This window comes from Nostoc sp. (assembly GCF_036917575.1).
In the GTDB taxonomy this organism is placed as follows: domain Bacteria; phylum Cyanobacteriota; class Cyanobacteriia; order Cyanobacteriales; family Nostocaceae; genus Nostoc.
This window is the reverse complement of the sequence record NZ_JBALDC010000088.1, coordinates 1-41006: the sequence shown is the minus strand read 5'-3', so window position 1 is coordinate 41006 and position 41006 is coordinate 1. Positions and strand designations below refer to the sequence as shown.

23 protein-coding genes and 2 pseudogenes are annotated in these 41006 nt (G+C 42.3%); 14 read left to right on the top strand and 11 right to left on the bottom strand.

All coding sequences use genetic code 11. The annotated features are described in order from the left end of the window. The first annotated feature begins 430 nt into the window (after positions 1-430). Entirely contained in the window at positions 431-1369 is a 939-nt protein-coding gene (pip, locus tag V7K79_RS25765) for a prolyl aminopeptidase (RefSeq protein ID WP_335051717.1), read from the top strand. 365 nt (positions 1370-1734) lie between these two features. On the opposite strand, the gene V7K79_RS25760 is transcribed toward pip, so the two are convergent. The 3 genes from V7K79_RS25760 to V7K79_RS25750 all read right to left on the bottom strand — a co-directional run bounded on the left by V7K79_RS25760 (position 1735) and on the right by V7K79_RS25750 (position 5567). Then, positions 1735-2361 carry a PadR family transcriptional regulator gene (locus V7K79_RS25760; protein WP_335051715.1) on the bottom strand — a complete coding sequence of 209 codons (627 nt, stop codon included), beginning with the start codon at positions 2359-2361 and terminating at the stop codon, positions 1735-1737. Between the two features lie 1113 nt (positions 2362-3474). After that, the gene (tsaE, locus tag V7K79_RS25755; protein WP_335051713.1) at positions 3475-3930 is read right to left on the bottom strand and encodes a tRNA (adenosine(37)-N6)-threonylcarbamoyltransferase complex ATPase subunit type 1 TsaE; all 456 of its coding nucleotides are present in this window, start codon (positions 3928-3930) and stop codon (positions 3475-3477) included. Between the two features lie 224 nt (positions 3931-4154). Next, positions 4155-5567 carry a gluconeogenesis factor YvcK family protein gene (locus V7K79_RS25750; protein WP_335051711.1) on the bottom strand — a complete coding sequence of 471 codons (1413 nt, stop codon included), beginning with the start codon at positions 5565-5567 and terminating at the stop codon, positions 4155-4157. Between the two features lie 174 nt (positions 5568-5741). On the opposite strand from V7K79_RS25750, the gene ruvC reads away from it, so the two are divergent. Then, entirely contained in the window at positions 5742-6233 is a 492-nt protein-coding gene (gene ruvC / locus V7K79_RS25745; RefSeq protein WP_335051709.1) for a crossover junction endodeoxyribonuclease RuvC, read from the top strand. Between the two features lie 186 nt (positions 6234-6419). Here the strand turns inward: ruvC and V7K79_RS25740 are convergent, their stop codons facing one another. Then, a complete protein-coding gene (locus V7K79_RS25740) occupies positions 6420-8825 on the bottom strand; it encodes a transglycosylase domain-containing protein (RefSeq protein ID WP_442938971.1) in 2406 nt (801 codons plus the stop codon). Between the two features lie 250 nt (positions 8826-9075). Between V7K79_RS25740 and folK the strand changes: the two genes are divergently transcribed. From folK to V7K79_RS25725, 3 genes are all read left to right on the top strand, one after another. Continuing rightward, positions 9076-9591: a 2-amino-4-hydroxy-6-hydroxymethyldihydropteridine diphosphokinase gene (gene folK / locus V7K79_RS25735; protein WP_335051707.1), complete on the top strand. Its 516-nt coding sequence runs from the start codon at positions 9076-9078 to the stop codon at positions 9589-9591. Between the two features lie 69 nt (positions 9592-9660). Continuing rightward, the gene (locus tag V7K79_RS25730) at positions 9661-10209 is read left to right on the top strand and encodes an NUDIX hydrolase (protein WP_335051705.1); all 549 of its coding nucleotides are present in this window, start codon (positions 9661-9663) and stop codon (positions 10207-10209) included. Between the two features lie 7 nt (positions 10210-10216). Continuing rightward, positions 10217-10339, top strand: a complete 123-nt coding sequence (locus V7K79_RS25725) for a hypothetical protein (protein ID WP_335051703.1) — start codon at positions 10217-10219, stop codon at positions 10337-10339. Between the two features lie 380 nt (positions 10340-10719). Here the strand turns inward: V7K79_RS25725 and bchH are convergent, their stop codons facing one another. Beyond that, a complete protein-coding gene (gene bchH, locus V7K79_RS25720; RefSeq protein WP_335051701.1) occupies positions 10720-14379 on the bottom strand; it encodes a magnesium chelatase subunit H in 3660 nt (1219 codons plus the stop codon). Positions 14380-15029: 650 nt separating this feature from the next. Between bchH and V7K79_RS25715 the strand changes: the two genes are divergently transcribed. Continuing rightward, the gene (locus V7K79_RS25715; protein ID WP_335051698.1) at positions 15030-15971 is read left to right on the top strand and encodes an N-acetylmuramoyl-L-alanine amidase; all 942 of its coding nucleotides are present in this window, start codon (positions 15030-15032) and stop codon (positions 15969-15971) included. Positions 15972-16003: 32 nt separating this feature from the next. Then, a complete protein-coding gene (locus V7K79_RS25710) occupies positions 16004-16135 on the top strand; it encodes a hypothetical protein (RefSeq protein WP_335051695.1) in 132 nt (43 codons plus the stop codon). A gap of 105 nt (positions 16136-16240) precedes the next feature. Here the strand turns inward: V7K79_RS25710 and V7K79_RS25705 are convergent, their stop codons facing one another. After that, on the bottom strand, positions 16241-18463 hold the full coding sequence (locus V7K79_RS25705) for an EAL domain-containing protein (protein WP_335051693.1): 2223 nt from the start codon (positions 18461-18463) through the stop codon (positions 16241-16243). Between the two features lie 680 nt (positions 18464-19143). Between V7K79_RS25705 and V7K79_RS25700 the strand changes: the two genes are divergently transcribed. From V7K79_RS25700 to V7K79_RS25690, 3 genes are all read left to right on the top strand, one after another. Next, complete coding sequence (locus V7K79_RS25700; protein WP_335051691.1) at positions 19144-20511, top strand: NAD-dependent succinate-semialdehyde dehydrogenase; 1368 nt, start codon at positions 19144-19146, stop codon at positions 20509-20511. A 160-nt stretch (positions 20512-20671) separates the two neighbouring features. Further along, positions 20672-22315, top strand: coding sequence for an acetolactate synthase large subunit (locus tag V7K79_RS25695; protein WP_335051689.1), 1644 nt, complete (start codon positions 20672-20674; stop codon positions 22313-22315). 263 nt (positions 22316-22578) lie between these two features. Next, positions 22579-23772 carry an FAD-dependent monooxygenase gene (locus tag V7K79_RS25690; protein WP_335051687.1) on the top strand — a complete coding sequence of 398 codons (1194 nt, stop codon included), beginning with the start codon at positions 22579-22581 and terminating at the stop codon, positions 23770-23772. Between the two features lie 314 nt (positions 23773-24086). Here the strand turns inward: V7K79_RS25690 and V7K79_RS25685 are convergent, their stop codons facing one another. From V7K79_RS25685 to V7K79_RS25675, 3 genes are all read right to left on the bottom strand, one after another. Further along, the gene (locus tag V7K79_RS25685; protein ID WP_335051685.1) at positions 24087-24593 is read right to left on the bottom strand and encodes a DUF6174 domain-containing protein; all 507 of its coding nucleotides are present in this window, start codon (positions 24591-24593) and stop codon (positions 24087-24089) included. Between the two features lie 374 nt (positions 24594-24967). Beyond that, entirely contained in the window at positions 24968-25894 is a 927-nt protein-coding gene (gene murQ / locus V7K79_RS25680) for an N-acetylmuramic acid 6-phosphate etherase (RefSeq protein ID WP_335051719.1), read from the bottom strand. A gap of 143 nt (positions 25895-26037) precedes the next feature. Further along, a complete protein-coding gene (locus V7K79_RS25675) occupies positions 26038-26484 on the bottom strand; it encodes a DUF3110 domain-containing protein (protein ID WP_335051683.1) in 447 nt (148 codons plus the stop codon). Positions 26485-26743: 259 nt separating this feature from the next. Between V7K79_RS25675 and V7K79_RS25670 the strand changes: the two genes are divergently transcribed. Both V7K79_RS25670 and V7K79_RS25665 read left to right on the top strand, forming a co-directional pair. Continuing rightward, on the top strand, positions 26744-32665 hold the full coding sequence (locus V7K79_RS25670) for a translocation/assembly module TamB domain-containing protein (RefSeq protein WP_335051681.1): 5922 nt from the start codon (positions 26744-26746) through the stop codon (positions 32663-32665). A gap of 108 nt (positions 32666-32773) precedes the next feature. Further along, a pseudogene (locus V7K79_RS25665) lies at positions 32774-32995 on the top strand (IS630 family transposase); the annotation flags it as partial. Between the two features lie 96 nt (positions 32996-33091). Here V7K79_RS25665 and leuD read toward each other — a convergent pair. Together leuD and leuC are read right to left on the bottom strand one after the other, a co-directional pair. Beyond that, positions 33092-33700: a 3-isopropylmalate dehydratase small subunit gene (gene leuD / locus V7K79_RS25660; protein ID WP_335051679.1), complete on the bottom strand. Its 609-nt coding sequence runs from the start codon at positions 33698-33700 to the stop codon at positions 33092-33094. Between the two features lie 189 nt (positions 33701-33889). Continuing rightward, a complete protein-coding gene (leuC, locus tag V7K79_RS25655; RefSeq protein ID WP_335051677.1) occupies positions 33890-35293 on the bottom strand; it encodes a 3-isopropylmalate dehydratase large subunit in 1404 nt (467 codons plus the stop codon). A 294-nt stretch (positions 35294-35587) separates the two neighbouring features. On the opposite strand from leuC, the gene V7K79_RS25650 reads away from it, so the two are divergent. Both V7K79_RS25650 and V7K79_RS25640 read left to right on the top strand, forming a co-directional pair. Beyond that, entirely contained in the window at positions 35588-36943 is a 1356-nt protein-coding gene (locus tag V7K79_RS25650; protein ID WP_335051675.1) for a P-loop NTPase fold protein, read from the top strand. 130 nt (positions 36944-37073) lie between these two features. Further along, positions 37074-41006 (top strand): annotated as a pseudogene (locus tag V7K79_RS25640) (nSTAND1 domain-containing NTPase); the annotation flags it as partial.

Sequence of the window (41006 nt, the reverse complement as noted above, 5' to 3'; positions counted from 1 at the left end):
TTGAGAACGTTAATTCGGTACTTTCTGTCCGTTGTGCTTACCTTAATGGAACACTCACTATTTGATGTTTTCGCCAAAGTGGGATGCTCCCAAATTAAACCTCTTGCGTGAATGTAAAATTTGCCCTTATCAATGTTACTAATTATTCTAAACAGGCTTTCAGTTGTTCTTGTTTATCTTGGTTCATCGTTACTGATTCATACTTGTTTATCTGTGTTATTTTCTTCTAAAACTTGTATATTTTCCAAAAATGGATGCTCCGTATGTTGTCTTGCTACGCGAGATTTTAAATGGAAAAATAGATGCAGAATTATTGCGCGATCGCCATATCAAAGCTAGTGTATTACTCAATCACCTGACATGAAGAGATTGAAGTTGTTTTACTAAAATATAGCGATCGCATGACAACATTACTGATAAAATATCAAAAATGCGAGAACTTTATCCAGCGATCGAGCCTTACTTAGAAGGTAGTTTACAAGTTTCCGATCTTCATACTATCCATTATGAAGAGTCAGGAAACCCGCAAGGTCAACCCATCGTTTTGCTACATGGGGGTCCTGGTGGTGGATGTCCAGGTTTTTATCGGCAATATTTCCACCCAGAAAAATGGCGATTAGTCATGTTTGACCAGCGCGGTTGTGGTCAAAGTACTCCCCATGCCGAATTACGAGAAAACACCACTTGGGATTTAGTCAGTGATATCGAAAAACTGCGCCAACATTTAGGTATAGAAAAGTGGGCGGTTTTCGGTGGTAGTTGGGGTAGCACTTTATCATTAGCCTACAGTCAAACCCATCCCTCTCGATGCACGCGATTAATTCTGCGTGGGATCTTCATGTTGAGACAAAAAGAGTTGCGCTGGTTTTACCAAGAGGGTGCTAGCTATATTTTTCCTGATGCTTGGGAAGGATATCTTAAACCAATTCCTGTAGATGAACGTGACGATCTGATCGCAGCATATTACAAACGTTTGACCAATCCAGATTTGGAAATTCAATTAACAGCAGCGCGTGCTTGGTCAATTTGGGAAGCTAGTACCAGTAGACTTTTTCTAGATCCAGAACTGATGCAAAAGTTTGGCGAGAGTGAATTTGCTTCTGCTTTCGCTCGGATTGAATGTCATTACTTTATGAATAAGGGATTTTTGGAAACAGAAGATCAGTTACTCTTAAATGTAGACCGCATCCGCCATATTCCGGCTGTAATTGTTCAGGGACGCTATGATGTAGTCTGCCCAATGATATCAGCTTGGGAATTACATCGTGCTTGGCCAGAAGCCGAATTTATAGTGGTTCCTGATGCCGGACATTCGATGAGTGAACCAGGAATTTGCAGTGCTTTGATTGAGGCAACAGATAATATTTAATTCGCTTGAATACTTAGCTTGGGGGATGGGAAGTTTGCCAAAGGAGCGAATGTAAAATAGGACTTATCCCTCTTTTAAGAAACAAGGCAGGAGGCAGAAGGCAGAATGCACAAGGGAAGAGGATTTTACTTGTTTCTTCCATCCATAACGGAAGCGATCGCGTCCGTAAACAGCTTCTGTCACTTTCCGGGATAAGCAAGTAGTTCAGGAGCTAAATTATCCAGAAGCATAACAGGGTTTAAATTGCAAATGTTGAACAGCGAACGCTAATGCGATCAACAATGTAAGCAAACTACTAGAGGGTTTGTAGTAAGGACTTTAGTGCTTAGAAAATAAGGACTAAAATTCTTACTACGAGCCTATACTTATTTTTCAGCCAGAATCGTGTAAATTTCCCGTTTAACTTGCTCTAAAAGCTCACGCACCCGATTTATCCGCTCCATATTCCCACTACGAGCAACCTGTACCACTGCGGCAGCTAATTCTGTAGCGGCATTCCGTAACTCAATAAACTCTTGGGGCTTACCTGTAACAAAACTTTTGAACGTATCCCAAGGAGAGTCTGAAGGTTCTTGCTGGGTACGTTCTGCCAATAATTGTCTACCCTCATCCGTAATTGTGTAAATGCGCTTGCCACCTTCTTGTGCGCTTTTGAGATAACCGCCTTCTTCCAGCAATTGGAGTGTTGGATAGACTGAGCCTGGACTGAGGCGACGGAAACCACCATAGCGAGTTTCCATCTCTTTAATCAGGTCGTAACCATGACTAGGATGCTCAGATAACAATTCCAGCAGAATAAACTTGATGTCACCCCGACGAGTCCGATATTCATCTCCCCAACCACGACCAAACATTTCATTGCCAAAGTGTTTGTCATGATGTCTACCCTGATGCTTGCCATGCCCAAACCAAGACCTAACAAGCAATGAATCCTCTTCGCTAATTCCTGCCCATGCAGGTGCGCCAAAACGTGACCGAAAATGTCTAAACATGAGTGAATCTCAAATCAACTTTCTCTAATATACGATATATCGGAATATATCACGATATATCGGAATATAATTTTGATGAAGATTTGTAACGAAAGCAACTTTGACTAGCGGTACTTAAACATTTTTGAGGAATAAATAAGCCTTAAACCCTTGTGGGGTAAGGGAAATAAACCAAGCAAAATCATGTCAAAACCATTTGGGATATACGTTTTAGGTCATTTTATCGGTGTTTTTTGCCTAAGTCCCACTATCTTGTATTTCTAGATAAAATATGTATAAGTACGAGATATTTTAGTTAATATTTTCTTGAGATTGGTGCTAATTACAGATGTGAATATAAGAATTTATTGCTAGTTAAAATTATTAAAACTAATTTTGTAAATTTATAAAATACTTTATTTTTTTGTATAGATTGTGAACTTAACTTGGGAATAGTAAGTGTAAGATAAGTTAAAATTATACAAACAATGATGATTACTTAACTTTTTCTACTAGCATTCACTGCTAAATAATCTAGATTCCTTTTTTGAACTACAGTAGGGAACTAATCGGGTTCAATCGAAGCTGACTAAGTTCTCTCAAAACTTTCATTGAACCCAACAACAGTTTATTTACATTTGCTTAATTCGTATACCAACCATCTAAATCAGTTTGTAACTGCTTATTACAGTAATAAAACTAGTAGATGCCTATATCCCGTTTAGTTAAGACTCACTTTTGATTTAATACTATTCGGATAATATAAACTCACCTGGATTTAAGGGAGTGAAGGAAAAAATAGTCTCCCTTTAGAAGAAAACCAGTGTGTTGCCAACTTTCCTAAATTTATAGAGACGGGTGTTAGCAAAGCTTACCACCAGTTTTCTATTGAAGAAAAACTGATTAAATATTTTTGTTTTGGTTGAGATAACAATGTTAGTAACTGACAGTGGTGAACGTGGAAGTGGCAGATAGAACGAGTGTTGCAGTCAAAAAAGTGAAATATCGCAAGGGACTGGTGACTAGGGACTGGGGACTGGGTGAAAAGTAGCTTTGTATATAAGTTTTATCATCTGTTAATGTCCTAACCACCACGGCTTTTGCTATACCTTCTACTTTAGTCGGGAGATAAACTTAAATCGCGGCAATGACTTTGCTAATGGCATAATTGAATGGTGTGAGTTCGGCTTGACGAGTGCCTTCATGTCCATAAGTCAAACTCACGCTCAAATAACTATCTGGCTTGTAGGGTAATCGTTCTGCCCATTCAACTGCCACAATTCCTGGTATGACTTCAACACCTTCCCAGTAACTTTCTAAATTTAGGGTTGCAACTTCTTGCGGTTCTAAGCGATATAAATCTAGATGGTAAAGGGGAAAGCGCCCTTCCGTATACTCATTAATCAGCGTGAAAGTCGGACTGACAATGGGTTCAGCAATTCCCAGACCTTTACCGATGCCTTGAACTAAAGTGGTTTTACCAGCGCCTAAATCACCTTCTAGTAAAATTACACTGCCAGGTGTCAGGGATTCGCCAAGAGTAATACCTAAGCGCAGGGTTGCTTCTGTATCTGCAAGAAAAATTTTCATAATTTGTCATTAGTCCTTTGTTAATAGAACTTACGCAAAAATCGCCAAAAGCTTAATTTCTCGAACCGCCTTTCCTTCAGAACGCATAGCGTCTCGTAGAAAAGACGCCAAGCACGCCTTTGTTTCTCTACAAGAGGCTGCGCCAACGGAACGCTACGCGAACGTCCAGCGTCTCGTAGAGAAGAATTCGTAGAGTGTTCGTAAGTCCTAGTTTAGATTAATGACTAATTTTCATTTTCCTTAATTTTGAATTTTGAATTTTGAATTCCCCGAAGGGGCTGACTTCTACCGTACCACCGCAATAACACTTGTGCTAGTTTCTGGGGATTGTGACGTACAAAACCTGTTTCATCTTCATACAAAACATTAGCTGGAACAATCCGTCGCCCTAGCTGAGTTACTGCTTCTCTATCGAGGAAAACGGGATGAGAGTTTTGTTGGGCGTAGCGGATGAGTGATTGCTCTGAGGGGGATTTTTTGTGTATCAGTACAGCATCGAATAACCGTCTTTGTCCACAAGCAGCATCAATTGCTCTGATGTGGTCGGCAACAGTGTAGCCTTCAGTTTCTCCTGGTTGAGTCATTATATTGCAGATATAAATACGGGGAGCATCTGATTGAGCGATCGCATCGGCAATTTCTGGTACTAATAAATTAGGAATCAAGCTTGTATAAAGGCTACCTGGGCCAATAATGATGTAATCAGCTTCTTTAATTGCCTTAATAGCTGCTGGTACCGCTGGAGGATTAGCTGGAATGCAGCCAATTTTGACAATTTTACCGCCAGCTTTCGGAATACTAGACTCCCCCTCAATCCGACGACCATCGGCTAATTCTGCCCAGAGGCGAACATCACTGAGAGTTGCTGGTAGTACTTGTCCTCGCACCGCTAGAACTTTAGAACTGGCTGCAACTGCTTGTTCTAAATCTCCAGTAATATCACTCATTGCCGTTAAAAACAAATTGCCAAAACTGTGACCCGTTAATCCATCTCCAGCCCGAAAACGGTATTGAAACAATTCTGTTAGTAACTTTTCTTCATCTGCTAGTGCAGCCAAACAATTGCGAATATCCCCTGGTGGTAGCACTCCAAATTCTTGACGCAAACGCCCAGAAGATCCACCATCATCGGCGACAGTGACAATTGCAGTAATATTAGCGCTGTAGGTTTTCAGTCCCCTTAACAACGTAGAAAGTCCTGTACCACCACCAATTACCACTATTTTTGGACCTCGGTACAATCGACGATGAGCCAGTAAGACATCGATGAGTTCCTCTCCGCCTTCTGCTCTTAGTACTTTAGTAATTGAGCCTACCGTGCGAGTTTGCCCCCAAAGCACTAACAGCAAGCCGCCAAGTATCACCAAAGGTCCACTGATATAGTTAGGTAAGAGGTTGGCGATCACTCCTAAGAAACCTTTAACCAACTCAATCAGCCAAAAAATTGGAGTCAGCTTAATCCAAATGGCTAACCCCAAACTCGCTAGCAGTACACCCCCAACACTAATCAATAACCAACGTTTTACCGATAGTCCAGGGGATAACCATTTGAACCACTGGTTAACCCGATAAGAAGTACGAGAGCGCGACTGCTTTTGCAGGGCGTTGAGGGCTTGTCTGAGAAAACCAATTGACATACCTGATTTGGAGCAGTGCTACAAACAATAATTAACAGAAAATTTACACCGCTTGGTTTAAAACACCAGGCGTGAAACTATTATATTTGTCAATCCTATTAGACTAAGAGCAAGTCGTGAAGATTGCCAGTATTTTTAGTTAAACAATACCCTGGCTTGGTAAAAGTGAATTTAATGGAAAAACGAATTTTAGGATTAGATCCAGGACTGGCAATTTTAGGATTTGGGGCAATTAGCTGGACACAAAATCTCAAAAAGGTGCAAGAGACTACAGTAAATATGCTGGATTTTGGAGTAATTAAAACGTCAGCAGATGTAGAAATGGGGCAGCGCTTATGTACCTTGTTTGATGATTTACACACCCTGATGGAAGAATTTCAACCAGATTTAGTGGCGATCGAGAAACTATTCTTCTATCGGATGTCAAATACAATCTTGGTTGCACAGGCGCGGGGTATAGTCATTTTAGTCTTAGGCCAGCGTCGTCTTTCTTATGTAGAGTTTACTCCGGCTCAAATTAAACAAGCTTTAACAGGTTATGGTAATGCTGATAAATCAGAAGTGCAAGAGGCAGTAGCGCGGGAGCTGGATTTAGATGAAATTCCTAAGCCGGATGATGCTGCTGATGCTTTGGCAGTGGCTTTAACGGCTTCTTATCAGCTGTAGTTATGTACGCAAACAATAAAGTTCTTAAGTGAATACCCAGTTTCCATTAATTCGCCTCCACACAGTTAGTGGAGACGTATGACACGCAATTTTAACCGTTTTCCTTTGATATTATCTTAAAATTTTATGCGGACACTCTACGTCTCCCGACAAGGTTGTTATATCAGTCTATTTTTCATTACTTAATTACTGTTGAGAAGGTCTAAGTCTATCTCGCCAAGATGGTTGTGACGATGAAGAACCTGAAGAACCGGAACTATTTGCGGGAGGTAACTCTCGCCGAGTTCTTCGAGGTGGAGGAGAATCAGATTCTACTCTTCTAGAACGTCGCCGTGGAGTAGATGATTCTGAGGTAGATGATTTTGAGGAGGAGTTACTAGAACTTGATTCGGTGCGATCGCGCCTTCTCCGTCTTGGGGTATAATCGTTTGCTTGCTGTTCTTCTTGAGAATAGCTTGTCCTTCTTCTACGTCTCCTAGATGAACCACTCTCCTCAGAATTAGAATTTCTCGCTCTTTCCCCTTCTGAGTCATTATCATCATCATCAGAGGCAATAGAATGATTCAGCACTTGTTTGGGCTTGATGGACTGGGCTTTGATAGTGCCTTTACGACCTTCTAACTTGGGTCGTTTGGGAAACTTTTCTACGGGCATCCCCTCTACCGCTTTTTCCATAAATTCGTGCCAGGTGTAAGCAGCACTACTACTACTGCCATCAGTAGGGTGGTTGTCATCGTTACCTAACCAGACCCCTGTCACCATCTGAGGAATGTAGCCAATAAACCATAAATCGCGGGCTTCGTCGGAAGTACCGGTTTTGCCTGCAACTGGTCTATTATCTAATTGAGCAGCACCACCAGTTCCCGCTTCGACGACATTGCGTAGCATCCAAGTCATGATGGCGGCACTGTCAGCGTCAAGGGCCCGTTTTGACTTGAAATTAGCCGACCAGATGACTTTGCCTTGGCGGTTGAGGATGCGAGTAATACCATGAGGTTCTGCGTGCAATCCTTGAGTCGCAAAACTACCATAAGCGCTGGTCAACTCTAGCAGATTGACTTCATTTGAGCCAAGTGCTAAAGAGTATGTGGGCTTGAGTTCAGATGTTATCCCCATGTCATGGGCAAGTTTAATCGTTGGAGTAAATCCCACATCGATTAACACCTTCACCGCAATAATATTAACAGAGCGGGTAAGGGCATCTCGGATGTTCATTGAACCGTGGAAGTTTTCACTATAGTTTTTTGGTTCATAGCCGTCTACGACAAAGGGCGCATCTTCGTAGCTATCATAGGGGCTTTTACCGGTTGCGATCGCAGTGGCATATACAAACCCTTTAAATGTCGATCCTGGCTGCCGTTGTGCCTGGGTAACTCGATTAAACTGATTTTTACCAAAGTCTTTTCCCCCAACCATTGCCTTAATTTCACCGTTGCGGGGGTCTATGGCCACCATTGCAGCTTGCTTAAAGTTTTCCCAGCGTCCTTGATTTCGCAACGTTTTCGCAACTGCCTCTTCTGCCACTTTTTGCCAACTTGGGTTGAGCGTGGTTTCTACTACTAGACCCCCACTTTTGAGCACATTAGCAGAAACATATTTGGGCAATTCTTTTTGGATGTAGCTGGTAAAGTAGGGTGATTCTACTTGGACTCGCTTGGGTGAACTGGTTTTGAGGTCTAATGGCTCTTGAACTGCTGCCTGTCTTTGCTCTGGTGTAATTACTTTGTCTTCTTGCATCCGTAGCAATACTAAGTCCCGCCGCCGTTTTGCCGCTTCGGGATTTTTATCTGGCGCGTATAAGCTAGGAGCAGGAGCTAATCCAGCAATCGTTGCCATTTGGGCCAGAGAAAGTTGATCTGGCGATTTACTAAAGTATACCCAGGCGGCATCTGCCACACCATAAGCTCCAGATCCCAAATAAACCAGATTTAGGTAACGCTCTAGAATCTGATCTTTGGTTAATTCTTGCTCCATTTTTTGGGCTAGGCGGACTTCCTTGAGTTTACGCCAGATTGTCTGTTCTTGTTTCAAAAACAGAATCCGCGTTAGCTGTTGGGTGATGGTGCTACCACCTTCTACCACACCTTGCGATCGCAAATTATTCACACTCGCTCTGACAATTCCTTGCGGATCGACTCCGTTGTGTTGCCTAAATCTTCTATCTTCTGAGGCGATGAAAGCTTTTTTTAAATTATCTGGTATTTGTTCTAGCTTTAGCTGTTCTCTGGTCGCTTCACCTTGTTGTAGTAAAATAGTGCCATCAGCAGCTTTAATGGTCAGGGTTTGCTCTCGAAACACAGCATTCAACTCGGACTGATCTGGCAAAGTCCGATCTATTAAACTGATGCCGTAGATGAAGGCAACTATCCCACCACCTACACCCAAACCTGCCCAAAACCAGAAGCGACGATAGAGTGGTTTTTTGCCAGCTGCCCGATTGGCCCTCATCTTAGATGGTAAAATTTTCATTTTGCTCAGTAACTGCCTCTTTTGCGCCAGATGTGCTGGTGGTAAGCTCTCATTCGTTCCTCCTTGTCCAGAGTCACTCAAATTAGTTGGTCTTCGCTTGAACCAGGAGATAAGCTTCCCCACGTCAGTTCCTCGCTCAAAGTAGTAACTGTATAACCACCATCAATCAACTTTGGGGTTATCTAATTACCGTTGTGTCTAGTATAATATCCTATAAATAATTAACTAAATTCACTAGAAAACAATGTTTTTTAAATTTGGTTAATTTAGTTTTGTAAAAAATGCTGCAATTTTGATAACTGCTGCGAATATAAAAGCTATTGACAAGTATCCCCAAATACAGCCCGAAAACGGCTTATTTCAGGAAAGTATAATGTCTACACCGAGCTACGACGAAGCACAGCTAAGACGAAGCGCCGTTGCTCTTGGTAGTAATATCGGCGATTCCCAGACAATTTTATCAGCAGCTATAGAAACTTTAGCCCAAACGCCAGGTATTGTTTTAGAAGCCAGATCCCATTGGTATCAAACCAAAGCTGTCGGGCCACCACAGCCAGATTACCTCAATGCCTGCGTCACATTGCAGGTAGAAATACTCCCGCAGCAGTTATTAGAAATTTTGTTAGGAATTGAACAACAATTTGGGCGTGTGCGTCAGGAACGCTGGGGACCACGAATTCTAGATTTGGATTTGTTATTATATGATGACATTACTTTGGATACATCAAATCTCCAGATTCCCCATCCCCGAATGCGGGATCGGGCCTTTGTGTTAGTTCCACTGGCAGAAATTGCCCCAAATTGGATAGAACCAGTTTCCGGGTGTGTGATTAAAGAGCTGCTCAAAGGGGTAGACTGTTCTGATGTACATTTATGGATGGACAATTAAAATTACCATCCTTAAAAGCAGAAGAACACTGATTTTGCCTCTGTATTCACGAGATAATCAGATTTAACTATGCCATTAGGTAGAGAATTACCACAACTGCTGAGACAACGCCTGTTTCATAAAGGACGCAAGTTCGATTTTGAAGTTAATCGCTTGCGTTTACCGAATAACTCGGAAGGAGAATGGGAATGTATTCGTCACCCTGGCGGTGCTTTAGCTGTACCAGTGACAGCAGAAGGTAAACTTATACTGGTGCGCCAGTACCGTTTTGCAATTCAGGGACGGATATTAGAATTTCCGGCAGGAACAGTGGAAGAAAGTGAAAATCCTTTAGAAACAATACAGCGTGAAATTGCGGAAGAAACTGGCTATAGTGCCCAAAAATGGGATAAATTAGGCGAATTTTTCCTAGCTCCTGGCTATTCTGATGAAATTATCTATGCTTTTCTGGCGCGAGATTTAGAAAAGCTGGAGACACCACTACTACAAGATGAAGACGAGGATATTGAAACTGTGTTTATGACTCCTGAAGAATTAGAAAAAGCTATTCTGGAGGGAGAGGCGGTAGATGCTAAATCAGTTTCTAGCTTTTTTCTGGCGCGTCCGTTTTTAGGTTAACACCGTTATGCTGCTAGAGTTAGCGATTACAGATGCCTACGGCGCAGGCTTTGAATGTGCAGACGAAACGATCGCTAATAATGATTTGAGTCGATATCGTCGAACATCCGCGATTTCGACTCAATCCTAGCAGCTACACCGACGACACCCAGATGAGTATTGCCATTGCAGAAGTGGTTGTCGCTTAAACAGCGTGGACGCGAGAAGGGAAAATTCAAGCTGAAAATATTACTCTCAAGACACAAGAAGGGACTTCCAATAAAAAAAATAATCAATCGTTGTGTAGGCAGGGGGAGAAAGAAAACTATTATCAAATTGGTTAATTTATTCTCTTCAAGTCCCTAACCTTACAGCAGATTTCAAGTAGATGAAGTACACTTCATTCGTCTCAACGCTAGGCATAAAGGCTATTTTACTTCTGAATTCTGACTCCTTAATTCTGAATTCTGCTGTAATAGCAGTTAGTGATTTTAACAGTGATGCGTTAATAAGCTTTAACGCATCTATTTCTTAAACTGTCACTCCCTCCAACTCTTCATCTGTCAATTCATACAATTGCCGCAACTTATCTAACTTATCATCATCAGCTTCCCAGAAACCCCGCCCATAGGCCTCCAACATTCTCCCTAAAATATTACGAAAAGCTTCAGGATTTGCCTTACGTAATTTATCCGCCATTTCTGCATCTAACGCATAAGTATCTGCGGCTTGGTCATAAACCCAATTATCGGTAAAATCGGCAGTACCACCCCAACCAATCAACGCCGTCATCCGTTGGGAAATTTCAAACGCACCACCAGAACCTTGATTCGCCATCGCTTGCGCCCATTTGGGATTTACCAACTTAGTGCGATATTCCATTCTGAGCAAATCATCTAACTTGCGGGGTGTAGTATCCTTCGAGAAACTTTCCACAAAACTGGTTGTAACTTTCTTACCGCCTTGTTTTTCTGCTGCCCTTTTCAAACCGCCAGTATTAGCATAATATTCTTGAATATCAGTTAAACCATATTCTACCGAATCGATTTCTTGAACAATGCGATCGCTAGTTTTTAACAACGTATTCAACACTTCCGGTCTAGCTTGACCTTTATCTTCTCTTCCGTAGCTAAATACATTGCGACTTTGCCAAGTATTGCCTAACTCCTCGCCAGATTCCCAGTTACCATCAACCACGCGATCGTTTACCAAAGAACCAAAATCACCCGCCGGATTAGAAAACAATCTCGCCGATGCATTCTCCACACCTTGAGCTTTTAAAGCTAAAGCGTGTTTCCTAATAAAATTCTGATCGTCCGGTTCATCAGCATCAGCCGCGCGTTGAAATAAATCATCTAATAATTCGATGATATTTACAAAACTATCCCGGAAAATTCCAGACAAATTACCCAATATATCAATGCGGGGATGTCCAACCTCCGCTAACGGCTTCAATTCATAACGAACAACTCTACCAGTTCCTTCCTTAACAGGTTCAGCCCCCACCAATTCCAACAAAATCCCCAAAGATTCACCCTTAGTTTTAATCGCATCCAATCCCCATAACATTACCGCGATCGTTTCTGGATATTTCCCATATTCATCCAAATGCTGAGCGATAATTTTTTGAGCAATTTCTCGTCCCCGTTCATACGCCGCAGGTGAAGGCATCCGATAAGGATCTAAAGCATGAATATTTCTCCCAGTCGGCAAAACACCAGCCCCATCCCGCAACAAATCCCCCCCAGGTGCAGGCGGAATATACTCCCCATTCAATCCCCTTAACAAATTCGTTAACTCATCCGTAGATTGCATCAACAAATCCCTTATTAGTCTTTCCTCTTTTTCTCTTTTTTCATTTATTCTTTCCTCCTCCCCGAAATATGCTTCTAAATAAGAAGCCAATTCTTCTTCATTAGGTGCTTCCCCCAAAGTATGCAACCCCGAAGAAAACAACCGATTTTCTAAAACCTGCAAATATCCATACAACTCTACCAAATAATCATCAAAAGCATGACCGCTAAACATCTGCACATTTTCGGGAGTAAACGCAATCCCCAACCGTTTCGCATCCTCAAACGGACAATCTGCATCCAACCCAGAGTCTACAATTTTTTTACAAATCCCTTCCTTCAAAACATAATTCTTTTGTGGATCTTCACGATACTCCGAAATCAAATCTCGCAACGCCACCAATTCTTTATACAAACCTGCACGACCATAAGGCGGTACATTATGAGAAATCAACACACCATAACCGCGACGTTTCGCCAACATCGATTCAGACGGATTATTCGCTGCATATATATATAGATTAGGCAAATTTCCTAACAAAATATCCGACCAAGAATAACCCGTATTACCCAACGGCGAACCAGGCAACCATTCCACCGTCCCATGCATTCCAAAGTGAACTACAGCATCAGCTTGAAACTCATTTTGTAACCATTTATAATAAGCAGCATATTGCGGATGTGGCGTTAAATCCCGTTCAAACATTAAACGCATCGGGTCGCCTTGTATCCCCAAAGGTGGTTGTACACCTATCCACACATTTCCCAATTGCACACCGCCAATCTGAAAATCGTCGCCATAAGTTTTAATACCAGTTCCTGTGAGAGATTTCCATTGTTTTTCAATGCGGGAGGTTTGCAGATATCCCAGCCATTTTTCTAAGGTACGGGCGTTAACAAACGTAGGGATATTTTTTGTATCATCAAAAGTTTCATCCGCTTCTTTCAAAGAGCGAATCAATTCTTCCCCATCATCAGGTAAATCTCCCACGGTATAACCTTGTTCTTTGAGTGCGTGGAGAAACTTCAGCAGACTACGCGGTACATTTAATAATGCAGCTGTACCGACAGCACCATAACCTGGGGGAAACCCATATAAAATAATAGCAATCTTGCGTTCTGATGCAGGTTTTTGCCGCAAAGCCACCCAAGTTTTTACCCTACCAATTAATCGCTCCACCCGTTCGGGAACCAGATAAATATTTTCACCCACCAAACCACCAAGGGGAACGGTATCAATAGCCCCATCCAATTCTGGTAATGCGTACAACACGACACTTTGCAATCCACCGATACCTTGGCGCGTCCACGAGGAAATATCTTGAATTAATAATGGTGCAGCAACAATATAAGGTACATTCTTGGCAGTGAGGATGCGCTTTGCTACTTCTATTTGACGGCCAGCTTCCATTGAACCAGCCGGGCCACCCACCAAAGGAAAGCCAATTGTAGAAACGATCGCATCCACTTTTACTGCTTCACTTGATAGTGAGGGAGTTTCTATATTACCTGATTGTCGTTGCTGAATTTCATAGTCGGTTGTCATCAAATCCCGTACCGCCACGTGTCCTTCTACGCCGTTGATGAAAATGGGCAAAGGAGTTAACCCAGCTTTTTCAAAACTGCGAATTAGTTGGGGAATGTAGGGTTGTTTGGTGATGACGTGTTTTCTGTAGAGGAGAATTCCGATAACTGGGGAGACGCGATTCATCGCGTCTCTACAATGGGTTTTATACCATTCCAAATATTCGCGGGGCGATTCAAAAAACCCTTGATAATCGGGATGGAGTAATCCGATGTTGGGGGTTTCGACTAGCGGGGGAATGTCACCGACTTTTAAACCTAAGTATTTTTCTGCCAGTGTCCAGAATAATGAAGCGACGTTTTCTGAACCGCCAGCATTCCAGTAACCATAGATAATTAACCAGTTGCGTAAGTCTTGGACTTTTTGCACAGGTATATATTTCAGTAGTTTGGGGCCAACTTTTAAGAAGCTGATGTAACCAGCGAGTTTGTCTTCTTCGCGTCCATTGCTAAATTTGTCGAGGATGAATTTAACTGGTTTAGGCATTCCTTTGGGTTTGTCGCCAATCGCAAAGTCACCCAGCTTGGTTAAACTTATCAATTCCAAGGCTGACTCAAAGACTAGACGGATGGGAATTTGGGAAATGCGATCGCGCAACCACATAACCTGGTCATAATCAAATAGTAGGCTACCGAAAAACACATCAGCGCCATCAAGTGCTGTTTCTACCTCAGTGCGAATGCTAGTAAGATCGCGATCGCTAAATACCCGAATATCCAACTCAGGACAGCGAGAGTTAGCCAAAAAGGCTGCTTTTCTGTACAAGTCAGCGTTGAATGATTCAAACCCAGCAATCAAGACGATGCGTTTCATGCCTGTAAGCGACGAAATATTTCTTTACTTAAATTTTAAACGTGCTTTCAGGCTGATTGTTAAATATCTACCCAATTGCAGTCATTAATTCCTCGAAGGAGTTAGAACTTCACTATCACTTACGCCTTTAGGATATTTTGATAAATCTCGCACAGGTGTCTAGAAGCGATCGCGTATTCATTAATACTGTAAAGCATTATGTGTTAAGCTGCTCAGGGTTAACAAGAAGCCAAGGGTTTACGACCTTATAAACCCAGCTTTACATCAGGGAATGCGTTCGGTTTCGGGATTTGGGTATTCAACTAAGTACATTTTTCATGGCTTTCCACTTTTACAAAGCGTTATTATCTAAAGAATAGACGCAATTACTAGATTTCAATTTATTGCAAAAACTTACTGGTTATTCTCGATATTGATAACTTATAATAGTTATATTTTTAATTACAATAAAACTTGAAATTATTGAGTTTGACTAAATAAAATTTGCTGTTCATGTTCTCACAACAACTTATTTCTTCTAATATTAGTAATGTTGAAAGTAATGCAGCTATTGCTAACAATTATATAAACAAAGCTATTAACCAAACTTTGTTTATATAATTGGTAGAGTTTTGAACTAGTGTAAAAACAAGTAAATTGAGGATAAAATAATGAAATTCGGAATTGATAGCGGGCACAATTGTCCCCCAGACACAGGAGCTAAAGGAATCAAATTTGAGGATAATTTAACTCTAGATGTAGGTAATAGAGTTATAGCCAAGTTAAGAGCTTTAGGAAATGAAGTCGTAGTATGTAGACCAAGTAGTGCTAGTACAGTACGTGAATCACTCTCAAAAAGATGTTCTACAGCTAATGGGAGTAAAGTAGATATTTACGTCTCGATTCATTTTAACTCCTTTAACGGGCAAGCTAATGGCACAGAAGTATTTGCAACTAGCGATACAGGTATAAAAATCGCTAAACCTGTATTAGATGAAATCGTTAAGTTAGGATTTTTTAATCGTGGCGTTAAGAATGGTTCCCACTTATTTGTTCTGAAAAATACGGATATGCCTGCGATTCTTGTAGAAGGTTGCTTTGTAGATTCGCAAAAAGATATGAATCTTTATAATCCTGAAGCAATGGCTAATGCGATTGTTAAAGGCTTAACTGGTAAAGTGGCAAGTGTTCCTGTTAACCCTGTACCAGATGAAGAAGATAATGTAGATACCACAATTCTCAGATTACAAAAAGCCTTAAATCGACTAAAAATAACTGATAAAAATGGTAAAGTGTTAGTGGAAGATGGCTTCACAGGGGCTAACACCAAATCTGCTGTAGAAAAATTTCAGCCTATTGTTGGGGTTCAGTCGACTGGAATTGCTAACGAAGCTACATGGAGTGCCATAAATCAAATTTTGGCAAAACGAATACTTAGACCAAACCATGCTGGTAATGCAGTTGTCAAATACTTGCAATACCGTTTAGGTGTTGATAATGATGGTGTCTACGGCCCACAAACAGAAGTTGTAGTTAAGAACTTTCAAAAGCAAAATGGTTTAAATGCCGATGGAATTATCGGGCCTGCTAGTTGGCAAAAATTAATTGATTAGGCTGATGAAAACTAAAGACTGAGGTAGTAGGAGTGCTGAGTAAAGAAGTTGGGAATCTGACTTCTTTATTCAAAACTGGGAATGGGCTAAACCCTAGCTATCCGCTAACAGAAATGTTTTGCCTAATGAATAAATGTTTCAGTGGCGATCGCATCCAAAGATAAATCTCGAAAAGCTTTGCTATGCAATAATTACGCATAGATAGTGGGTTAATATGTTTTTACGTCTCCGTATATCCTCGTATCTATATCTTTATAGTGATTTGCAGCTTATTTAGTATCAGCATTCTCACAATCCATCTGTACCACACAATTTCTTCCTTGTGCTTTTGCCTGGTAGAGTCCTTGGTCAGCAGCAGCAATTAAGGTTGCAGGAGATAATTGGCTATGAGGATTGATGGTTGCCACACCAAGACTTAGGGTAATGAATTTACTGACCTGAGAATGGGGATGAGGCATTTGTAATGCATTAACATTGATTTCGATATCTTTTGCAACTGCAATCGCCCCTTCAGTATCAGTATTCGGTAAAATGACTGCAAACTCTTCTCCACCATAACGAGCAACCAAATCAGCGGGGTGTTTAACTGTCTGAGAGATTGCCTTAGCAACCTGTCTAAGTGCATCATCTCCTGCCAGATGCCCATGTGTATCGTTGTAAAGCTTAAAGTAATCGACATCACACAAAATCAAAGATAGCGAACCATGCTCTCGTGCCAACCATTGCCACTGTGTATTTAACGTGTCATCAAAGCAGCGTCGATTTGCCACTTGGGTTAGACCATCAGAACAGGCAAGACGCTGTAATTCTTGGTTTGCTTGTTGTAATTGGTGGTAAAGTTTTGATTGCTGAATAGCGATCGCTGCTTGACCTGCTAACTGGTTAAACAAGTTAATCTCTGATTGCTGCCATTGTCTGGGATGACGGCATTGGTGAGCAATCAATAGTCCCCACAAACACCCTTGCTGCAAAATCGGTACGACAAGGTTTGCCTGGATTTGCAGACTTCTGAGGAGATCAACATGGCATGGCGATAATCCCGCAGTTTCAATGTTTTCGATCACTTTGGTGTTACCTTGTTGATAGTAAGCTGCACGCGTGGATTTAAAGCAGCTATCCATAACGTGAAATCCCAAAATCGACATACACCCTTGTGCTAAGGATTCTACAACAACTAACCCACTCCAGTCTGGCTTAAACTGATATATCACCACTCGGTCTACCTCAAACAGTTGTCGCACTTCGTCTACCGTGGTTTGCAAAATCTCGTCTAACTCCAAGGATTGTCGAATGCGCTGCGTCACAGATGCGACAATTCGCTCAGGCTCGCTTTGGTGTTGGACAACACGCTGTTCAACTAGCTGAGAATGTGTCGATGCTACAGTTAACACGATCGGATCAAAATCAGGGGTTGTAGTGACAGGTACTGCACTGGGTTTACCAATCAAATAGCCTTGAGCAAAATTTGCACCTCGTTCTCGCAGCCAATTCAATTCCTCAATGCATTCAATTCCTTCAGCAACAGTCTGGATGTTTAACTTTTGAGTAATCTCTAGAAGTTTCTCGGTAATTGAAGCTTTGTAAAGGTCTTGATGTACATCTCGAATTAACTCCATATCCAGCTTGATAAAGTCTGGACGTAACTGATGCAGCAAGTTTAGGCTGGAATAGCCAGAACCAAGGTCATCAAGGGCGATTAAAAACCCAGCATCCCGATAGTATTTAAGCACTGCCTTGAGGTGGGCTAAATCTTGAGGATTGTCTGACTCCACAACTTCAAAAACAACGCGATCGTGGGAAATTCCAGCAGTATCAATTGCCTTTACCGTACTACGTAGGCAAAAAGCTGGGTCATAAAGTGATGTTGGTGCAAAATTGATGAAAATATGCCCACTCACTTCATATCGGCTGAATTGAGTGATTGTGCTGAGGCGAGCAACTTGGTCAAGTTGTGGTAGAAGTCCGGCTTCGGTTGCTGATTCCACAATTGGTGTCGGTAACATTAAATTGCCTTCTTCATCCAGTCCCCGCAAAAGCGATTCATATCCAAAAATCTGTGATGTATCGTTAATTGAGACAATTGGTTGGAAGTAACTAATGAATCGTTCCGTTGCCAGCATTTCAACCAGCCAGTCGGATTGGTTCAACTTAATGAAGCGTTGTAATGAGGCTATGTCACTAAAATCATGGAGTTGAGGTTGGAAAGTGCCTTGAATGAAAAGGACTTGCGTCTCTTTTAATTCTCTTGGTGCAAGTAGTTTGGCGAGGTTACGGGCAATTTCTAGGGACTGTCCGGGTCTACACTCTAAACTCAACCCTGGTCGCTCCTGCATCAGTTCATACTTAAGGGCAAACTGTTGTAGGTAAGAGGTGACTTTTATCAGGGTATGTGAAACGGGGAACCAGAGAAAGAGCCTACCTGCTTCCTTAGTCCGGCAGCGTGTAACATTGCGACAAGCACAGGTTTTGGAGATAGAACATATTTGGCTCATAGCTAACTAATTTGCTCAATCCGATTTATTCTATTATTCCCATTCTTTTTACTGTAAAAGATAAACTAAACTTCAAATACATGAAGATTTGATGAGTTAAGTAAGCTGAAGAATTTAGTTGGTAAGCGACTCGGCGACATCTACTAAAATTTAGACTAAATTTCCAATTATTTGTTGATAAAATATGTGTAATCAAGCAACAAAATAAGGAGGTTCTTCAACAATTTAAGTTACAAAAAAAAGTAAAATTAGCCAGACAATAAACAACTATTAGTGAGATTAATTTAGAGTAAATATATCTTTTTGAAGAATGAATTTAATTCAAGAAAAAACAAAATATTTGAAAAAGGTGCTTTTCCCCTTAGTCAGCTTCATAAGCAACTTCATCGAATATAACTAGTTTGCGTAAAGCTTGAGTCATAGCTTAATTCCTCTATGGCTTGCATGGTTGAGAATTGAAATGCTGCAATTGTCTGAATTCTAGCAACTATACTTGCATTTAATTTGCCACTATTAATACTTATTAGCTGGTATATTTTATTTCAGAAATAATTGCAAAATTGTAATATTTAGCAACCAATTCTGGGTTATAAGACTAGAATTTGGGTGGTAGCTTCCAGAATTGATCTGTGTAACACTAGGAAGCCTACCGAAGCTATTTTTTAACGGGAGGTCAGGTAATGGCGATCGCCACCATTAATCCCGCCACTGGGGAGACGCTAAAAACCTTTGAGGCGCTCAATGATGCAGAAATTGTCGCTAAACTAGATTTGGCTAATCAGACTTTTGAACACTATCGCCAGACTAGTTTCTCTAAACGATCGCAATGGCTGCAAAAAGCAGCTGATATTTTAGAGCAAGATAAAGCAGAATTTGCTAAGTTGATGACTCTAGAAATGGGTAAACCATTTAAAGCTGCGATCGCAGAAGTCGAAAAATGCGCTGTCGTCTGTCGTTACTATGCCGAACACGCTCCTGATTTTCTCGCTGATGTTAGTATAAAAACTGATGCCAGCCAAAGTTTTGTACGTTATCAACCAATGGGTGCAATTCTCGCGGTGATGCCGTGGAATTTCCCTTTTTGGCAAGTTTTTCGCTTTGCCGCACCAGCCCTGATGGCGGGAAATGTCGGCTTACTCAAACACGCTTCTAACGTGCCGCAGTGCGCCTTGGCAATTGAAGATATTATCCGACGGGCAGGTTTTCCTGAAGGTGCGTTTCAAACTCTATTAATCGGCGCTGCCAAAGTTGCCGATTTAATGGCTGATGACCGCGTAAAAGCTGCTACCTTGACCGGAAGCGAACCAGCCGGCGTATCCCTCGCCATCGCCGCCGGCAAACAAATTAAAAAAACAGTTTTGGAATTAGGAGGAAGTGACCCGTTTGTTGTGTTAGAAAGTGCTGACTTAGAGACAGCAGTTGTCACAGCTACTACAGCGCGGATGTTAAATAACGGGCAATCATGTATTGCAGCAAAACGTTTTATTGTCGCAGAAGCGATCGCAGATAAATTTGAAAAATTGCTTTTAGAAAAATTTGAGGCGCTGAAGGTAGGCGATCCCATGCAACCAGATACCGATTTAGGCCCACTAGCAACACCTGGGATTCTCCAGGATTTAGACCAACAAGTGCAAGGAGCTATTAGCAGCGGTGGTAAAGTGATCACCGGTGGACATCCTTTATCAGATCGTCCTGGAAACTTTTATCCGCCAACGATTATCATAGATATCCCGCCTAACACACCCATTGCCAAAGAAGAATTCTTCGGCCCAGTAGCCTTGTTATTCCGGGTTCCAGATATCGATGCTGCTATTAAACTCGCCAATGACTCACCCTTTGGCTTAGGTGCAAGTGCTTGGACAACCAAAGACCAAGAGAGCGATCGCTTGGTTGAGGAAATCGAAGCAGGTGCGGTGTTTATCAACGGTATGGTCAAATCCGATCCCCGGTTGCCCTTTGGTGGCATCAAGCGTTCTGGATATGGCAGAGAATTGAGTATCCAAGGTATACATGAGTTTGTCAATGTGAAAACTGTTTGGGTGAAGTGATTAGGGACTAGGGACTGGGTACTGGGAATTGGGTATTGGGATTAATAGGTATTAGAAATATCTTCTAGAAAGTCAATCTCTAATCCCCAATTCCTAGTCTCCAATCCCTAGTCCCCAATCCCCAGTCCCCAGTCTTATTTGTCAATAATTAGGAAATAAAATGAATACAGCAGAGTTATTGGTGCAGTGCCTAGAAAATGAAGGAGTGCAATACATTTTTGGACTTCCTGGTGAAGAAAACCTTCACGTTTTGGAAGCGTTAAAAAATTCTTCGATTAAATTTATTACGACTCGTCATGAACAGGGTGCAGCATTCATGGCCGATGTCTATGGACGTTTAACAGGAAAAGCCGGAGTGTGTCTTTCTACTCTTGGGCCTGGGGCAACCAACTTGATGACTGGAGTAGCAGATGCCAACCTCGATGGTGCGCCTTTAGTAGCAATTACTGGTCAGGTGGGAACAGATAGAATGCATATTGAATCCCATCAATATTTAGATTTGGTGGCAATGTTTGCACCTGTTACCAAGTGGAATAAACAGATTGTGCGACCGAGTATTACACCCGAAGTAGTACGGAAAGCATTTAAGCGATCGCAATCTGAAAAACCTGGTGCAGTTCACATCGATTTACCCGAAAACATTGCTGCCATGCCTGTCGAAGGCAAACCTTTGCATAAGGATAATAGCGAAAAAAGCTATGCATCTTTTGCTAGCATTCGGGCAGCCGCCGCCGCAATTTGCCAAGCAGTTAACCCATTAATCTTAGTTGGAAATGGAGCAATTCGCGCTCATGCCAGTGATGCAGTCACGCAATTTGCTACTTTACTGAATATACCTGTTGCCAATACCTTCATGGGTAAAGGCGTGATTCCCTACACACATCAACTAGCTTTGTGGTCAGTGGGATTACAGCAAAGAGACTTCATTACCTGTGCCTTTGATAACACAGATTTAGTAATTGCGATCGGCTATGATTTGATTGAATTTTCCCCCAAGAAATGGAATCGCAATGGTGAAATTCCCATTGTGCATATTGGGGTAAGTTCGGCAGAAATTGATAGTAGTTATATTCCTAACGCCGAAGTTGTGGGAGATATTTCCGATTCCCTCTATGAAATTTTAAAATTAGCAGATAGACAAGGTAAACCCGAACCTTTAGCTATTAGCTTAAAGTCAGAGATTCGGGCTGATTACGAACAGTATGCCCATGATGACGGATTTCCGATTAAGCCGCAAAAGTTAATTTATGACTTACGCCAAGTGATGGGCCCAGATGATATCGTCATTTCTGATGTTGGCGCACATAAGATGTGGATGGCTCGTCATTATCATTGCCATAGTCCCAATACTTGCATAATTTCCAACGGCTTCGCAGCTATGGGTATTGCCATTCCTGGCGCTTTAGCTGCAAAACTAATTCATCCTAAGCGCAAAGTCGTTGCTGTCACAGGCGATGGCGGCTTTATGATGAATTCTCAAGAATTAGAAACAGCTTTGCGTGTTGGTACGCCTTTTGTCACGATAATTTTCAATGATGGTGGCTATGGGTTAATTGAGTGGAAGCAAGAAAATCAATTTGGCAAAGGAAACTCATCCTTTGTGCATTTTAGCAATCCTGATTTTGTCAAATTAGCCGAAAGTATGGGTTTAAAAGGCTACCGAGTTGAATCGGCTTTAGATTTGATTCCCACTTTGAAAGAAGCCCTCGCTCAAGATGTACCCGCCGTGATAGATTGTCCCGTGGACTACCGGGAAAACTGGCGCTTTAGTCAAAGAGCCGGCGAATTGAGTTGTGCGCTGTAAAAATAAGAGAGGCGACGCCAGTCGCTATAACGGGGAGCCACTGCGTTGGACGGGCAATGCCCAGCTTGTTCGCGCAGCGTCTCCCCTTGGGAGAAGCAAGTGGCATGGGAACCCCCCGCAACGCGCTGGCTCATTAACCCTTGTCTGTACAAGAGTTAGGAGTTATAGCAGGAGGCAGAAGGCAGATCGCTTTTAGCGTCTCCCCTTCTCCCAAAGGGAGAGGCTAGCGCCAAGGGAGAAGGCAGGAGGTAAAACTATATAATATGAACACAAATCTCACTCAGAAATTATCCCAACCCATAGTAAATAAAGTTGCGATTGTCGGTGCTGGCCCAGGCGGTTTAGCTGCTGCGATCGCACTGAGAAGCCAAGGGATAGAGGTTCATGTATACGAAAAAGCCCAAGAATTTCGTCCAGCAGGAACTGGACTAGGACTAGCTCCTAATGGCTTGAATTCTCTAGATGCGATCGCACCGGGAATTGTCGAAACCCTCAAAAGTTCAGGATGCGAAGTTCACCACACAGTTTTAAAGAATATTCAGTCTGAGACAATCCGAACTAGCGCAACTAAATATATAGAAAAATACGGACAACCATTGTTAACTATTTGGTGGTATCGTCTACAGCAAGTCTTAGCATCGAGATTGCCGTCTGACATCATTCACCTCAATCATCGCTGCATCGGCTTTGAGCAAGATGCAAACGGTGTAGAAATTCATTTTGATGGTAAAAAATCAGTAGATACAGATTTGCTAATTGGGGCTGATGGCGTTAACTCTGTGATCAGAGAAACTTTATTTGGCGAGGGTAAGCCTAATTATATCCGTAGTATGTGTTGGCGTGCCATCATCAAATATCGCCACGAGCTATTTAATGACTATGAACTAGTTTTTGTCAAAGGCAATCAACAGTTTATGTACCTTCTCAATAGTGGCGAAGGCTATACCAGTTGGATAAGTCGAAAGTTCTCGCCTGAGTACTCCCTTTCCCACAGCGCCAATGAAGTGAAATCTCGCATTCTCAATGAATTAGCTGACTGGGATAAATCCTTTCGGGTGGTGGTAGAAGAGACACCAGCTACGGAAATTTGGGAAGGACCGATTTGCGATCGCCCACCGTTAACTCAATGGAGTCAAGGCAGAGTGACTCTCTTAGGCGATGCTGCTCATCCAATGGCACCTGCAATGGGCCAGGGAGCCAATACCACTTTTGAAGATGCATACCAACTGCGAGAGTGTTTTTCTGATTCAGCTAATCTGCAAGAAGCTCTGATTAGCTACGAACAGTGTCGCATCGAGCGGACAAAACTCATTCAAGCTCATAGTGCTTTGGGTGAAATGCGGTACTATGACATTAACACTGTGGCATCTACTGGACAGACGCAAGAGCGCCAAAGGAGTCTTAATGATGATTTTCACAAATGGGTGTACAACTTTAAGCCATCTGTAAAAAGTTAAATTTTAGCCCGGTATTCAGTAAAGCTACTTTGATCGTAATTAGCAGCAAAAAACCATAGCTAGTGCTAATCTTATCGAGTAATTTGAGAATATCAGAAGTAACTGTTTTTAGTCAAGCCCTCAAACACGACAAATTCGTTGAATAATTGAAAATTATTACCATCAAATCAACATAACTTAATCATGCTGTTAATTTTTATAAAAAGTTATGCCATTACCTTTTTGGGGTTAATTGAAGTATTAAATCTCGTTTTAGAGTTACTAATTTACCCCTATTGTTGGTCGAGATTCAGCATAAGTAATTAACTTAGTATCTATTTAGGTTTAATTTCCTGAAAATTTTCGATTGTGAGAAAGATTTCTTCATCAGCTATTTGACTATTGTAATCGATATTAATTTTAGTTGGATAGCCAAGTTTAGCATTGTATTCTACGTCTAGGTTGGATGCCTTACGGTTGATAGCATCTTCAATCACATTAAAGAGTTCAGGAATTGTGTCGTATTTTTGAAAAAATTGCGGATTAACTGGTTTCCCAGTAGCTACAGAAGTAATTGAAGTTGTTTGACCATTACGTACTTCAATAACTACTGGTCCTCTAGCATCTTGTATACAGAAGCAACTGTTGCTAACTGTAATCCGATAGTTAGCAACAGTTGCTTGTTCCCACAAACGTTTATTAAATTTTAACCGTCTTGAATTTAAATTATTATTCGTTTGCTTCTGACATTGTGCTTTATCTACGGTAGTTTCGGATATTGCTGGTAGGTTAAGACCTATAGATAGTAATAATGCTGCACTGATAATGATAGGTAAACGCATATTAATCCATTTATTGGTTTTTAAAAATTTAACTAGTATTATGATACCACAAAGTGTAACTGAGTTTACGAGAAGTTATTTAAAGAAATTTCATCTTTTATTTATTTTTTTTCGTAGGTAAATGAATCTGCATTTTGTAGAATATCATCCATAATCCAATTTCCCAGACATTAACAAGTTTGGGGGTTTTATTCCCCTGCCTCTATAGGTAGCACGTTTTATGATTGCAAAGCCTTAAAAATATTTATTTAAGTTAAATAATCTTAATTCTTCTAATTAATGTCGATTTTTTTAGGTAATATTATTCTTAAAAAAAGGCGTGCTACTAAAATAAGTAGCAGCCAGATTATGAAGTATTTATTTAGAAAATTTCTTCAAGGTTGCTTGTGGTTTTGATAGCTGACAACAGCTGCCCTGAGATTACTTTGGTGTTCTGAAAGTAGCCGATCGCCTTCGTCTTTTTCCAAACCAGTCCAGTGCATCAATAGCGCCAGCTTAACCCATTTACCACTACGTTCTAGTAAAAAACCAGCAGTTTCCCGACTTAAACCTGTGAGGTCTTGCAAAATTCGCAAAGCGCGATCGCGTAATTTTTGATTTGTTACTGCTACATCCACCATGCGATTGCCATAAACTTTGCCTAGCTTGACCATTACGCCGCTAGAAAGGATATTTAAAGCTAATTTAGTGGCTGTACCAGCTTTCAGGCGAGTTGAACCAGCGATTATTTCTGGCCCTGTCAATAGGCGAATGTCAATATCGACATCAAAGCTAACTTGTTCAGCAGGAACACAAGCGATAAAAATAGTTGTGGCTCCTCGCTGACGAGCAGCATGAAGCGCACCGTGGACATAAGGCGTTGTCCCACCAGCAGTAATGCCAACTACCACATCTAATTGAGTAATGTGTCGCCCAGCGATCGCCGCCTCACCATCTTCAATGCTGTCTTCCAAATCTTCAGAACTGCGTACTAGTGCGCCAGCACCACCAGCAATAATTCCCTGTACCAACTCTGGAGGTGTACAAAAAGTAGGTGGACACTCAGCAGCATCTAACACGCCTAAACGACCACTTGTCCCTGCACCGATATAAAATAGGCGTCCTCCGTGGCGCAAACGCTCTGCGGTGCGCTCAATTGCCTCTGCTAACTGAATTTTTGCCGCTGCAACTGCGGCGACAGCCTTTTGGTCTTCGTCATTAAACAACTCCACTAATTCCAGAGAACTGAGCTGGTCTAAGTTCAGACTGTTAGGATTTACCAGCTCAGTTAAAAGATGTCCGCGTTCTTGCAAATTTGTCATTTGTCCTTTGTCCGTTGTCATTTGTCCTCTCTTACAAAGTTCTGAGCGGAGGTTTCCTCCGCTCACACTTTGCGCTTTGTCATTTGTCAGTTAGCGACCAATGACCAATGACTAATGATCAATGACTAATGACTAATGACTACTTACAACAATCCTTCCAATTTGCGACGAATCTTCTCTAGTTCAGAATCAGACAATTCTGGTTCTTCTAGTGGCTGTTCATTGAGAGGGAAGGTGTCTTCAACAGTATCCTCCTTCTGGGCATTTTCTTGCCAGTCAGTTTTTTCGACGTTAAGTTCTGGGGGAGTTACAACTAAATTGCTGTTTTCTGGGATGATTTCCCATTGATATCCAGCACTTTCGCAAAATTCTTTGATTTCTTCAGCATCGATCGGCTCCGGTGTGGGTGCGGAAAAATCCTGAGCTTCTAACATCAGGGCAAAGCGCGTGGCATCGTCTTCTGACTCGAACATCAGAATTTTATTGCGTTGCTTGCCGCCGTAGGCATCGCCTTCCCGAATCGTGTGAATCCCCTCATTTTCTGTTCGAGCATTAAAAATTAACACAAAAACACGCATTGGTGTAATCATCTGTTCTTTTTAAGGTTTATTCATATTAAAGTTCGAGATTGTGCCTCAAGGAAAGTCACAAGAACAATTTTCACTCTATTCAGATTTTCCTGAAAACACCAATATTATTAAGCATAAATATTGGATCGAGCAAATATCGTAACTCAACCAATGGGTCTTGGATTTAGTTGGCGTATCCTGGAAATGGCATACTGAATCAATGTGCCAGTTAATGCTTGTGTGTGCTAGCGATATCCGGCAATTAATACAGTGAAAGCAAATGACTAAATATCCCGATCGAGATCCTTACTACCTTTCTCCTAATCGCAAGCGTATGTGGTTGCTGGTGTTGAGTCGGGGTAGCATTGCTTTGAGCGGACTTTTACTGTTGGGAGTGATTGTCGGTATTTGGCGGTTGTGGACTTTTGTTCAAACAGAGCTAACACCATTAGCACAAAAAAGTCTCACTACTACACTCAACCGTCCGGTAGACCTGGGAAGAGTTACACAATTTTCGTTGACGGGAGTGCAGTTTGGGGCTTCAGCTATTCCAGCCACACCCACAGATCCAGACCGGGCCACAGTCGAATCTGTAGAGGTGGGTTTTGATCTGTTGCAGCTAGTCTTTAACCACCATTTAAAGCTAGATGTTACCTTAGTCAACCCAGATATTTACATTGAACAAGATGACCAAGGACGCTGGGTTTCCACTACTATAGCCCCGTCAGGTGAAGGGGCCGCCATTAAAACTGATTTGGACAACCTGCGGTTTCGTAATGCCAAGCTGGCTTTGATGCCGCAGAGGAGAGCAGGGGGAGCAGGGGGAGCAGGGGAAGTAGGGGGAGGAGTATCTTCTTCATCTTCCGCGTCTGTTTTATCCCCTGTGGGATTTTCTCAACTCAATGGATCTGCTCAACTTTTAGCAAACAACCAGTTGATACGGTTTGAAGTCGGGGGTCAAGCAGACAGTGGTGGTAATATTTCCATTCAGGGAGAGACACGTTCTAGGGTACTAGCAGGTAACTTCCAGGTACAAGCACAAGATTTTCTGGCTGAAAATATTACTCGCTTGATTAAGTTACCACTGAACTTACAGGCGGGTCGAGCCAATGGCAACTTGTTAGTTCGGTTGACACCAGGACAGCAGACTTTATTGTTTGGCAACGCTACTGTGCAAGGGGTAACGCTGCAAATACCCAAAGTCCCGCAACTGTTGAGCAATAGCCAAGGAAACCTTCACTTCCAAGGAACCGAGTTGCAGTTAAATAATGTTACTAGCAACTACGGCAAAATTCCTTTAGTGGCTACGGGAATCGTCGATACGAAAGCAGGCTTTAAGTTGGCAGCGCGTGTAAATGCGGTGAGTTTGGCGAATGCCCAGGAGACTCTCAAGGTAAAATTACCTGTACCGATCGCTGGACAAGTACAAGCTTCTTTGCAAATTACTGGCTCGACAAAAGAGCCAATTCTTTCCGGCTCAGTTGCCACGATTCAAACTGCCCGAATTGATAAAGTTGATTTTAATAATATCAGTAGTAAGTTTGAGCTTGTTACTAGTTCCTCTTTAATTACCTTAAAAGATATTCAAGGGTTCGCCAAAGTCGGTGGTGAGATTACGGGCGCTGGTACAATTCAACTCGGTAAAAACCCGCAATTGGATTTAAATTTCGCTGCCAAGAGTCTTCCAGGAGATGCGATCGCCAAAGTCTACGACATAACACCCACCTTTCAAGTCGGCAATGTCTCAGGTACAGCTCAACTAACTGGCGCTCCTACCAATGTCCAAACTGTGGTACAATTTCAAGCTCCTAATGGAACTTACCCCGGTACAGGCGAAGTTGCGATCGCTCCAAATCGCACCGTCTCTTTCCGCAATGTAGCTCTGAATATAAGTGGTGGTACAGTTCGGGCAACTGGTAGTTATGCCAATCAGCGTTGGCAAGCTGTGGCTGTTGCCTCTGGGGTAAAATTGGAACCCTTTGTAGACAAAAGTCAACTGCAAAATGTCTCTTTGGCTGGGGCACAATTCAACGGTCGTCTCATCCTCTCAGGCAGCACAGCACCATTTGAAATTGCCACAATTCGCAGTGATGGTGCAGGAGTTCAAATTGGTGGCGGCACAGTAGCAGTTTCTAATATCCAACTGCAAGACCAAAGCTTCTCGGCTCAACTTATAGCTAATGGTGTACGGTTGGGACAAATATTAAAACAGTCTCCTCCAGCTTTAAATAATCCTTTGGCGGGTACGTTCCAAATTGCAGGTGACAGAGATAATTTCAGCCTGAAAACCTTCCGTGGTAGTGGTGAAGGTCGCCTTACTATTGGTGATGGAACGGTTACAGCCTCTAATATTCAAGTGGCTAATGGTGTATATCAGGCAAAAGTTCAGGCTCAGAATGTGCCTGTACAGCAATTGGCAACAGTACCAAAGCAGTTCCAGGGAGCGTTAACTGGTCAATTCAATGTAAGGGGTTCTGTTGATTCTTTTAAACCGCAAACTATTCAAGCCAACGGTCAAGCGCGGGTAAGTGTTGCAGCTGGAACTATTACAGCCTCTAATATTCAAGTAGGTAATGGTGTATACCAGGCGCAAGTTCAGGCTAACAATGTACCTGTGCGCCAGTTGGCAGCAGTACCACCGCAATTTCGAGGGACGTTAACTGCTCAATTCAATGTAGCGGGTTCTGTTGATTCTTTTAAACCGCAAACTATTCAAGCCAACGGTCAGGCGCGGGTAAATGTTGCGGGTGGAACTATTACAGCCTCTAATATCCAAGTGGGTAATGGTGTATATCAGGCGCAAGTTCAGGCAACTAATGTACCTTTACAGCAGTTAGCAGCAGTACCACCGCAGTTACGAGGGACGTTAACTGGTCAAGCAAACGTAGCAGGTTCAGTTGAATCCTTCCAACCACAAACTATCCAAGCCACTGGTCAGGGACGGCTGGATGTTGCAGGTGGAAATATTACAGCCTCTAATATCCAAGTTGCTAATGGGCGCTATCAAGCTGTAGTTGATGCTGCTGGTGTGGAATTAAATCGGTTAAATCAGCAATTACGGGGTCAGTTTGGCGGTCAGTTGCAATTAGCTGGCACGCTCGGATCGTCCAAATTAGCTGATGTGCGTGCTGCTGGACAGGTGCAATTATCACAAGGTATCCCTGGTCTGGAGCGACCTCTGACGGCTGCGATCGCTTGGAGTGGCGAAAGACTAACCATTGAGCGAGCAACTGCTCCCGGTTTAAGTGTCACTGGTAACATATTAGCCAATGCTACAAAGACAGGTATACCGGAAATTACTGCCCTAAATCTTAACGTCCAGGCGCAGAATTACAACTTAAAACAGTTACCGATTAATCTTCCTAATCAAGTTGCTGTGGCGGGGGGAGTAGATTTTAATGGTCAAATCACTGGTAAACTGCCCTTACCAAATGTAGTAGGGCAAATCAACTTACGAAATTTGGTTGTTCAAGATATTGCTTTTGAGCCATTATTAACTGGAAACATCGATTCTGCGCAGGGACGTGGTTTGAGTTTGAACTTGGCGGGTAATAGCGATCGCTTATCCTTCAATTTAGATGCTAATAATCGCCCGAAATCTTTCTTATTCAAATGGCAGCAAGCATCAGCCACAGGTAATGTTCAAGGGAATGATTGGGCAGTGAAAGTTGCCAATTTCCCCTTACAAATATTGAATTTGACTCCGCCACCAATTACTCGCCTGGGTGCTGGTAAGATAGCTGGTTTGTTAACTGGAGATTTGCTGTTTAATCAGCAGACATTGGCAGCAACAGGAAATTTAGCGATCGCTAATCCCCAAATTGGCCGAATTCAAGGCGATCGTTTAGCCGCTCAATTCCGCTACAGTGACGGTAAAGCTACACTCGCAAGTAGCGAATTTGTTAAGGGGAAAAGTCGCTACGCCCTTGTCGGTACTTTTGCTCAAAGTGCTAAAGGCCCTCAACTACAAGGTAAACTGAACATCAACCAGGGTGAAATCCAAGATGTTCTAGCTGTAGCACAGGTATTTGATTTACAAAATTTGCCAGGTGGTTCAGCAGAAATCTACGGCACAGCAGCGGATCTGACTACCAACCCCCAAGGAACACCAAATGAACCCTTATTCATCCAAATCGAACGGTTTTCTGAAATTCAAGCTTTGGTGGCAGAACAGCAAGAACAGCGACTTAATTCCACTCCCATACCGGATTTGGCAGACTTAAAGGGAACTTTCAATGGCGAAGTGGCTGTAAATACAGCTACAGCCAATGGATTATCAGTGGATTTTAATTTGAATGGACAAAACTTTGCTTGGGGTAAAAAGGAAGAAGAAAAACGTTTTTATACTGCCGATAAAGTGATTGCCGAAGGCAACTTTGAAAACGGTGTTTTGAGTTTGCGACCTTTACGAATCCAGTCTCAAAACAGACTGATTGCGTTCACAGGTAACGTTGGCGGTGATGAACAATCTGGCCAGCTGCGGGTGAATAATTTTCCAGTACAACTATTGAATAATGTTGTCAAACTGCCAGTTGGAATCACGGGTAATCTTAACGCTACAGCAGCTTTAGCAGGTAGTATTGCTAATCCCCAAGCTAGAGGGGAATTGCAAATCACAGAAGGAATACTAAATCAGAAGAAAATAGAGTCAGCAATAGCAAGTTTCAGCTATGCTAACGGACGCTTAAACTTTGGTAGTACTGTAGCAGTTGCTGGGCCAAAACCTGTTGATATTACTGGCAGTATCCCTTATAAATTGCCTTTTGCCTCCGTCGCACCAGACAGCGATCAAATCAGTTTAGATGTGAAGTTGGAAAACGAGGGATTGGCACTGTTAAACGCATTAACTAATCAAGTGGTATTTGAGAAAGGTGAAGGAGAAGTAGACCTGAAGGTGCGGGGAACATTACAAAAACCCCAAGTAGATGGAATTGCTACTATTAATAATGCTACTTTTTCAGCCCGGGCTTTGCCACGTAAGCTGAGAGATGTCACAGGTAGAATACTGTTTAATTTTGACAGTATCTTAGTAGAAAATCTTCAAGGTAGATTTAGCCGTGGGACGGTAGAAGCTGCTGGAGAAATTCCCATTTTCAACAATGAGAACGTAACTATCAAAAATCCCTTGACTGTTAATCTCGATCGGCTAGCGTTGAATCTTAAGGGACTTTACCAAGGAGGCGCTAGTGGCAATTTGCTGATTACTGGTTCTGCTCTTAACCCTATAATTGGCGGTAGAGTAAATTTATTTGATGGTAAAGTATTGCTGGCAGAATCTACCAACGCCACGACATCTGAAAATGGTAGTATTGGCGTATCACCCACAAAAGCCAATGAGCAGAGCAAATCTGAAATTGGAGATGAGACAGGAAATACTAACCCCAGATTTAATAATTTAGATTTGGAACTAGGTAAAAACGTCCAAATTACCCGTGACCCTATTCTCAACTTCCGCGCCACTGGTAATCTCATAGTTAATGGCTCAATCAATCAGCCTATACCCAATGGTACTATCCAGTTAGAAAAAGGGGGAGTAAATTTATTTACTACTCAATTTAACCTTGCTCGTGGTTATAAACACACTGCAACTTTTAGCCCTTCTCAACCCCGCGACCCCAACTTAGATATTCGACTATTTGCCAAAGTATTGGATGTAGTTCAAAGTAATGACTTCAGCCGGGTAAATACCACAGGTTTATCAGCGTTAGAGAGTATTCGAGTCGAAGCCACTATCAACGGTTTAGCTAGCAAACTAGATAAAAATCTAGAATTAACAAGTAGTCCGTCACGTAGTCAAACCGAAATAGTTGCTCTTTTAGGAGGTGGATTTGTAGACACTCAAGGACGTGCAGACAGTACTTTAGGTCTGATTAACATCGCGGGTTCGGCTGTATTTAACAATTTTCAGTCAGCTTTTAACCAGATTGGGAGTACCTTTGGCTTAAGTGAACTGCGGATATTTCCTACCATTATTTCTGAGAATCCCGAAGCTGGAAGAAGCAATTCATCTTTAGAATTAGCAGCAGAGGCTGGAGTTGACATTTCTTCTAAAATATCCGTTTCCAGTATCAAAATTTTGACAACAAATGACCCCTTCCAATGGGGTATTAATTATCGGATAAACAATGAATATCGTGTGCGTGCTTCTACTAACTTAACTGATGACAGTCGTGCAGTAGTGGAATATCAAACCCGGTTTTAAAGAAATCTCTTCAATTACGAATTACTTCCTGTTTCCTCTTCTCCTTGCTTCTCAATAGCTTGTTGTATAAAACTCCTATTTGATTTTTGAACAAAACCGCGAGATAATACGGAGAAGAATACAAGTCATTGTGTTCGCTTTGCCCTCAATTGCCCAATACAAAATCCAATTGAAGATATCTGGTTACAAGCAAAAACATGGGTTAGACGTTTTTGTGCTTTGGTTCCAACATTTTCTCATTTCAAGTGGATGTTTGAGTGGTTTATTAGACACACTACCTTTGATTTCGACACTTTACAGATGTCCGGAGCTTATTCAAAAATCAAATAGGATTCCTATAGATCAGGCTATTGTTAGCTCTAGCTGAATAATGCAAATAAAGCTATAAATTAACATTCCGTGGCTCTGCCGGGGAATGAGGAAATGCTAACTCGCGGCTAAATTGCTCCAACCCACATAGGGTAATTTTGCAGCTGTTGCCCGAACTTGGTCAGCGTTGGCTACTAACTGACCGCAAGCGTCCCAAGTTCCAGAAATAAATGTGCTTCTTGTGCCTTCACCGATCGCAACTGAGGCTGTAAAGTCACCAATTTGCACCTGCAAGGTTTCCAAATTCACTGTTACGGCGGCTTGGGGATTAGCAGCGACTAAATCTTGCAGTTGTTTAACACTAACAGCATCGGCTGTCACACAAGGTATGCCCATTGCCACACAGTTACCGAAAAAGATTTCAGCGAAGCTTTCACCGATTAAAGCTTGGATTCCCCATTTTGCGATCGCTTGAGGTGCGTGTTCCCGTGATGAACCGCAGCCAAAATTTCTATTGACTATTAAAATATTTGCCCCTTGGTACTGGGGTTGATCAAAGGGATGTTCGCCTTTAAGTGCTGTCCGATCATCAATAAACGCGCCTTCGCCTAACCCATCAAAGGTAACGGCTTTCAAATATCGTGCGGGAATAATGCGATCGGTATCTATATCATTGCCCACTAAGGGTATACCGCGCCCTGAAACTGTTTTAACTTCACTCACCATAGGATTTTATCTATTATTTCAATGACAGTTTGTTGAAAAAGGGATTGGGGAAGGTGGGGCCCCCTCTGGGGATAAGGGGTAATGGGGACTGGGGAAGATGAGTGAATGGGGAATAGGGAATGGTAATAGGTATTTCAATTACCAATCCCCAGTCTCTAATCCCCAATTCCCAGTCCCCAGTCTCCAAAATTACAACAACTCGCGCACATCAGAGACTTCGCCTTTAATCGCAGCAGTAGCGACCATCGCCGGACTCATTAACAATGTCCGACCGGAAGAGGAACCTTGTCTTCCTTTAAAGTTGCGGTTAGAGGAAGAAGCGCTGATTTGTCTTCCTTGTAGCTTATCGGGGTTCATCGCCAAGCACATAGAACATCCTGGTTCGCGCCACTCAAATCCGGCTTCTTGAAAGATTTTATCCAGTCCTTCAGCTTCTGCCTCTTCCTTCACCCTTTCTGAACCAGGAACAACGAAGGCTTTGATTCCCTCTGCAACGTGGCGACCTTTGGCGATTTTTGCCGCTTCTCGCAAATCACTAATTCTGCCGTTGGTGCAACTACCAATAAAGCAGACATCGATTTTTGTACCCTTGATTGCTTGACCAGGATATAAATCCATGTAGCGGTAAGCTTCTTCGGCAATAAATCGGTCTTCTTCCAGCAGTTCTTCCGGTTGAGGTACTGACTGGTTGACACCGATACCTTGACCGGGAGTAATCCCCCAGGTGACGGTAGGAGGAATTTCCGCAGCGTCGAATACCACTACATCATCGTATTGGGCATCAGTATCACTCTTGATGGATTCCCACCAAGCCACTGCTCGATCCCAATCTGCATCTTTAGGAGCAAAATCTCTGCCTTTGAGGTAATCGTAGGTGACTCGATCGGGATTGACGTAGCCGCATCTAGCACCGCCTTCGATCGCCATATTGCAGACAGTCATCCTCTCTTCCATATTCATTTGCTCAAAGGTCGTACCTGCAAATTCATAGGCGTAACCCACGCCACCTTTAACGCCAAGGGTGCGGATGATGTGCAGAATGACATCTTTGGCGTAAACTCCTGGGTTAAGAGTGCCGTTAACTTCAATTTTGCGGACTTTCAGTTTCGAGAGAGCGAGGGTTTGGGAAGCGAGAACATCCCGAACTTGGCTAGTACCAATCCCAAATGCGATCGCACCAAATGCGCCATGACTGGAAGTGTGACTATCTCCACAAGCGATCGTCATTCCAGGTTGGGTCAGTCCAAGTTCGGGAGCGATGACGTGAACTATACCCTGACTGCCAGAACCAATATTATAAAAATTGATGCCGTTTTCTTGACAGTTATTTTCCAGCGCCTGAATCATTTCTTCTGCCATGTCATCGGCAAAGGGACGCGCCTGATTTTCTGTGGGCACAATATGATCTACTGTGGCAACAGTCCGTTGTGGAAACAGTACTTTTAGACTTCTCTCGCGTAACATAGCAAAGGCTTGAGGACTGGTGACTTCATGAATTAGATGAAGCCCGATAAATAGTTGCGTCAGCCCTGAGGGAAGTGTACCAACGGTGTGTAAGTCCCAAACTTTGTCAAACAGGGTACCTTTGCTCATACGTCAATCAGTATTTAAAGAGTCCGGACTTAAATAGTATCAAAAAAAAGTCTCGGTTTTTACAGATTGCTTCATATTACTTACAGCTTTGCAGCTGAGGGGGAAAATTTAAACGCAGAGGAGGGCAGAGGTAAGCGCAAAGGTACGCAGAGAATTTACGAATCTAATTTACTCGCTTTTTAGGCAGCAAAAGCAGTGAATTATCCGAAATATTGAGATGCAAAGATGTAAATAACTTTATCCTTTTCCACAAGGATATGTTAATACAATACGAGATAATCGCACTACCAGGTTATGTCCATAGATTTACGGGAATTTTATCAGGCTAGCGACCCCAGCAGAACTCTGTTTGTCAGCAATAGCTCTGATGGCAAGTATTATATAGATTTTTCCTCGGTACGAGGTGGTGATATTCTTGGCAAGCTGAAGCAGAAAATTACTTTTTTTAAGCCGAATGAACCCACTTGCACTTTATTTACTGGACATATCGGTTGTGGAAAATCGACAGAACTATTACGGTTACAGGCAGAACTGGAAAAGTTAAATTTTCATGTGGTCTATTTTGAGTCCAGTGATGACTTGGAAATGACTGATGTCGATATTGCTGATGTGCTGCTAGCGATCGCTCGTCGTGTAAGTCAAAGTCTGGATAAAATTACCCTAGAGTCGCCCAACAAGTTTAATGAGTTGCTGCAAGGTGCTTGGAAGGTCTTAAACTCCGAAGTTACGGGGGTAAAAGTTAAGGTTCCGAATGTCGGCGATTTTGGTGTCACCTCTGAAAAAGAAAAGCTTTCTCTGTCTGTGGGCATTGGTGAAATCACCGCGAAGATGAAAAATGACCCAACGCTGCGAGAAAAACTCAATCAGTATTTAGCACCGCAGAAAACTAAGCTGCTGGAAGCAATTAATCAAGAATTATTGGAACCTGCGATCGCTAAACTCAAACAGCAAGGTAAAAATGGTTTGGTGGTAATTGTCGATAATCTTGACCGCATAGATAATCGTGCCAAACCTTGGGGTCGTCCGCAACAGGAATATTTATTTGTCGATCAGGGTGAGTTTTTGACAAGGCTTAATTGTCATCTCCTCTACACCATGCCCTTGGCTTTGAAGTTTTCCAATGATTACGGAATGCTGACTCAGCGTTTCCCAGAAGATCCCAAGGTTTTACCGATGGTACCTGTACAAAGGACTGATGGCAGTGTTCATGTAGAGGGAATGGCACTCATGCAGCAGATGGTACTAGCAAGAGCTTTTCCTGACATGACACCAGAGGAGCGTTTAAGTAAAGTTACTGATATTTTTGATAGTGCTGCTAGCCTAGAACGGTTATGTAAAATGAGCGGTGGTCATGTGCGCGACGTGCTGAGGCTGTTGAATACTTGGATTATGGAAGAGATGAGTCTTCCCCTAACCCGTGAAACCTTAGAGCAAGTGATTCGTTCTCGGCGGAATGAAATCATGTTGCCGATTTCTGAGGATGAGTGGCAATTGTTACGTCACGTCAAGGAAAGGAAAAAGGTGAGTGATGACCACGGATATCAAAAACTGATTCGCAGTCGGTTTGTGTTTGAATATCGGGATGGTGGCGAGTCTTGGTTTGATATTAATCCGGTTTTGGCTGAGGCAAAAGAGTTGAACGTTTCTTAACGGTAGGGTGTGTTATGGCTTCCGTAAAGCACCATCTCCGGTTTTCGGTGCGTTATGCTTCGCGGTACACACCCGACATCTGCTATTCGCCTTGGCTCTTTTAATCCAAAATCCAAAATTCCAAATTGGTATGACAGATTCACAGCAACCTGAAAATGAAAAGGGACTGCAACAATTAGCTTGGGCCATAGAATCCTCTGTGGGACAGTTTAAGCTGATTTTGGCCCGGTGTAATTATGCTAGTTTGCGCGATCGCCTCATCCAGAAATTACGAGAAATTTGTCAAGTCGAAATTCGTGTCTTGGCGGTGCAGCAATCGAACAGGACTCTTTATACTGCGATTCAGGAAGAATTCGGCGAAGAAATAGCAGGCTGTGTAATGGTTGTGGGTTTGGAATCAGTGCAGAATTTGTCTGTGATGTTAACTTCTGCTAATCAGGTGCGGGAAGAGTTTCGCAATAATTTTGCTTTTCCCTTAGTGTTGTGGATTGACGATGAAATCTACAAGCAACTAATACAGTTTGCGCCAGATTTGGAAAGTTGGGCAACTACAAGAAGTTTTGCCATATCAACGCAGGAATTAGTAGATTTTATCATTGAAACCGCTAATCAATGGTTTAGCAATAACTTAAAATTTAGTGTAGATGTATATATTAAACTAGAAAAGGAGTTAGAAGCAGCGCAAAGATATTTAATCAGCAAACCAGATGTTTATAATTTAGAAATCCAAGCTAATTTAGAATCTTTATTAGGTTTTGTCAAACAGATAAATAATCATAAAGATTTGGCAATAGAGCATTATCACAAAGCTTACAAGCTTTGGCAGCATAGTAATAATTTAGAATTACAAGGAATAATTCTCGGTGAGATTGGCTTTTGCTGTTATCTCAAAGCTTTTAAAAATCAAGATATTAATCATCCAAATTGGTATAGAACTTGGCATTATATTCAAGAGTATATTAATTTTATTAACTACTTTTATAGTCCAAATTTAATTGCTAATTCAGTAGCTAAATTTGGTGATATCTTGCGAGACTTGCAAAAATGGGAAACGTTGCAGAGTCTTTCAGAACAAGCTTTGGTAATACACAAAAGTAACAACTAGCTAAGGGAATTAGCCAAGGATTACGGTTTTTTGGCTGAGGTGGCTTTGGCTCAAAAAAACTGGGTAAAAGCAAATCAGCTTGTTAACCAAGCCTTAGAAGTTTTTACCGCGATTCCCAATTTGAAATCAGCAAATATCTCAGGGGTTTTATCTGATATTCCCAAAAGAGATTTTAAATCAAAAGATTTCAGCTTGTATCAGTTTATTTTAGGTCGTTCTCAATACCATTTAGGTCAAACTCAACAGGCAACTCTCAGTTTAGAAACTGCTAGGGATGTGGGTAATCCCCTAGAAGATGTCAGGCTTTACTTGGATATTCTCAAGTTTTGCAGCAGCTTTATTTTGAGCAGAAAGAATATCTCCAAGCGTACAGAACTAAACAGCAACGGCGTTCTATTGAACAGCAATTTGGCTTACGGGCTTTTATTGGTGCGGGTAGATTAGAAGCAACAAAACAAGCATTTGTAGAAACATTGCGCTCAAACTCTCTTCAAGGAAATATTGCCCCAGAAATTGCTGCATCTGGTCGCCTATTGGATGTAGAACGTTTGATTGAACGCATGGGTCGCCCTGATTATAAGTTGATAGTAATTCATGGGCAATCGGGTGTGGGCAAAAGTTCCTTGGTGAATGCAGGACTGATACCAGCTTTAAAGAATAAAGCGATCGGTACTCAAGATTATTTGCCGGTGGTAATGCGCGTTTACACTAACTGGGTGGAAGAGTTAGGGAGGCTTTTGGGAAATAGGGGAGATGAGGGAGATGAGGGGACAAGGGAGATCAGGGAGACAAGGGGACAAGGGGACAAGGGAGATGAGGGAGACAAGGGGACAAGGGGACAAGGGGACAAGGGAGAGTTAAAATTTCAAGTTTCGAGTTCAGAACTCGGAACTTCGACCTCAGAACTTGGAACCTCAACCTCAGAACTCGGAACTTCGACCTCAGAACTCGGAACCTCAACCTCAGAACTCGGAACTTCAACCTCAGAACTTGGAACCTCAACCTTAGAACTCGAAACCTCAACCTCAGAATTTGGAACTTCGACCTCAGAACTCGGAACCTCAACCTCTGAACTCGAAACCTCAACCTCTGAACTTGGAACTTCGACCTCAGAACTTGGAACCTCAACCTCAGAGGCTCATTTATCCCCCTTGTCCCCTTGTCCCCTTGTCCCCTTGTCTCCCTCATCTCCCTTGTCCCCTTGTCCCCTTGTCTCCTTGTCCCCCACTCCCCACTCCCTCCTCTCCCAACTGCGCGAAAATGAACAGCACAATCTCCGCACAGTACTAATTTTTGATCAATTTGAGGAATTTTTCTTTGTTTACACCGAACCTGCACAAAGGAAGCAATTCTTTGAGTTTCTGGGAGAGTGTCTGAATGTTCTATCGGTGAAAGTTATCTTATCGCTGCGGGTAGATTACATTCATTACTTGTGAGAGTGCAATGATTTATCCAGTCTGAAGATTATTGGCAATGACATTCTCAGTAATAATGTGCTTTACAAGTTGGGAAACTTCTCACCTGCTGATGCCAAGTCAATTATTCAGCGTTTAACTGAAAATACTAGTTTTCACTTAGAATCTGCTTTAGTTGAACAACTGGTACAAGATTTAGCTGGAGAATTGGGTGAAGTTCGTCCTATTGAGTTGCAGGTTGTGGGGGCGCAACTGCAAACGGAGAATATTACAACTCTGGCAGAATATCAGCAGCGTGGTACTAAAGACGAATTAGTTAAGCGTTATTTGGATGAAGTTGTTAATGATTGTGGTGAAGAAAATCAGCAAGCAGCAGACATATTACTCTATTTGCTGACCGATGAAAAAGGAACTCGTCCACTCAAGACTCGCGCTGAGTTGGAACGCGATTTGCAGGAGTACTTCTCGGAGATTCCCTCAATCCTCCTTAAAAAACAGGACTTTATTTTTTCCATCCCCTTTTTAAGAGAGTCGCCGCAGGTAAAAAAATCGGAAACTAAGGAGAAACAAGCTTCTGAAATCAGTAAATTAGATTTGATTTTAGAAATTTTTGTCCAATCCGGCTTAGTGGTTTTGCTACCAGATAACCCAGCTGACCGTTATCAACTGGTACATGACTACATCGCCGCTTTTATACGCCAGCAACAGGAACCGAAGTTAAAACAGGTTATGGCGGCACTGGAAAAAGAACGGGAACAAAGAAAACTTAGTGACGCGAAACTGAATAACTTTCTCAAACGCGCCCTTTTTGGTTCCGTGCCCGCAGGTTTAGGATTTGCTGGATTAGCAGTGGTAACATTCCAGTGGACAGTAGAAGCAAATGTTCATCTAATTAACGCCATCAATAATTCTTCTGAAGCCTTTTTTGCCTCTAAACAACATTCAGATGCTTTAATAACAGCCTTAAAGGCAGGTAACAAACTCAAGCAGACAATTTGGGTACAGCAAAAAAGCGATACCCGAATGCAAACTGTGGCAACTTTACGGCAAGCGGTATACTTACAGCCAAACGAGAAAAAAGAAAACCGCCCCATAGAGGTGAGTACTTTAGAAGGTCATAGCGATAGGGTAATTAGCGTCGCCTTCAGTCCCAATGGACGACAGTTAGCTTCTGCTAGTTTTGACAAGACCATCAAAATCTGGGATGTCAGCAATGGTCAACTCCTCAAAACCTTGACTGGTCATAGCGATAGGGTAATTAGCGTCGCCTTCAGTCCCAATGGACAACAGTTAGCTTCTGCCAGTTTTGACAAGACCATCAAAATCTGGGATGTCAGCAATGGTCAACTCCTCAAAACCCTGACTGGTCATAATAGTCCAGTCTATAGCGTCGCCTACAGCCCCAATGGACAACAGTTAGTTTCTGCTAGTCTTGACAAAACCATCAGAATCTGGGATGTCAGCAATGGTCAACTCCTCAAAACCCTGACTGGTCATAATAGTCCAGTCTATAGCGTCGCCTACAGCCCCAATGGACAACAGT

Excerpts from the sequence above, each read along its gene's own strand:
- V7K79_RS25700 (WP_335051691.1), top strand. The coding sequence starts at position 19,144 with ATGGCGATCGCCACCATTAATCCCGCCACTGGGGAGACGCTAAAAACC.
- murQ (WP_335051719.1), bottom strand. The coding sequence starts at position 25,894 with ATGACAAATTTGCAAGAACGCGGACATCTTTTAACTGAGCTGGTAAAT.
- ruvC (WP_335051709.1), top strand. The coding sequence starts at position 5,742 with ATGGAAAAACGAATTTTAGGATTAGATCCAGGACTGGCAATTTTAGGA.
- V7K79_RS25750 (WP_335051711.1), bottom strand. The coding sequence starts at position 5,567 with ATGTCAATTGGTTTTCTCAGACAAGCCCTCAACGCCCTGCAAAAGCAG.
- bchH (WP_335051701.1), bottom strand. The coding sequence starts at position 14,379 with ATGAAACGCATCGTCTTGATTGCTGGGTTTGAATCATTCAACGCTGAC.
- V7K79_RS25685 (WP_335051685.1), bottom strand. The coding sequence starts at position 24,593 with ATGCGTTTACCTATCATTATCAGTGCAGCATTATTACTATCTATAGGT.
- V7K79_RS25725 (WP_335051703.1), top strand. The coding sequence starts at position 10,217 with ATGCTGCTAGAGTTAGCGATTACAGATGCCTACGGCGCAGGCTTTGAA.
- V7K79_RS25760 (WP_335051715.1), bottom strand. The coding sequence starts at position 2,361 with ATGTTTAGACATTTTCGGTCACGTTTTGGCGCACCTGCATGGGCAGGA.
- leuD (WP_335051679.1), bottom strand. The coding sequence starts at position 33,700 with ATGGTGAGTGAAGTTAAAACAGTTTCAGGGCGCGGTATACCCTTAGTG.
- V7K79_RS25715 (WP_335051698.1), top strand. The coding sequence starts at position 15,030 with ATGAAATTCGGAATTGATAGCGGGCACAATTGTCCCCCAGACACAGGA.
- V7K79_RS25705 (WP_335051693.1), bottom strand. The coding sequence starts at position 18,463 with ATGAGCCAAATATGTTCTATCTCCAAAACCTGTGCTTGTCGCAATGTT.
- leuC (WP_335051677.1), bottom strand. The coding sequence starts at position 35,293 with ATGAGCAAAGGTACCCTGTTTGACAAAGTTTGGGACTTACACACCGTT.
- folK (WP_335051707.1), top strand. The coding sequence starts at position 9,076 with ATGTCTACACCGAGCTACGACGAAGCACAGCTAAGACGAAGCGCCGTT.
- V7K79_RS25675 (WP_335051683.1), bottom strand. The coding sequence starts at position 26,484 with ATGATTACACCAATGCGTGTTTTTGTGTTAATTTTTAATGCTCGAACA.
- pip (WP_335051717.1), top strand. The coding sequence starts at position 431 with ATGCGAGAACTTTATCCAGCGATCGAGCCTTACTTAGAAGGTAGTTTA.
- V7K79_RS25670 (WP_335051681.1), top strand. The coding sequence starts at position 26,744 with ATGACTAAATATCCCGATCGAGATCCTTACTACCTTTCTCCTAATCGC.
- V7K79_RS25650 (WP_335051675.1), top strand. The coding sequence starts at position 35,588 with ATGTCCATAGATTTACGGGAATTTTATCAGGCTAGCGACCCCAGCAGA.
- tsaE (WP_335051713.1), bottom strand. The coding sequence starts at position 3,930 with ATGAAAATTTTTCTTGCAGATACAGAAGCAACCCTGCGCTTAGGTATT.
- V7K79_RS25690 (WP_335051687.1), top strand. The coding sequence starts at position 22,579 with ATGAACACAAATCTCACTCAGAAATTATCCCAACCCATAGTAAATAAA.
- V7K79_RS25730 (WP_335051705.1), top strand. The coding sequence starts at position 9,661 with ATGCCATTAGGTAGAGAATTACCACAACTGCTGAGACAACGCCTGTTT.
- V7K79_RS25695 (WP_335051689.1), top strand. The coding sequence starts at position 20,672 with ATGAATACAGCAGAGTTATTGGTGCAGTGCCTAGAAAATGAAGGAGTG.